General features: G+C 42.6%; 58 protein-coding genes (2 of these 58 cut by a window edge). 43 read left to right on the top strand and 15 right to left on the bottom strand.

What is annotated here, in order from left to right; genetic code table 11:
- Both VQ00_RS08535 and VQ00_RS08530 read left to right on the top strand, forming a co-directional pair.
- Positions 1 to 161, top strand: the final stretch of a protein-coding gene (locus tag VQ00_RS08535; RefSeq protein ID WP_046179729.1) for a CPBP family intramembrane glutamic endopeptidase. 448 nt of this gene lie to the left of the window's left edge; only the last 161 of its 609 coding nucleotides appear in the window; its start codon lies off the left edge, out of view; the stop codon is at positions 159 to 161.
- Positions 162 to 296: 135 nt separating this feature from the next.
- Positions 297 to 2,429 carry an ATP-dependent Clp protease ATP-binding subunit gene (locus VQ00_RS08530; protein ID WP_046179728.1) on the top strand — a complete coding sequence of 711 codons (2,133 nt, stop codon included), beginning with the start codon at positions 297 to 299 and terminating at the stop codon, positions 2,427 to 2,429.
- 38 nt (positions 2,430 to 2,467) lie between these two features.
- Here the strand turns inward: VQ00_RS08530 and VQ00_RS08525 are convergent, their stop codons facing one another.
- Positions 2,468 to 2,647, bottom strand: a complete 180-nt coding sequence (locus tag VQ00_RS08525) for a YkvS family protein (RefSeq protein ID WP_046179727.1) — start codon at positions 2,645 to 2,647, stop codon at positions 2,468 to 2,470.
- 171 nt (positions 2,648 to 2,818) lie between these two features.
- Between VQ00_RS08525 and VQ00_RS08520 the strand changes: the two genes are divergently transcribed.
- A complete protein-coding gene (locus VQ00_RS08520) occupies positions 2,819 to 3,013 on the top strand; it encodes a hypothetical protein (protein ID WP_046179726.1) in 195 nt (64 codons plus the stop codon).
- 12 nt (positions 3,014 to 3,025) lie between these two features.
- Positions 3,026 to 3,763 (top strand): SDR family oxidoreductase, encoded by a 738-nt coding sequence (locus VQ00_RS08515; protein ID WP_046179725.1) that lies wholly within the window; start codon positions 3,026 to 3,028, stop codon positions 3,761 to 3,763.
- Here the strand turns inward: VQ00_RS08515 and VQ00_RS08510 are convergent.
- Positions 3,760 to 4,137, bottom strand: a complete 378-nt coding sequence (locus VQ00_RS08510; RefSeq protein WP_046179724.1) for a PilZ domain-containing protein — start codon at positions 4,135 to 4,137, stop codon at positions 3,760 to 3,762. The two genes, VQ00_RS08515 and VQ00_RS08510, sit on opposite strands and share 4 nt — an antisense overlap.
- Positions 4,138 to 4,282: 145 nt before the next feature.
- Between VQ00_RS08510 and VQ00_RS08505 the strand changes: the two genes are divergently transcribed.
- Positions 4,283 to 4,549, top strand: coding sequence for a phosphocarrier protein HPr (locus tag VQ00_RS08505; protein ID WP_046179723.1), 267 nt, complete (start codon positions 4,283 to 4,285; stop codon positions 4,547 to 4,549).
- Positions 4,549 to 6,267, top strand: coding sequence for a phosphoenolpyruvate--protein phosphotransferase (gene ptsP / locus VQ00_RS08500; RefSeq protein ID WP_046179722.1), 1,719 nt, complete (start codon positions 4,549 to 4,551; stop codon positions 6,265 to 6,267). Before VQ00_RS08505 ends, ptsP begins: the two co-directional genes overlap by 1 nt.
- A gap of 161 nt (positions 6,268 to 6,428) precedes the next feature.
- On the opposite strand, the gene VQ00_RS08495 is transcribed toward ptsP, so the two are convergent.
- On the bottom strand, positions 6,429 to 7,580 hold the full coding sequence (locus VQ00_RS08495) for an aminotransferase A (RefSeq protein WP_046179721.1): 1,152 nt from the start codon (positions 7,578 to 7,580) through the stop codon (positions 6,429 to 6,431).
- A 142-nt stretch (positions 7,581 to 7,722) separates the two neighbouring features.
- Here VQ00_RS08495 and VQ00_RS08490 point away from each other — a divergent pair, with 142 nt between their 5' ends.
- Positions 7,723 to 8,625, top strand: coding sequence for a chemotaxis protein (locus VQ00_RS08490; protein WP_046179720.1), 903 nt, complete (start codon positions 7,723 to 7,725; stop codon positions 8,623 to 8,625).
- Between the two features lie 42 nt (positions 8,626 to 8,667).
- Here the strand turns inward: VQ00_RS08490 and VQ00_RS08485 are convergent, their stop codons facing one another.
- A complete protein-coding gene (locus VQ00_RS08485) occupies positions 8,668 to 9,150 on the bottom strand; it encodes a YkyB family protein (RefSeq protein ID WP_046179719.1) in 483 nt (160 codons plus the stop codon).
- A 110-nt stretch (positions 9,151 to 9,260) separates the two neighbouring features.
- Here VQ00_RS08485 and VQ00_RS08480 point away from each other — a divergent pair, with 110 nt between their 5' ends.
- The 19 genes from VQ00_RS08480 (at position 9,261) to VQ00_RS08390 (ending at position 29,533) form a co-directional block, all read left to right on the top strand.
- Positions 9,261 to 10,796 carry a Ppx/GppA family phosphatase gene (locus VQ00_RS08480; protein WP_046179718.1) on the top strand — a complete coding sequence of 512 codons (1,536 nt, stop codon included), beginning with the start codon at positions 9,261 to 9,263 and terminating at the stop codon, positions 10,794 to 10,796.
- Positions 10,797 to 10,810: 14 nt separating this feature from the next.
- Positions 10,811 to 12,913: an RNA degradosome polyphosphate kinase gene (locus VQ00_RS08475; protein WP_046179717.1), complete on the top strand. Its 2,103-nt coding sequence runs from the start codon at positions 10,811 to 10,813 to the stop codon at positions 12,911 to 12,913.
- A gap of 88 nt (positions 12,914 to 13,001) precedes the next feature.
- Positions 13,002 to 13,772: a 2,4-dienoyl-CoA reductase gene (gene fadH / locus VQ00_RS08470; RefSeq protein WP_172645564.1), complete on the top strand. Its 771-nt coding sequence runs from the start codon at positions 13,002 to 13,004 to the stop codon at positions 13,770 to 13,772.
- 124 nt (positions 13,773 to 13,896) lie between these two features.
- Complete coding sequence (gene treP / locus VQ00_RS08465) at positions 13,897 to 15,306, top strand: PTS system trehalose-specific EIIBC component (RefSeq protein ID WP_046179715.1); 1,410 nt, start codon at positions 13,897 to 13,899, stop codon at positions 15,304 to 15,306.
- A gap of 42 nt (positions 15,307 to 15,348) precedes the next feature.
- Positions 15,349 to 17,010 carry an alpha,alpha-phosphotrehalase gene (gene treC, locus VQ00_RS08460; RefSeq protein ID WP_046179714.1) on the top strand — a complete coding sequence of 554 codons (1,662 nt, stop codon included), beginning with the start codon at positions 15,349 to 15,351 and terminating at the stop codon, positions 17,008 to 17,010.
- 49 nt (positions 17,011 to 17,059) lie between these two features.
- On the top strand, positions 17,060 to 17,779 hold the full coding sequence (gene treR, locus VQ00_RS08455) for a trehalose operon repressor (protein WP_046179713.1): 720 nt from the start codon (positions 17,060 to 17,062) through the stop codon (positions 17,777 to 17,779).
- Between the two features lie 98 nt (positions 17,780 to 17,877).
- Positions 17,878 to 19,083: an EAL domain-containing protein gene (locus VQ00_RS08450; protein WP_046179712.1), complete on the top strand. Its 1,206-nt coding sequence runs from the start codon at positions 17,878 to 17,880 to the stop codon at positions 19,081 to 19,083.
- Positions 19,084 to 19,149: 66 nt separating this feature from the next.
- A complete protein-coding gene (locus VQ00_RS08445; RefSeq protein WP_046179711.1) occupies positions 19,150 to 19,368 on the top strand; it encodes a hypothetical protein in 219 nt (72 codons plus the stop codon).
- A 128-nt stretch (positions 19,369 to 19,496) separates the two neighbouring features.
- Positions 19,497 to 19,757, top strand: coding sequence for a YkuJ family protein (locus VQ00_RS08440; RefSeq protein WP_046179710.1), 261 nt, complete (start codon positions 19,497 to 19,499; stop codon positions 19,755 to 19,757).
- Positions 19,758 to 19,880: 123 nt separating this feature from the next.
- Complete coding sequence (gene cbpB / locus VQ00_RS08435; protein ID WP_046179709.1) at positions 19,881 to 20,321, top strand: cyclic-di-AMP-binding protein CbpB; 441 nt, start codon at positions 19,881 to 19,883, stop codon at positions 20,319 to 20,321.
- Positions 20,322 to 20,373: 52 nt separating this feature from the next.
- Positions 20,374 to 21,822 carry an MDR family MFS transporter gene (locus VQ00_RS08430; RefSeq protein WP_046179708.1) on the top strand — a complete coding sequence of 483 codons (1,449 nt, stop codon included), beginning with the start codon at positions 20,374 to 20,376 and terminating at the stop codon, positions 21,820 to 21,822.
- A gap of 4 nt (positions 21,823 to 21,826) precedes the next feature.
- Complete coding sequence (locus tag VQ00_RS08425) at positions 21,827 to 22,717, top strand: transcriptional regulator CcpC (protein ID WP_046179707.1); 891 nt, start codon at positions 21,827 to 21,829, stop codon at positions 22,715 to 22,717.
- Between the two features lie 64 nt (positions 22,718 to 22,781).
- Positions 22,782 to 23,492: a 2,3,4,5-tetrahydropyridine-2,6-dicarboxylate N-acetyltransferase gene (gene dapD, locus VQ00_RS08420; RefSeq protein ID WP_046179706.1), complete on the top strand. Its 711-nt coding sequence runs from the start codon at positions 22,782 to 22,784 to the stop codon at positions 23,490 to 23,492.
- Between the two features lie 67 nt (positions 23,493 to 23,559).
- The gene (locus tag VQ00_RS08415; RefSeq protein ID WP_046179705.1) at positions 23,560 to 24,681 is read left to right on the top strand and encodes an N-acetyldiaminopimelate deacetylase; all 1,122 of its coding nucleotides are present in this window, start codon (positions 23,560 to 23,562) and stop codon (positions 24,679 to 24,681) included.
- 234 nt (positions 24,682 to 24,915) lie between these two features.
- Positions 24,916 to 25,458, top strand: a complete 543-nt coding sequence (locus tag VQ00_RS08410) for a peroxiredoxin (protein WP_046179704.1) — start codon at positions 24,916 to 24,918, stop codon at positions 25,456 to 25,458.
- Positions 25,459 to 25,537: 79 nt separating this feature from the next.
- Positions 25,538 to 25,993, top strand: coding sequence for a TlpA family protein disulfide reductase (locus VQ00_RS08405; protein ID WP_046179703.1), 456 nt, complete (start codon positions 25,538 to 25,540; stop codon positions 25,991 to 25,993).
- 438 nt (positions 25,994 to 26,431) lie between these two features.
- Positions 26,432 to 27,766: a cytochrome ubiquinol oxidase subunit I gene (locus tag VQ00_RS08400; protein WP_046179702.1), complete on the top strand. Its 1,335-nt coding sequence runs from the start codon at positions 26,432 to 26,434 to the stop codon at positions 27,764 to 27,766.
- Positions 27,767 to 27,781: 15 nt separating this feature from the next.
- Positions 27,782 to 28,801 carry a cytochrome d ubiquinol oxidase subunit II gene (locus VQ00_RS08395; RefSeq protein WP_046179701.1) on the top strand — a complete coding sequence of 340 codons (1,020 nt, stop codon included), beginning with the start codon at positions 27,782 to 27,784 and terminating at the stop codon, positions 28,799 to 28,801.
- A gap of 72 nt (positions 28,802 to 28,873) precedes the next feature.
- Complete coding sequence (locus VQ00_RS08390; RefSeq protein WP_046179700.1) at positions 28,874 to 29,533, top strand: potassium channel family protein; 660 nt, start codon at positions 28,874 to 28,876, stop codon at positions 29,531 to 29,533.
- Between the two features lie 14 nt (positions 29,534 to 29,547).
- On the opposite strand, the gene VQ00_RS08385 is transcribed toward VQ00_RS08390, so the two are convergent.
- From VQ00_RS08385 to def, 4 genes are all read right to left on the bottom strand, one after another.
- A complete protein-coding gene (locus tag VQ00_RS08385) occupies positions 29,548 to 30,054 on the bottom strand; it encodes a C39 family peptidase (protein WP_046179699.1) in 507 nt (168 codons plus the stop codon).
- A 62-nt stretch (positions 30,055 to 30,116) separates the two neighbouring features.
- Entirely contained in the window at positions 30,117 to 31,784 is a 1,668-nt protein-coding gene (gene rnjA / locus VQ00_RS08380) for a ribonuclease J1 (protein WP_046179698.1), read from the bottom strand.
- A gap of 3 nt (positions 31,785 to 31,787) precedes the next feature.
- On the bottom strand, positions 31,788 to 31,997 hold the full coding sequence (locus VQ00_RS08375) for a DNA-dependent RNA polymerase subunit epsilon (RefSeq protein WP_046179931.1): 210 nt from the start codon (positions 31,995 to 31,997) through the stop codon (positions 31,788 to 31,790).
- A gap of 373 nt (positions 31,998 to 32,370) precedes the next feature.
- Complete coding sequence (gene def, locus VQ00_RS08370) at positions 32,371 to 32,925, bottom strand: peptide deformylase (protein WP_046179697.1); 555 nt, start codon at positions 32,923 to 32,925, stop codon at positions 32,371 to 32,373.
- 391 nt (positions 32,926 to 33,316) lie between these two features.
- Between def and pdhA the strand changes: the two genes are divergently transcribed.
- From pdhA to VQ00_RS08345, 5 genes are all read left to right on the top strand, one after another.
- Positions 33,317 to 34,426 carry a pyruvate dehydrogenase (acetyl-transferring) E1 component subunit alpha gene (gene pdhA / locus VQ00_RS08365; RefSeq protein WP_046179696.1) on the top strand — a complete coding sequence of 370 codons (1,110 nt, stop codon included), beginning with the start codon at positions 33,317 to 33,319 and terminating at the stop codon, positions 34,424 to 34,426.
- A 3-nt stretch (positions 34,427 to 34,429) separates the two neighbouring features.
- Positions 34,430 to 35,407: an alpha-ketoacid dehydrogenase subunit beta gene (locus VQ00_RS08360; RefSeq protein WP_046179695.1), complete on the top strand. Its 978-nt coding sequence runs from the start codon at positions 34,430 to 34,432 to the stop codon at positions 35,405 to 35,407.
- 69 nt (positions 35,408 to 35,476) lie between these two features.
- Entirely contained in the window at positions 35,477 to 36,847 is a 1,371-nt protein-coding gene (locus tag VQ00_RS08355) for a dihydrolipoamide acetyltransferase family protein (RefSeq protein WP_046179694.1), read from the top strand.
- 3 nt (positions 36,848 to 36,850) lie between these two features.
- Positions 36,851 to 38,260, top strand: coding sequence for a dihydrolipoyl dehydrogenase (gene lpdA / locus VQ00_RS08350; protein ID WP_046179693.1), 1,410 nt, complete (start codon positions 36,851 to 36,853; stop codon positions 38,258 to 38,260).
- 173 nt (positions 38,261 to 38,433) lie between these two features.
- Positions 38,434 to 38,550 (top strand): GapA-binding peptide SR1P, encoded by a 117-nt coding sequence (locus VQ00_RS08345; protein WP_046179692.1) that lies wholly within the window; start codon positions 38,434 to 38,436, stop codon positions 38,548 to 38,550.
- A gap of 48 nt (positions 38,551 to 38,598) precedes the next feature.
- On the opposite strand, the gene VQ00_RS08340 is transcribed toward VQ00_RS08345, so the two are convergent.
- On the bottom strand, positions 38,599 to 40,068 hold the full coding sequence (locus tag VQ00_RS08340; protein ID WP_046179930.1) for an aminotransferase class I/II-fold pyridoxal phosphate-dependent enzyme: 1,470 nt from the start codon (positions 40,066 to 40,068) through the stop codon (positions 38,599 to 38,601).
- Positions 40,069 to 40,207: 139 nt separating this feature from the next.
- On the opposite strand from VQ00_RS08340, the gene VQ00_RS08335 reads away from it, so the two are divergent.
- Positions 40,208 to 40,477 (top strand): UPF0223 family protein, encoded by a 270-nt coding sequence (locus tag VQ00_RS08335; RefSeq protein WP_046179691.1) that lies wholly within the window; start codon positions 40,208 to 40,210, stop codon positions 40,475 to 40,477.
- A gap of 37 nt (positions 40,478 to 40,514) precedes the next feature.
- Here the strand turns inward: VQ00_RS08335 and VQ00_RS08330 are convergent, their stop codons facing one another.
- Complete coding sequence (locus VQ00_RS08330; RefSeq protein WP_046179690.1) at positions 40,515 to 41,132, bottom strand: YktB family protein; 618 nt, start codon at positions 41,130 to 41,132, stop codon at positions 40,515 to 40,517.
- A 144-nt stretch (positions 41,133 to 41,276) separates the two neighbouring features.
- Between VQ00_RS08330 and VQ00_RS08325 the strand changes: the two genes are divergently transcribed.
- On the top strand, positions 41,277 to 42,080 hold the full coding sequence (locus VQ00_RS08325) for an inositol monophosphatase family protein (protein WP_046179689.1): 804 nt from the start codon (positions 41,277 to 41,279) through the stop codon (positions 42,078 to 42,080).
- A gap of 19 nt (positions 42,081 to 42,099) precedes the next feature.
- Here the strand turns inward: VQ00_RS08325 and VQ00_RS08320 are convergent, their stop codons facing one another.
- A complete protein-coding gene (locus VQ00_RS08320; RefSeq protein ID WP_046179688.1) occupies positions 42,100 to 42,285 on the bottom strand; it encodes a YlaF family protein in 186 nt (61 codons plus the stop codon).
- Positions 42,286 to 42,443: 158 nt separating this feature from the next.
- Between VQ00_RS08320 and typA the strand changes: the two genes are divergently transcribed.
- Together typA and VQ00_RS08310 are read left to right on the top strand one after the other, a co-directional pair.
- Positions 42,444 to 44,270 carry a translational GTPase TypA gene (gene typA, locus VQ00_RS08315; RefSeq protein WP_156154021.1) on the top strand — a complete coding sequence of 609 codons (1,827 nt, stop codon included), beginning with the start codon at positions 42,444 to 42,446 and terminating at the stop codon, positions 44,268 to 44,270.
- A gap of 24 nt (positions 44,271 to 44,294) precedes the next feature.
- Entirely contained in the window at positions 44,295 to 44,609 is a 315-nt protein-coding gene (locus VQ00_RS08310) for a YlaH-like family protein (RefSeq protein ID WP_046179686.1), read from the top strand.
- A gap of 14 nt (positions 44,610 to 44,623) precedes the next feature.
- On the opposite strand, the gene VQ00_RS08305 is transcribed toward VQ00_RS08310, so the two are convergent.
- Positions 44,624 to 45,049 (bottom strand): hypothetical protein, encoded by a 426-nt coding sequence (locus VQ00_RS08305; RefSeq protein ID WP_046179685.1) that lies wholly within the window; start codon positions 45,047 to 45,049, stop codon positions 44,624 to 44,626.
- Positions 45,040 to 45,240, bottom strand: coding sequence for a YlaI family protein (locus VQ00_RS08300; RefSeq protein ID WP_046179684.1), 201 nt, complete (start codon positions 45,238 to 45,240; stop codon positions 45,040 to 45,042). The genes VQ00_RS08305 and VQ00_RS08300 overlap by 10 nt, the downstream gene beginning before the upstream one ends.
- A gap of 108 nt (positions 45,241 to 45,348) precedes the next feature.
- Here VQ00_RS08300 and VQ00_RS08295 point away from each other — a divergent pair, with 108 nt between their 5' ends.
- Both VQ00_RS08295 and VQ00_RS08290 read left to right on the top strand, forming a co-directional pair.
- Complete coding sequence (locus VQ00_RS08295; protein WP_353914058.1) at positions 45,349 to 45,813, top strand: pyridoxamine 5'-phosphate oxidase family protein; 465 nt, start codon at positions 45,349 to 45,351, stop codon at positions 45,811 to 45,813.
- Positions 45,814 to 45,846: 33 nt separating this feature from the next.
- Complete coding sequence (locus VQ00_RS08290) at positions 45,847 to 46,950, top strand: cyclic di-GMP phosphodiesterase (protein ID WP_046179682.1); 1,104 nt, start codon at positions 45,847 to 45,849, stop codon at positions 46,948 to 46,950.
- 30 nt (positions 46,951 to 46,980) lie between these two features.
- Here VQ00_RS08290 and VQ00_RS08285 read toward each other — a convergent pair whose 3' ends face one another.
- Positions 46,981 to 47,481, bottom strand: coding sequence for a hypothetical protein (locus VQ00_RS08285; protein WP_046179681.1), 501 nt, complete (start codon positions 47,479 to 47,481; stop codon positions 46,981 to 46,983).
- 162 nt (positions 47,482 to 47,643) lie between these two features.
- On the opposite strand from VQ00_RS08285, the gene VQ00_RS08280 reads away from it, so the two are divergent.
- The 3 genes from VQ00_RS08280 (at position 47,644) to pyc (ending at position 52,669) form a co-directional block, all read left to right on the top strand.
- Positions 47,644 to 47,925, top strand: coding sequence for an Fpa/YlaN family protein (locus VQ00_RS08280; protein WP_046179680.1), 282 nt, complete (start codon positions 47,644 to 47,646; stop codon positions 47,923 to 47,925).
- A gap of 85 nt (positions 47,926 to 48,010) precedes the next feature.
- Complete coding sequence (locus VQ00_RS08275; protein ID WP_046179679.1) at positions 48,011 to 49,162, top strand: FtsW/RodA/SpoVE family cell cycle protein; 1,152 nt, start codon at positions 48,011 to 48,013, stop codon at positions 49,160 to 49,162.
- 69 nt (positions 49,163 to 49,231) lie between these two features.
- Positions 49,232 to 52,669 (top strand): pyruvate carboxylase, encoded by a 3,438-nt coding sequence (pyc, locus tag VQ00_RS08270; protein WP_172645557.1) that lies wholly within the window; start codon positions 49,232 to 49,234, stop codon positions 52,667 to 52,669.
- A 42-nt stretch (positions 52,670 to 52,711) separates the two neighbouring features.
- Here the strand turns inward: pyc and VQ00_RS08265 are convergent, their stop codons facing one another.
- On the bottom strand, positions 52,712 to 53,620 hold the full coding sequence (locus tag VQ00_RS08265) for a COX15/CtaA family protein (RefSeq protein WP_082091512.1): 909 nt from the start codon (positions 53,618 to 53,620) through the stop codon (positions 52,712 to 52,714).
- Positions 53,621 to 53,959: 339 nt separating this feature from the next.
- On the opposite strand from VQ00_RS08265, the gene cyoE reads away from it, so the two are divergent.
- From cyoE to ctaD, 3 genes are all read left to right on the top strand, one after another.
- Complete coding sequence (cyoE, locus tag VQ00_RS08260) at positions 53,960 to 54,847, top strand: heme o synthase (RefSeq protein ID WP_046179928.1); 888 nt, start codon at positions 53,960 to 53,962, stop codon at positions 54,845 to 54,847.
- A gap of 87 nt (positions 54,848 to 54,934) precedes the next feature.
- A complete protein-coding gene (coxB, locus tag VQ00_RS08255) occupies positions 54,935 to 56,023 on the top strand; it encodes a cytochrome c oxidase subunit II (protein WP_046179677.1) in 1,089 nt (362 codons plus the stop codon).
- A 31-nt stretch (positions 56,024 to 56,054) separates the two neighbouring features.
- Positions 56,055 to 57,671, top strand: the 5' portion of a protein-coding gene (gene ctaD / locus VQ00_RS08250; protein ID WP_046179676.1) for a cytochrome c oxidase subunit I. The gene runs 264 nt beyond the window's last position; the window shows 1,617 of its 1,881 coding nt (coding positions 1-1,617); it begins with the start codon at positions 56,055 to 56,057; its stop codon lies off the right edge, out of view.

Here is a 57,671-nt window from a genome sequence, read left to right as displayed (position 1 = left end):
CTGTTTTCGCTTATTCTGGAGAATGGATGTGGATGCTGGCAGCATTTTGTGGAGGTATCTTTTGGGGCAGCTTGTATATTTGGCGAAAAAGCATTCCACTGCTGATCATTTCCCATTTAATCTTTGATTTGCTGTTTATCGTCTTTTTTCCGTTCGGCTGAAGTGTCTTTAAAGACACTTCTTTTTTTGAGCAAAATAGTTGAAAGTCAAAAAAGGTCAAAGTATACTATAGTTATAGTCAAAGATAGTCAAAGTCAAAGTCAAAATCGAAACCAAAAATAAAGGGGATGACGTGGATGAAATGTCAAAAATGCCAGCAACATGAAGCAAGCGTGCAAATGAGTGTCCGTGTCAATGGACAGTCTGCGCAATACTATTTATGTGATGCTTGTTATCAAAAAGAAAAACAAACAATCGGGGGAATGAAGATGAATTTTCAATCATTCGGTTTTCCATTTGATGAATTTATGAAAAATGTTCAACAGCCACAGCAGCCAATGAAACAGATTGATCCACAGGCAAAAACGGGTCGCGGCGGCGAAGGAATCCTGGACAATTTCGGACGCAACGTATCGGGACTGGCTAAGGCCGGTTTAATTGACCCGGTCATTGGCCGTGATAAAGAAGTGGCGCGTATCATTGAAATTTTAAATAGACGAAACAAAAACAATCCGGTCCTAATCGGTGAACCCGGTGTCGGGAAAACAGCGATTGCAGAAGGACTTGCTTTATATATTGCGGAAGGGCGCGTACCAGCGAAATTGGCCGGCAAAGAGGTATATGTCTTAGATGTAGCATCCCTTGTTGCGGGAACAGGGGTACGTGGTCAATTCGAAGAACGAATGAAGCAAGTAATTGCAGAAGTAAAGGTGCGGAAAAATGTGCTGCTGTTTATTGATGAAATTCATCAATTGGTTGGTGCGGGGTCAGCAGAAGGATCGATGGACGCCGGCAACATTTTAAAACCAGCGCTTGCCCGTGGCGAAATGCAGCTGATCGGTGCAACAACTTTAAAAGAATATCGTCAAATTGAAAAAGATGCGGCACTCGAACGCCGTTTTCAGCCAGTGCAAGTAGCTGAGCCCAGCGTGGAAGAAACGATCCATATTTTAAAAGGCCTGCAAAAGCATTATGAAGACTTTCATCAGGTGACGTATTCAGAGGAAGCGATTCAGGCGTGCGCCTTTTTATCACACCGTTACATTCAAGACCGTTTTTTGCCGGATAAAGCGATCGATTTGCTTGATGAAGCTGGTTCAAAGTTGAATTTAACAATTGATCAAACCGATGCGGCTTCTATTCAAGAGCAGCTGTTATTGATTGCGAAACGAAAAGAAGCAGCTCTTCAAAAAGAGCAATATGAGGAAGCCGCAAAGTTTCGTGATGAAGAAGCAATGCTGGAACAAAAGCTCGAACAACGTGATCCGGAATCTGCGTTACTCGAAGTGAAAGTCGAGGATATTCAATCGTTAATCGAAAGCAAAACCGGGATTCCGGTTGGAAAACTTCAGCAGGATGAACAGCGAAAAATGAAACATATTGAAAAAAATCTTGCTGGCAAAGTAATCGGGCAGGGAGTGGCTGTTCAAAAAGTTGCAAAAGCCATCCGCCGCAGCCGGGCCGGATTAAAAGCGAAAAGCCGTCCAATCGGTTCTTTCCTTTTTGTTGGACCTACGGGTGTCGGGAAAACAGAATTGACAAAGACACTGGCGGAAGAGTTATTCGGTTCAAAAGAAGCGTTCATTCGTTTAGATATGAGTGAATTTATGGAAAAACATAGTGTGTCAAAATTAATCGGATCGCCTCCGGGCTATGTCGGATTTGAAGAAGCCGGCCAGCTGACGGAAAAAGTACGGCGCAACCCATATAGCATTATTCTGCTGGACGAAATTGAAAAAGCGCACCCGGATGTTCAGCACATGTTCCTGCAAATTATGGAAGATGGGCGCTTAACTGACAGCCAGGGCCGCACGGTAAGCTTTAAGGAGTGCGTGATCATTATGACGAGCAATGCTGGCATCGGCAAAAAGAACGTAACGGTCGGTTTCGATAAACAAGCGGAGCAGTCTGAAGTGTCTGTACTTGAATCGTTAGCGGATTTCTTTAAGCCAGAGTTTTTAAACCGGTTTGATGCAATTATTGAATTCGCATCGCTCGGTAAAGAACACTTGACGGAAATTGTAGTGTTAATGATCATGGAGTTAAATGAAATGCTTGCTGAACAAGGAATGAAAATTGAAGTGGAAAAAGCGGTCAAAGAAAAACTGGCAGAGCTTGGCTACAGCCCGCAATTCGGGGCGCGCCCGCTTCGCCGGGTTATTCAAGAACAAATAGAAGATGGAATTGCCGACTTTATTTTGGATCATCCAGAGGCAGCACATTTAAAAGCTGTACTGGAAAAAGGAGAAATTAAGATTAAAGCGTTGTAAATAAACAAAAGAGCGGATGATAGAATCCGCTCTTTTTTTCATGCATGGAGGATGATATAATTTTTATGGTTAACTACTGTTTTTTCTTCTAATTCGCGCTCATCGAAATCCTCCATAATTGTTAAATCAACAATAACGGAGTTTTCATTTACTTTTTCGACGATCCCGCGCAGACCGTCTTTAAATTCGATAATGTTGCCGACTTCTGCTTTTGTCATCTATTTCGCTCCTTTTCGACCATTGACGATACCATTTTCACTCGCTTTCTTTTATAATAAGAGCGTTAGCAAGAGGTATTAAAGTAAATTTTGCCTTATTTTTTGAAAATAGTAAAGGATTTTAAACTGCATTGTGTCAATTTTTTGACTATTTTAATAGGGGGTGATTGCTTGACTGCAGAAGAAGCTATAGAATGTATTGAAAACCTTCGCAATGGAAAAACTGCTCTCGTGCGTATTCAACAGAATGATTTTCTTCAATTTCGACAAGAGCTTATTAAACAGCCTGATTTTAAGCACTTTCGGGGGATTGCCAAGCACGGAGGCCATGCTGAATATGAATATATGAAAACACCTCGAAGCTAAAGGAGTGGGAACATGTTCAAGGACAAAACAGTCGTTGTAACGGGCGGTGCAAACGGCATCGGAAAAGCAACAGCGCACGCTTTTGCTGCAAAAGGAGCTTTTACCGTGATTGTGGATACAAAGGAAGAAGACGGCAGAGCAGCGGTTCAAGAGTGGAAGAAGTCAGGTTTTGAAGCGGCATTTTATTGTGCAGATGCAGGAAATGTGGATGAAATGGCAAGTGTTTTTGCACGCGTTGATCAAGAGCGTGAAGGCATAGATGTCCTTATTAACAACGCTGGTGTTTCTTCATTCGGCTCTATCTGGGACATAAATAAAACTGACTGGGACAAAATAATGACCGCTAACGCCGCAAGTGTCCTATTTTGTTCTCGGGAAGCAGCCAAATACATGAAAAAAGGCAGCGCCATCGTCAATATGTGCTCGACACGACAAAGTATGTCAGAATCCAATACGGAGCTGTATGCAGCGTCGAAAGGAGCCATTTATTCGTTAACGCATGCGCTTGCTGTTACACTTAGCGAGAAAGGCATACGGGTGAACAGCATTAGTCCCGGATGGATTGAGACAGGAGACTATGCCCAGCTTCGTCCAGAAGATCACGCGCAGCACCCAGCTGGACGGGTCGGCAAGCCGGAAGACGTGGCAAAAGCTTGTTTGTACCTTGCAGACCCGGAAAACACCTTTATGACTGGAGAAAACCTGGTTATTGACGGTGGTATGACACGTAAAATGATTTATTTCCCTTAACCTTTTTGTTTTTTAAGCTGCTCTTTCGTGTAAATTTTCAACGATGAAATAATCTGGTCTTTCAAAGCATCGCTTCCATCGCTTTGGATACCATATTCAAATACACTGCCGGCATTCCGTTTGCGAATGATCTGTCCGGTAAAGTGAATCAATGTGCCCGCGAGCTGAAAAGAAAAGATGAGAATAAGATCGTTTTTTAACTCAATGTCCGTCTTTGAAGCGGCTTTTATCCCATTCGGGCTAATATCAAGAATATAAGCGTCGAACGTCTGGGTTTTTTCTTTTACTCCAGCTGAATACTGGTACACCTCGCAAATGGCGGGAATGGATTCAGGGAAAACATAACGGAAAGCTTCCTGTCTTTTATAATACATGATGAAATCTCCTTGTTTTTGTCTATATTGGTCTATATTAAAAGATAAGGACAGGAAGAGCAATACGAGAAAGCTTGATCGTTGAGGGAAAATGAATTTAATGCTATTCTCTATGAATAAAACGTATGAAGGAGAGACAAAATCAATGTCGAGAAAAACTTTTACAGTAACAGCAGATACAGGAATTCATGCACGTCCTGCTACACTTCTTGTGCAAACAGCGAGCAAATATTCAAGTGATGTGAATCTTGAATTCAACGGTAAAAAAGTAAATTTGAAATCCATTATGGGTGTTATGTCACTTGGTATTGGAAAGGGTGCTGACATTGCAATTTCAGCAGAAGGCAATGACGAAACAACGGCGCTTGAAGCCCTTGAAACATTGTTGAAAAGCGAAGGTCTTGCAAACTGATGGCGGCGATATTAAAAGGAATTGGCGCATCTGACGGAATTGCCTTTGCGAAAGCATACCGCTTAATGGAACCGGATTTAACTGTCGAAAAGCGCGAGGTAACAGATGCCGCAGCTGAGGCAGACCGCTTTCGCGCAGCGCTGAAAAAATCAGAAGCAGAGCTTGAGGTCATTAAAGAAAAAGCCCGTAAAGACTTAGGTGATGACAAAGCCGCTATTTTTGAGGCGCATTTGCTCGTTTTAAACGATCCTGAATTAACAGGTCCAATTGAAGAAAAAATTAAGTCAGATTCTGTTAATGCAGAGTTTGCCCTTGAAGAAACAGCCAATATGTTTATCGGCATGTTTGAAGCGATGGACAATGAATATATGAAAGAGCGGGCAGCGGATATTAAAGACGTAACAAAGCGTGTATTGGCAGCACTTCTTGGAGTCGACCTTCCAGCACCGGCACTGATTGCCGAAGAAGTCGTAGTTGTTGCAGAAGACTTAACACCATCTATGACAGCACAATTGAACCGTGAATTCGTGAAAGGATTCACGACGGATATCGGCGGCCGGACATCTCATTCTGCTATTATGGCTCGTTCATTAGAAATTCCGGCCGTTGTGGGTACGAAAAACGCAACGTCAGATATTCAAAATGGCGATTTCATTATCATCGACGGCCTTCAAGGGGAAGTACACATTAACCCAACAGAGGAAATTGCTGCGGAGTATCAAAAACGAGCTGATGCTTTCGCGAAGCAAAAAGCGGAATGGGCAAAGCTTGTCAATGAAGAGACTGTGACAGGGGACGGCCATCACGTTGAGCTTGCAGCAAATATTGGTACACCAGCCGATCTTGAAGGCGTAAAATCCAATGGCGGTGAAGGAGTTGGCTTGTACCGTACAGAATTTTTGTACATGGGCCGCGATAATCTGCCGACAGAAGAAGAGCAGTTTGAGTCATACAAAGCGGTTTTAGAAGGAATGGAAGGGAAACCGGTTGTTGTTCGTACATTGGACATCGGCGGCGATAAAGAGCTTCCATACTTGAACTTGCCGCATGAAATGAATCCATTCCTTGGCTTCCGGGCGATCCGCCTTTGCCTTGAAGAACAGGATATTTTCCGTACACAGCTTCGCGCATTGCTTCGGGCAAGTGTACACGGCAATTTAAAAATTATGTTCCCAATGATTGCAACGATAAATGAATTCCGTCAGGCAAAAGCAGTTCTTTTAGAAGAACGTGCAAAACTTGAAGCGGAAGGCACAACAGTGGCGCAGAAAATCGAACTTGGCATCATGGTGGAAATTCCATCGACGGCTGTAATTGCGGATCTGTTTGCGAAAGAAGTGGATTTCTTCTCAATTGGAACAAACGACTTAATTCAGTATACAATGGCAGCTGACCGGATGAATGAGCGGGTATCTTATTTGTACCAGCCATACAATCCTTCTATTTTGCGCCTTGTAAAAATGGTGATTGAAGCGGCACATAAAGAAGGCAAATGGGCAGGGATGTGCGGTGAAATGGCTGGGGACGAAACAGCGATTCCACTGTTGCTCGGTTTAGGTCTTGATGAGTTCTCAATGAGCGCAACGTCAATTTTAAAAGCGCGTGCGCAGCTGAAAAACTTGTCAAAAGCCGATATGGAATCATTGGCAGCAAAAGCAGTTGAAATGTCAACAGCTGAAGAAGTTGTCGAACTTGTAAATTCCATTGAAAAAAAATAATAAAAAAGGTGTAAAAAAAGAAAAAGCGGGAATAATACTAGCGTAACCAGTTTTTTCATTCTCCATTTCTCTCACTTTTGCCCGGACGAACGCTGTCCGGGTTTTTTTTATGAAAAAATAACGGCTGTCTCCACGCTTGGGAGCAGCCGCTTTTTTTATGGTTATAAGGTCTTTAAAAATTGCTCAATGCGTGATAATCCTTCTTTAATCTCTTCAACACTGCATGCATAGGACAAGCGGAACCAGCCTTCCCCCGCTTGTGAAAACGCACTGCCCGGTACAACCGCCACTTTATATTCTTTCGCGAGCGTCAGGCAAAAGTCAAAGGAAGAACCAGAATATGCGTCTGGTACTTTCACAAAAAAGTAAAACGCGCCATCCGGCTTTACCGTTTGCAAGCCAAGGTTCTTTAATGTTTCAAATGTCACATCCCGGCGTTTTTTGTATTCATCCCTCATCGGCACCGCATCATCTATTCCATCCGTCAGCGCCGCAATCGCTGCTTTTTGCGAGATGGAGGTGGCACATGACACATTATATTGATGGACTTTGAGCATGTGCTGCGCAATCGCTTTAGGCGCAAAAAGAAGACCGATCCGCCAGCCGGTCATCGCATGGGATTTCGATAAGCCGTTTATGACAATCGTTTGCTCTTTTAAAAAGGAAGCGATTGATACGTGAGGCTGTTCATATACAATTTCACTGTAAATTTCGTCGGCTAAAATAAATAATTCCCGCCTTTTCGCAAGTGCCGCGATATCTTTTAATTCTTGTTCAGTTAAGCTGACGCCAGTTGGGTTGGATGGATATGGAAGCACAATAAGCTTCGTTTTTTCAGTGATATGCTGTTCAATGAGGCCGGCAGTCATGCGAAACTCATTTGCGGTCGTATCAACCATGACCGGCAACGCATCACATAAGTGAATAATCGGCTCATAGCCAGGATAGACAGGACCGGGCAAAATTACTTCATCGCCAGGCTCCAATATCGTTCGCAGTGCAATATCGATTGCTTCACTTGCGCCGACTGTCACAATGACTTCATGGTCAGGTTCATAAGCTGCATGATATTTTTTGTTATAAAAGTGTGCAGCTGCTTTTTTTAATTCAGGCAGTCCTGCATTTGGTGTATAAACGGTCTCATTTTGATTGATTGCTTGGATACCTGCTTTTTTTACATGTTCCGGTGTATGAAAATCCGGCTGGCCAATGGTTAAAGAAATCATATCTTTTTGCGTGCCAACCAAATTAAAAAATTTACGGATACCGGAGATTTCAATTTCTTTTACACGGGTATTTAATCGATGTTCCATTTGTAAACCACCTTTCTCTAATCTGTTGTTATTATAATGTAAATTTTTCAATTAAATATTAAATATTTATAAACTTTTCAAGCATCGACAATCTTTTTATTCATGATATAGTAAAATAAAAAAGCAAGGGGACTAATGACTTATGACAAATGATTATGGAATTTTACTTGAATCTGGAACGAATGAACTTGAAGTTGTGGAATTTGAAGTGCAAGGGAACAAATACGGCATTAATGTCATGAAAGTGAAAGAAATTATCCAGCCGATGCCGATCACGTATATCCCACACGCACATGCCCACATTGAAGGGATTATTCAGCTGCGCGGTGAAGTGCTGCCGGTCATTGATATGGCGAAAGTGCTTGGAATGCAGCCCTCTGAAAATCAATCAACGGACAAGTACATTGTGACCGAATTTAATCAGCAAAAAGTTGTTTTTCATGTACAAAATGTTACGCGCATTCACCGCATTTCTTGGAATGACATTGAAAAGCCATCTGAAATGTATCAAGGCGGCAATAATCAAATTATCGGGGTCATTAAAATTAATGGCAATATGATTTTGCTGATCGATTTTGAAAAAATTGTTGTCGATATCAATCCGCATTCAGGTATTCACATTGATCAAATAAAAGCTCTGGGCGAGCGCGAGCGTTCCGAAAAGCAGATTGTTATAGCGGAAGATTCACCGCTGCTGCGTAAGCTTCTTCACGATACACTGCATGAAGCAGGGTATGACAGGGTCGAATTTTTTGAAAATGGCCAGCTTGCTTATGACTTTTTAGAATCGACACTTGAGCAAGAAAATACATTTGAAAAAGTGCAGATTCTTGTTACTGATATCGAAATGCCGAAAATGGACGGCCATCATTTAACGAGACGGATAAAAGATCACCCAGTGCTGAAACAACTCCCAGTCATCATTTTTTCTTCTTTAATTACGGATGACCTTCGCCATAAAGGAACGGGTGTCGGTGCAGATGCGCAAGTAAGTAAGCCGGAAATTGCCCGTCTTGTCCAATATATTGATGAGCTTGCCCTATAAATAAAGAAAGGACGCTTGCTTGGCGGCTGCGTCCTTTTCTTCTTAATATGATTGACCAAGCGGCTTAAAAACAGGCTTTGTATATTTTTTTTGTCCGGGCGGCTTATGCTTTGGACGATCTTCTTTCATACCTGTATACGATTCAAGAATGCTTTTTGCTTTTAACAGCCCCATTGAACAGCGCGGATTGCGTATTTGCTCACTTAATCGGCCGAGATGGGGAAGAGAATCGAAATCTTCTTTGCATGGCGGCATGTGGAAGGTGTAGTCACCACATGAAACAAGTACATCGGACTGCTGCCGGCTGTTTTTTGGATTTCGGGAAAAGTGAAGGCCTTTTTTCTCTGCTTTGCCTTCTTTGATCATTTTTAAGAGGGCGCATTTTTTTAGCGCGTATAAATATTTTGGGTTTGTGGCCGTCTTTGCATGACGGTTAACCGTAAAGATCGCTTTGGCGAGGTTCTCGTCAGATGAAGGTTCGGTGAAGGGTTCGGATTTTTTGCTCAAGATAGTGGCTCCTTTCATCCTCATTTTCTCTCATTATATACTGTTTATGCCCCATTTGGAAGCATTCATCGTGGTTTGCATGGTATATTTAAAGGGCAAAATGAATAAAAAAGAAAGCGGGAACGACTATGAAGCAAAGCAAAACAGCCATTATCGACATCGGATCAAATACAGTCCGTCTTGTTTTATATAAAGAACAGGGGTCAGCAATAGAAGAATTTCGGAATGTGAAAGCACCACTCAGGCTGCGCCGCTTTCTAGATGCAGAAAGTGAAATGAGTGACGAAGGGGTTCAGATGCTGCTGGAAGCATTAAAAAATTTCAGAGAAGTGCTCGATTATTACGATGTAACGAAAGTTGAATGTACAGCGACTGCAGCAGTTCGGCAGGCAGCAAACAGAGATGTCATTATTGAAAAAGTGAAAAAAGAAACGGGCTTTCATATTCGTCTTTTGTCGGGAGAAGAAGAAGCGTCCTACGGATTATCGGCTGTTTTAAAAACAATGCCGGCTGATAATGGATTAACGATTGACATCGGCGGTGGCAGTACAGAAATTACGTTATTTGAAAACAGAAAATTAAAACATTCATTCAGCTTCCCGTTTGGTGTCGTTTCGCTGAAAGAACAATTTATTGCAGAAGATCGAATGAAGCCGAAAGAACAAAAGAAAATGGCTGAGTATATTCAAACTGAATTGAAAAAGTTTACCTGGCTGGAAAAAGCACCGGATGGTGTGATTGCAGCAATTGGAGGAAGCGCTCGAAACTTGGCAAACGTCCAGCAGTTAAAAGAAAACTATCCACCGCTGGGTGTTCACGGTTATGAACTGACAGTAGAGGCACTTGATCAGCTGCGCACGGAGCTCTCACCACTTTCGTATTCGGAATTCGAAAAAGTGGATGGCCTTTCCAATGAGCGAGCTGATTTAATATTACCTGCTATTGAAGTGTTTTATCAGCTGGCCATACATACAAAAGCAAAAGGGCTGCTCGTCAGCTCACGAGGACTTCGTGATGGTATTGTGCTTGAGCGAATAAAAAACGGTGCGGGGGAAACTGCCGCTGATGTGAAAAGAAATGGTATAAAGCGGCTTTTAACCGTTTATGGTCATGATACGAAACATCATTATCAAATGATGAAACTGACTGAAAAAATGCTGAGGGGCTTTGAACAAGAAGGCATCATTGAAGTGACGGATAAAGATCGCTTTATCATTGAGCAGTCGGCGGCTTTATTTTATCTTGGTGAATACATTTCTTCCAGTTCGAAAAGCCGTCATACGTTTTATTTGCTCATTAACTCATTGTTTGATGGATTTACCCATTGGGAGAAAGCATATATTTCCTTAACCGCTTCTTTCACAAACAATTCAACATTGAAACAATATTTGGAAGGATTTAATGGCTGGTTTTCAAAAGACGAAATTCAGAAAATGCGGGAATACGGTTCGCTGCTAAAACTTTGCTTTAGCTTGAACAGTTCAAAACGAAGCATTGTAAGTGACTTGAACGTGAAGCGGAAAAATGATTGTATTGTCATTACTGTTTATTGCGAAGGCAGTGAACTGGCTGAACATTATCAAAGCGATAAGCAAAAGCGCCATTTGGAAAAAGCTTTGCAAACAACAATTGAAATGGAATTTAAACGAAATGAAGTAAATTGAAACGGGGGATTCCGATGAGCGGACAGGCAACAATTGATTTGGCGAATCCGATGTATTATAACAACCGGGAATTAAGCTGGCTTAACTTTAATAAACGTGTATTGGAAGAATCATCAGATTTAAATAACCCTCTATTGGAGCGAATGAAATTTTTAGCCATTTTCAGCTCGAATCTGGATGAGTTTTTTATGGTGCGGGTAGCTGGTCTGAAAGATCAGGTGAAAGCCGGTTTTAACAAGCCTGAAAACAAAGCCGGTTTGACACCGAAGCAGCAGCTGAATCGAATTAGCATCAAAGCACATGAGTTGGTGCAAATTCAAAATCGGGTGCTGACAGAAGAAATATTGCCTTCTCTTGAAGAAGAAGGTTTTTATTTGAAAAAGCCAGCAGATTTGATGAAAGAACAGCAACAGTTCTTGCTCGATTACTTTGATAATGAAGTATTCCCAGTACTGACACCCATGGCGATTGATGCATACCGGCCATTCCCGATGCTGTTGAACAAATCGCTCAATCTGGTCGTCATGCTTGAAAATGATGAGCCGGAAGCAGAGATGGACCGCGTCGCAATCGTGCAAGTACCTGGTGTGCTGGACCGGGCCATTGAAGTTCCATCAGAAGAAGAGGGCGGTACATTTGTCCTGCTGGAAGACGTGCTGGAATATTTCATTGACCGCGTTTTCCAAGGCTATATCGTGAAAAATGTTAACACGTTCCGGATTACGCGTAATGCTGATATGGAAATTCACGAAGAAGGGGCCCGGGATTTACTGCTTGAAATTGAAAAAGAGTTAAAGAAGCGAAAGTGGGGAGCCGCCGTCCGGCTGGAGATGAAATCGCAGGACATGGATCAACATGTGCTTGATTACTTGCTGGAAGAGCTTGAAATTCACTATAAAGATGTATATGAAATCGACGGGCCGATTGATTTGACATTTTTATTTCCATTTACGAAAAAGCTAAGTATACTTCGTGAAGGGTTGACGTATGAAACGTTTATTCCACAGCTGCCAGAAGATTTATCTTCCCGGGAAGATATCTTTGAAAAAGCGTTGCAGCAGGATGTGCTTTTTTATCACCCATATGAATCCTTTGAACCGGTCGTCGATTTTATTTCACAAGCGGCAAACGATCCGATTGCGCTGGCGATTAAAATGACGCTTTACCGGGTGAGCGGCGACTCGCCTATTATTGAATCGCTTAAGCGTGCGGCTGAAAAAGGGAAGCAAGTAACCGTACTCGTAGAATTAAAAGCCCGATTTGATGAGGAAAATAATGTCCAATGGGCAAAAGAGCTGGAGAAAGCTGGCTGTCATGTTATTTATGGAATGCACAATTTAAAAACACATAGTAAAATTACGCTCGTGGTCCGAAAACAAGCAGGCAAGATCGAACGATTTGTTCATCTCGGAACAGGCAACTATAACGACGCAACAGCGAAGCTTTATACAGATCATGGACTGGTCACATCAAAAAAAGAATTTGGCGTGGATGCGACAAATTTCTTTAATTATTTGAGCGGCTACATGGATAAGCCGAAGTATAATCATCTTGTTGTGGCGCCGTTTGATATTCAAGATGCTTTCATTAAGCTGATCGACAAAGAAATAGAGATTCATAAAAAGCATGGAAGCGGCCGGATTATTGCGAAAATGAATTCTTTAACAGATAAGCGGCTTATTATGAAATTGTATGAAGCATCAAATGCTGGTGTGCAAATTGACTGCATTATCCGCGGAATTTGCTGTATGCGGCCGGGTATTCCGAACGTGAGTGAAAATATCCGAGTGACCAGCATTGTTGGCCGGTTTTTAGAGCACAGCCGAATTTATTATTTTCATCATAATGGTGAACGAAACATTTATTTATCATCGGCGGATATGATGACACGTAATATGATTAAGCGGGTCGAAATTTTGTTTCCAATTGTAGACGAATCATTAAAAGACCGTCTTGCCGATTTTCTTCAATTGCAAATGTCCGACAATGCGAAAGCGCGTTACCAAGATAACGAAGGAAATTATCATTACGTTAAACGTGGCAAAAAAGATGTGTACATTGACAGCCAGCTCGAGTCTTTACACGCAGCGTACCGTGTGCGTGAAGACGAAGAATAAAAAGAAGGCCCGTAGACGAAACTTTGCGGGTCTTCTTTTTAGTGATACAATAATGAGTGAATGATCATTCATATTACGAAGGGGATGAATATATTTGAAAGGGAAAACGGTTATCATTACAGGTGGATCAAGCGGTATGGGGAAATATATGGCTAAGCGCTTTTTCGATGAAGGAGCGAATGTCGTCATTTGCGGCCGAAATGAAGAAAAACTGGCCGGAGCAAAAAAAGAGATTGCAGGGGACAGCAGTCGTTTTTTAACGGTTGTCATGGATGTACGCAAGACTGATGAAACGGAGAAACTGGTCGAAAGAGCTGACCAGGCTTTTGGCTCTATTGACGTGCTTATTAATAATGCGGCTGGAAACTTCATTTGTCCGGCAGAAAAGCTGACGCCAAACGGATGGAATTCTGTTATCGATATTGTGTTAAACGGTACCTTTTATTGTTCTCACGCAATCGGGAATTATTGGATTCAGCGCGGAATAAAAGGCTCGATTATTAACATGGTCGCTACCTATGCGTGGAATGCAGGAGCAGGCGTTGCGCACTCGGCAGCTGCAAAAGCCGGTGTGCTTTCGTTAACCCGTACTCTTGCTGTAGAATGGGGGCATCAATATGGCATTCGTGTTAATGCCATTGCACCGGGTCCGATTGAACGGACAGGCGGTGCGGATAAACTATGGGAATCAGACGAAGCAGCAAAACGGACCATTGACAGCGTGCCGCTGCATCGACTTGGAACACCGGAGGAAATTGCTGGACTTGCCTATTACTTGTCTTCTGATGAAGCAGGTTATATAAATGGTGAATGTATCACGATGGACGGTGGCCAATGGCTCAACCGGTTCCCTTTTTAAAAAACAGCGGCTTCCGCTGTTTTTTTTTTTTTTTTGGGATCGCTTTCTTTTTTATTGACATCCTGTATATACAAGTGATAAAGTCTTGTTAAGATGTATATACAAGTTTGGGAGGGAAGTTGAAATGGGAGCGTACTCAAAGCAAGCTGGACAAATTGTAGACGCTGTCGGCGGAAAAGAAAATATTGAAGCGGCGACACACTGTGTCACGCGGCTCCGCTTTGCACTAAAAGACGAAAGCAAAGTGGATGAGTCAAAGCTGGAACAAATTGATGTCGTAAAAGGTTCTTTTTCAGCGAATGGACAGTATCAAGTTGTCATCGGACAAGGGACTGTCAACAAAGTGTATCAAGATCTTGTTGAAGAGACTGGTATTGGTGAAGCGTCAAAAGAAGATGTGAAAAAAGCATCGGAATCGAATTTAAATCCGCTGCAGCGTGCCATTAAAACATTGGCTGATATTTTTATACCCATTTTGCCAGCGATTGTAACAGCTGGTTTACTGCTCGGACTTAATAATATTTTAACGGGACAAGGGATCTTTTTCGAAGAATCTTTGATCGAAAGGTATCCACAATGGGCGGACATTGCCAGCGTTATCAACTTAATTGCAAATACAGCATTTACCTTTCTGCCTGCTTTAATCGGCTGGTCAGCTGTGAAACGGTTCGGGGGCAGTCCGCTGCTCGGGATTGTGCTTGGGCTTATTCTTGTTCACCCGGATTTATTAAACGCATGGTCATATGGTGCAGCTGAAGAAGCAGGAGAAATTCCAACCTGGAATATACTGGGTATAACGGTTGAGAAAATCGGCTATCAAGGGCAAGTACTGCCAGTATTGTTTGCCTCTTATTTATTGGCGAAAATTGAAGTCTTTTTGACGAAACGAGTTCCAGAAGGCATTCAGCTGCTGGTTGTAGCACCGGTTGCGCTTCTTGTTACTGGATTTGCCGCCTTTATTTTAATCGGTCCGGTTATGTTTGCGGTCGGAAATGTGATTACAGATGCGGTTATCTTTATTTTTGATACAGTACCGATTCTTGGCGGATTGATTTACGGCGGCTTTTACAGCTTGCTTGTTATTACAGGTATGCACCACACATTCCTGGCGGTTGATCTGCAATTAGTTGGCTCATCGCTTGGTGGTACGTTCTTATGGCCAATGCTTGCACTCTCTAACATTGCACAAGGTGCCGCTGCGTTGACAATTGGCTTTTTGGCAAAAGAAGAACGGCTGAAAGGACTTTCTTATACGTCGGCACTATCGGCATTTCTCGGAATTACTGAGCCGGCCATGTTCGGGGTCAACTTGCGCTACCGTTATGCGTTTATCGCAGCGATGATTAGTTCAGCGATCGCCGGCATGTTTATTTCGGTTAATGGTGTGCTGGCAAGTACAATTGGTGTCGGCGGCATTCCAGGTTTCCTTGTGATCAGCAATGGCATGACTGCGTTTTTAATTGGCATGGTCATCGTACTCGTCTTGCCGGTCATTTTAACTTTTACGTTTTCAAAATTTGCGAAACAAAAATAAAGGGCGGACTTTGCCCTTTTTTTCTATTAGGAGGACTTCATAATGAATGAACAATGGTGGAAAAAAAGCGTTGTCTATCAAATTTATCCGAAAAGCTTTAATGATACGACCGGAAATGGAATAGGTGATATTCAAGGGATTATCAAAAAGCTTGATTATTTACACGATCTCGGCGTAGACGTCCTATGGCTGACGCCGATTTATGAATCGCCGCAAAAAGACAACGGGTACGATATTAGTGATTATTACCGGGTGAATCCGGATTATGGCACGATGGACGACGTGGAAAAGCTGCTGGCAGAAGCGCATGACCGAAACATGAAGATTGTGATGGATCTTGTCGTTAACCATACTTCTACCGAACATGACTGGTTCAAGCAGTCAAGAAATCCGGATTCCCCTTATCGAAATTATTACATTTGGAAAGATGGAGTCAATGGGGGTCCGCCAAACAATTGGAAATCAAAATTTGGCGGGTCAGCATGGGCTTACGATGAAGAAAGCGGCCAATACTATTTGCATTTATTTGACCGCACGCAAGCAGATTTAAACTGGGAAAATGAGCAGGTCCGTCTTGATGTTTATAAGATGATGCACTTTTGGCTCCAAAAAGGAATTGATGGCTTTCGGCTCGATGTGATCAATTTAATATCCAAAAATCAGTCATTTCCAGATGATTTTGAAGGAGACGGGCGGCGTTTTTATACAGATGGCCCCCGCGTTCATGAATTTTTGCGTGAAATGAATGATGAAGTTTTTTCCCATTATGAATTGCTGACGGTTGGTGAAATGTCTTCCACTACGATCGAGCATTGCATCCGTTACTCGCATCCGGAATCAAAAGAACTGGCGATGACGTTCAACTTTCACCACTTAAAAGCCGATTACCCGGATGGCGAAAAATGGACAGCGGCTCCGTTTGATTTTTTATGGCTAAAAGACGTCATGTCCACCTGGCAGGTTGAAATGGACAAAGGAGGCGGCTGGAATGCCTTGTTTTGGTGTAACCATGACCAGCCGCGAATTGTCAGCCGATATGGAAATGATCAGGAATATCGCGTGAAATCGGCAAAAATGCTGGCGAATGTAATTCATTTGATGAAAGGAACACCGTACATTTATCAAGGGGAAGAAATCGGCATGACAAATCCTCATTTTGATCGAATTGAACAATATCGAGATGTAGAATCATTGAATATGTACAAAGAATTGCGCGAAAAAGGATTTGCTGAACAAGAAGTGATCACCATTTTAAAGCAAAAGTCGCGGGATAACAGCCGGACGCCTGTTCAATGGAATGATAAAGAAAATGCCGGATTTACAAGCGGAATACCATGGATTGAGATAGCTGAGAATTACGAAGAAATCAATGCAGAAACAGCTCAAAAGGAGCCTGAATCTCTTTTTTATCATTATCAAAAATTGATTGGACTGCGGAAAAATGAAGAACTTCTCCGTGAAGGAAGCTACCGCCAGCTGCTTGCGGATCACCCACAGTTGTTTGTTTATGTAAGGGAGCATGATGGAGAACTATGGCTTATCATCAACAATTTTTACGGACAATCTGTGTCATTTTCTGTGCCTGAAGAGGTAAAAGGAAAAAAATCAGAACTCGTTCTGTCAAATGAAGAACAAGCACCAGCGCAGCTGTCAGACTGGGTACTGACCCCTTATGAAAGTACGGTGTACCGGCTGTTTAACTAATCCTTTTTATGTTATAGTGGAAAGAATGACAGCATGCAGGTGAACAGAAATGAAAAAAAACAAATATAAGCACATTTATGAAGAACTCGCTGACAAAATGAAAAGTGGTACATTTCAGCCGGGTGAACTGATTCCATCAGAGCACGAACTTGCAGCCCGCTATGAAACATCAAGGGAAACGATTCGTAAAGCGTTGACCCTCCTTTCTCAAAATGGATACATTCAAAAGCTGCGCGGCAAAGGTTCAGTCGTCCTTGACACAAGCCGCGCGAGTTTCCCAATTTCAGGACTTGTCAGCTTTAAAGAATTGGCGGATCAAATGAATGGCGTCATCCAAACGAATGTAGCAGAATTCAGCTTGATTCGTCCCGAGCCATATTTGCAGCATCAGCTTCAATGCAGCGTAAAAGAAGAGGTATGGAAAGTCATCCGCACGCGTACATTTGACGGGGAATGTGTTATTTTGGATAAAGATTTTTTATTGAAAAAGTATATTCCAGAGTTGACAAAAGACATATGCGGACAATCAATCTATGCTTATATTGAGCAGGAGCTTGGGTTAACGATCAGTTTTGCGAAAAAAGAAATAACAGTAGAGCCATGTACGGATGAAGACGTGGTTTTCCTTGATACAAATGGTTTTTCTCACGTCGTCGTCGTTCGCAACTACGTGTATTTGGACGATGCAAGCCTTTTCCAATATACGGAATCAAGGCACCGGCCGGATAAATTCCGGTTCGTCGATTTTGCCCGTCGTCATATGAAGTAGCCCGGCGCAGTCTTGTGCCGGGTTCTTTCTAATTAACAGCATAATTGTTAAAAGTCATGTATAATAATAAACGATTTGACGGAATAGGAGGCTTATTTATGGATGCACTTGAAATTATGAGCAATCTTGATCGTGTCGTGCCGTATTACCAGCCGATTTTCAGCGCCGATGAACATAAAATTATTGGATATGAAGTGTTAGGACGTTACATAGAAAATGAAACCGCCCAAAGCCTCGGGCATTTTTTTCATGATGAAGATACACCGGATGACTACCGTCGTGAAGTGGAAGACGTTATTGTTAGAAAAGCGCTTGATGCATTTACGGAAACAGGCAGAACAGAAATGCTGTTCATAAACCGCAGGGCAGCAGGTCTTCTCGAAGATTATGGTGAATCTTTTTTGGCCATTTTAGATGAGTATGCTGAAAAAGGATTAAAGTATGGACAAATTGTTCTTGAAATATCAGAAGCTGACTATAGCAAGTCGCTTGATAATGTGCTGCGCTACTATAAAACGCTCGGCATCCGGCTTGCGGTTGATCATATCGGAGAAGTAGACGGCGATATTCGCCATTTTGCCGGGTCGTCACCAGATATTTTAAAAATAAGTTTACGCGCATTACGAAAAGACGCCAGTGACCAGTCCTACAAAAACATTGTTTATTCGCTCTCTATGTTTGCACGCAAAATTGGTGCATCTCTTCTTTTTGAAACAGTGGAAGCAGAATATCAGCTGCAGTATGCATGGAAAAATGGCGGACGTTATTATCAAGGCTTTTATTTGGCGGAGCCGTCATCGGACTTTGCGGAACCCGACGGATTGAAAGAGATGTTGCGAGAAAAGTGCAGCCGGTTTATTTCATATGAGAAAAAAGCCCTCAGCAGCGTTTATGCATTCGCTGAACAATTAGAAATTGGTCTTGGTGCAATGATCGCTAAGTCAAAATCGATGCCGAAAGAAAAGCTTCTTGAAGACATTGCACAGGAGTTTAATGAAATGTGCTTTCGGCTTTATATTTGTGATGAAAATGGATTTGAATTAACGCCGAACTATTTTAAAAAAGAAGGACAGTGGATTTTTCAACGGGAATATTTGGACAAAAACTGGAGCTGGCGTCCGTATTTTCTCGAAAATATTGTTCGGATGAATAAAAATGGCGGCGGCTTAATTTCCGACTTATACAATGACATTGAGACGGGTGAAACAATCCGGACCTTCTCTTATCCTGTCAACGAACACGAATACTTGTTTTTTGATATTCCATATGAGTATTTGTACGACCAGGATGGATTATTGTATTAACGTATGAAACATGCTGGACCTGGAAACAATGGAAGCATCCTGAGATGTAAAGGGGATGCTCTAACCATGATCTGGATCATTTTATCGGCTGCTGTTTTGATCGGCGGCGGCCTATGGACAGCGGCCATTATGAAGCGCTCGGGCGCCTTTGGACGAAAGGATACTGACAATCCAGAGGCGGTCCAGCAACATCCTTACGGGCTGAATCCGATCATTTGGCTGTATATAGCGGCATTTGTCGTTTTTTCAGGGATCATCATCGTTGTTTGGATGAAAGGACGCTGATTTAAGCGTCTTTTTTATTTTTATTGAATTGAAAAAAGAGGGTAAAAATATTGGATTAAACAAGGGATCTATGGTATATTTCTTGTGCTTACTAAATGGATAACGATTATGAAAGGGGTCGACAATATATGTCACAGTTAGTTGGAATTGTACAGCGTTTAAAATCACTGCAGGAGGGCGGCGAGCAGGGAGAAGTCCAGCAGCGCCTATTTGAATTGAACGGCAAAACACTTTGCCAAGTGAAATATTTCCCGAATAAAGATACATTTGAGCTTGAAGTATATGATAAAGATGGAAAAGGAAGCAAATATCCTTTTGACGATATTGATATGACAGCGATTGAAATCTTTGAACTTCTTCAGGAAGCTAAACAAGAAGCGCAAGGATAACAAAACGACTTGCCAGGGCCGGATCTTTTTTAAGAACGGCTCGTTTCTCTGGCGCAGACTAAGAATATTTTGCTATAATGGAAGATGAATAAAGCGCTTACAAAAAGAAGAGGGAGACTAGCAATGATTTCCTTTGAAAACAAAGATGTGCTGCAAACCAATATAATGGATTATATTATTCCGGGAGAAAAAGTCGCTTTTGTTCAGCGTGGAAACAGCTTGGAACATGCGCTGCTGGTCTTAACAAAAAGCGGCTACACGGCGATTCCAGTTCTTGACACGAAATACCGGCTTGAAGGACTGATCAGCATTCCAATGATCACTGAAGCACTTCTTGGTCTTGAACGTGTGGAATTTGAGCGGTTAGAAGAATTAACAGTGGAACAAGTCATGGCTGTTGATAAGCCGAGATTGACCATCCATGATCATTTTCGAAAAGCGCTCGGCCTGCTTATTAATCATCCTTTTTTATGCGTAACGGATGAAGAAGGCCACTTTGAGGGAATTTTAACGAGACGGGTTATTTTAAAACAGCTGAATTATTATGTCGATGGGCTAAATTAATCAAGATCTGCCACGCGGCGGGTCTTTTTTTCTTGAATTTGAGGTGGAATAATTGAAACAAAGACAGACAAAGCGGCCACTTGTGCTGGCCGCTGTTATGCTGGCAATGTTTATGGGAGCCATTGAAGCAACCATTGTCGCGACAGCAATGCCGGATATCGTAGCGGATCTTGGCGGTTTTTCGTTATACAGCTGGGTGTTCTCCGCCTACTTGTTAATGAACGCTGCTACCGTTTTGATTTATGGAAAGCTGTCTGATATTTTCGGCCGTCGTCCGGTTCTGTTTACGGGTATAATCGTTTTTTTAATCGGTTCTGTTCTGTGCGGATTGGCTGGTTCGATGGAACAAATGATTATTTTTCGTTTTATTCAAGGAATCGGTGCAGGAGCAGTTATGCCCGTTGCAACGACGATTGTAGGTGATATTTACAAGAAAGAAGAGCGTGCTAAGGTTCAAGGATATCTCGCTAGTGTATGGGGTATTTCCGCTGTGTCGGGTCCGGCGTTTGGAGGGCTGCTCGTTGAATATGTTTCTTGGCGCTGGGTGTTTTGGATCAACGTGCCGATCGGAATTATCTCGATTTTTATGCTTCTTTTCTTTTTACATGAAAAAATCGAAAAGAAAAAACCCGATATCGATTATATTGGTACATTTCTATTTTTAGCAGGTATTTCTTCGTTAATGTACCTGTTGGTTGAGCAGGTGGAGACAACGTATACAGTGCTACTTTTGATAGTCGGCGTTCTATCGGTCGTTTTTTTCACAATTCATGAACGTCGTACCCAATCTCCAATGGTACCTTTTCATTTATGGAAAGTCCGGCCGATTTTAATTGCGAATCTTGTTTCGTTAACGACTGGGATTATGTTGATCGGCATTTCAACCTTTTTGCCGACATATGTACAAGGGGTAATGGGCGAAAATGCAACAGTCGCTGGGTTTACACTGACTGCTATGTCTATTGGCTGGCCGATTGCGTCTTCATTATCAGGGCGTTTGCTCAATTCAATTGGTTACCGGACAACGACGCTGATCGGCGGCGGCGCTTTACTGGCGGGCGGTCTGATGTTTACGGTGATGAATCCGGATTTTGGTCCATGGTGGGCGGCGGCGTCTTCTTTTGTCACAGGGGTTGGCATGGGTCTTACTTCTACGGCATTTATTGTTTCGATTCAAAATTCTGTCGGCTGGCATGAACGAGGTGCTGCTACAGCTTCCAATATGTTTATGCGTAATATCGGCAATACAATTGGTGCAGCACTGTTGGGCGGTGTGTTAAACAGCAGGCTGGCTGCTTATTTGGCAGAAAGAGAAGGTGCAGAAGGGCTGACAATCAACTCTGTGAACGAATTACTTGGTGAACAAACTGATATGAGTGAATCCACGCGTCTTATATTAAGCGAGGGACTGATTTCTTCCTTGCACGCCGTTTACTTGGTTGTCTTTTTCTTTGCGGCTGTTTCATTTGCGCTGCTTTTGTTTTTGAAGAAAGGAGAATAATATTGTGTCGTTTTCGGAATTTCGTCTATTGACGGTTCTTGCGGAAGAAATGAATATGCGCAAAGCGGCCGAACGGCTTTTTGTTTCCCAGCCGGCCCTTTCTCAGCGGCTCCAAACGATTGAAAAAGAATGGGCCGTTAAAATTTTTAACCGGTCCACAAAAGGATTATCCTTAACACCATCCGGTGAACTGATCGTTGAATACGCAAAAGAAACACTTGAGAAAAAAGAACAGTTGCTAGAAGAACTTCAATCGCTTGAGCCACAAGTGCATGGAACGCTGAAAATTGCTTGTGCGACAATTGTAGGGCAAAACTGGCTGCCGAAGGTATTGAAATTGTTTGTCGAGCGATATCCACATGCGAAAATTCAGCTGATCACTGGGTGGAGCAGTGAGATCGTCAAAGCGCTTTATGAAGGAGCTGTTCATATCGGTATTATCCGAGGGACACCTGAATGGAAAGGGCGGAAAATTCATTTATTTGAAGACCCGCTTTATTTAGTGGATAAAGAAATTCAAAATATAGAAGATGTGTTGTCGACCGACAAGCCATTCATTCAATTTAAAAGTGATTCAAATTATGACCAGGAAATACAGGAGTGGTGGCATAACCGCTTTCAAATGGCGCCGAAACGTTCTATTGTTGTGGATCAAATCGAGACGTGCCGGCAAATGGCTTTTAACGGGCTTGGGTATGCGATATTGCCGGCCATTACGCTTTCTAATCAAGATCGTGACTTATTTAAAATTCCCCTTCTTGACCGTGAAGGAGAGCCGATCCGCCGTGATACGTGGCTTCTTGGCTATGATACCGCTTTTGAACTGCGGCAAGTACAGGCATTTGTTGAAACAGTTGAGCTTTTTATGACAGAGAAGAAAGAAAATCGCTTGTGAAAAGGACGGCGCTTTGATAAAGTAAGAGCAGAAAAAAGAGATTTTTCAGGAGGAATACATAATTATGAAAATGATGGACGCACATGAAATTATTGCTTTTATCGGCAACAGCACAAAATCAACACCAGTGAAAGTATATGTAAATGGAGATGTGGCTGGTATAAACTTTGGCTCTTCCGCAAAAGTATTTGGAGAAGGAAAATCAGTCGTTGTATTTGGCGAGTGGGCTGAAGTATCAGAAGCTCTTGAGCAAAATAAAGATAAAATTACGGATTATGTAGTGGAAAATGACCGCCGCAACTCAGCAATTCCACTTCTTGATTTGAAAAACATTCAAGCACGTATTGAGCCGGGTGCGGTCATTCGCGACCAGGTTGAAATCGGCGATAATGCGGTCATCATGATGGGCGCTTCGATCAATATTGGTGCTGTGATTGGCGAAGGCACAATGATTGACATGAACGCTGTTCTTGGCGGCCGTGCGACAACAGGAAAGAACTGCCATGTTGGAGCGGGTGCTGTCCTTGCAGGCGTTATCGAGCCTCCTTCAGCCTCACCGGTTATTTTGGAAGATAACGTTTTAATCGGCGCAAATGCGGTTGTATTAGAAGGCTGCCGGATCGGGGAAGGTTCTGTTGTCGCTGCCGGCGCGATTGTGACAGAAGACATCCCGCCTTACTCTGTAGCAGTTGGTGCGCCAGCACGCGTTATTAAACAAATTGATGACAAAACAAAATCAAAAACTGAAATTATGCAGGAACTCCGCAAACTGTAAAAGCGGTAAAATCAGAACGCGTGGGCAGTTGCTCACGCGTTCTTTTTCTAAAAGAGGGGGACAAAAGATGAGTCGATTTACAGCGATCCGCCGTGATTTACACCAGATTCCAGAACTGGGCTTTCAAGAGTTTAAAACGCAGGCATATTTAGTACACTATTTACAGTCGCTTCCGGCAGAACGGCTCGATATAAAAACATGGCGTACCGGGATTCTTGTCAAGATTAACGGATTAAATCCGTCTAAAACAATCGGTTGGCGCACGGACATTGATGGATTGCCGATCGTGGAAAAAACAGATCTTCCGTTTTCATCCACACATGAAGGGCGGATGCATGCATGCGGACATGATCTTCATATGAGCATTGCGTTAGGTGCTGTCACTCACTTTGCTTCGAATCCGATCGATGACGACCTCGTTTTTGTTTTTCAGCCGGCTGAAGAAGGGCCGGGCGGTGCAGCACCGATGATGGCATCGCCGGAATTCCGTGAATGGATGCCGGACGAAATTTATGCGCTTCACATTGCGCCAGAGCATCCGGCTGGGACCATTGCGACAAAGCCGGGACTTTTATTCGCGAATACGTCTGAGCTGTTTATCGATATTCGTGGCAAAGGAGGTCACGCGGCGTATCCGCATGAAACGAAAGATATGGTTGTTGCTGCTTCTTATTTTGTGACGCAGCTTCAGTCTATCGTTTCGCGAAATGTCGATCCACTTGACAGCGCTGTTGTGACTATCGGAAAGATGACAGCAGGTACAGTGCAAAATGTTATTGCAGATCACGCAAGGCTCGAAGGAACAATTCGTACGCTGTCGCCCGAAGCAATGGACAAAGCAAAAGCGCGCGTTCAGTCGCTTTTAAAAGGCATCGAAACCGCGTTTGATTGTGAAACGGAAATTGACTGTGGCAGTGGTTATTATCAAGTGTTTAACGATCCCGAAGTTACCGGCCGGTTTGTACAATTTGCTGCGCAGCAGCCGGATGTCCAGTTTGTTCAGTCGCGCGAGGCGATGACAGGGGAAGATTTCGGTTTCATGTTAAAAGAAATTCCCGGTCTTATGTTTTGGCTTGGTGTCGGATCTGAATATGGTCTTCACCATGCGAAGCTAAACCCGGATGAAGCGGCAATCGAGACAGCCATTTCGTTTATCGTTCGCTACTTTACGCACTTGGGCAGCCACTAATTTTGCTTTGCAGCACTTATCATTTTGTCATTGCAGCGAAACATGGTAAACTAAAGCAGTACTTGAATAAGTATTGATCGTTTTAAATAATAACTTCTTATTTAAAATGATTCCAATAAGAAGTTGACATGTTACTGTGAAAGAATTACAATAATCTTTGTGAAATGAAAGCTTTTGAGAATATAGACCGGCTTTCTCATTTAAGAAAACAATTAATTTGGAGGTTTTTTATTCATGGCAGAACGTATGGTAGGAAAACAAGCACCGCGCTTTGAAATGGAAGCAGTACTTGCGAATAAAGAATTCGGTAAAGTAAGTCTTGAAGAAAACATGAAAAACGACAAATGGACGGTTCTTTTCTTCTACCCAATGGACTTTACTTTCGTATGCCCGACAGAAATTACAGCTCTTTCTGACCGCTACGATGAATTCGAAGATCTTGATGCGGAAGTAATTGGTGTATCTACTGATACAATCCATACTCACCTTGCGTGGATTAAAACAGACCGTAAAGATAATGGTCTTGGTGATTTAAAATACCCGCTTGCGGCAGATACAAACCATATTGTATCACGTGACTACGGTGTTCTAATCGAAGAAGAAGGTGTTGCACTCCGCGGCTTGTTCATCATCAACCCAGAAGGAGAACTTCAATATCAGGTTGTCAACCATAACAACATTGGCCGTGATGTTGAGGAAACACTTCGTGTGCTTCAAGCTCTTCAAACAGGCGGTCTTTGCCCTGCGAACTGGAAACCAGGCCAAACAACTCTTTAATACATGATTTTTTCATCGGGGCCTAACATTGCGTTAGGTCCTGATGTGTCTATATATAGAAAAAGGAGCGAATGGATTCATGAAATTAAGAGAACAAATGCCAGAACTTAATGGTGCAACAGAATGGCTGAACGGAGAATTATCAAAAAGTGATGTAGTTGGAGAAAAACCGACATTGATTCATTTTTGGTCTGTAAGCTGCCATCTTTGCAAAGAAGCAATGCCAAGCGTAAATAAATTTCGTGACGACTACAAAGATAAGTTAAATGTCATTGCTGTGCATATGCCTCGTTCAGAAGATGATTTGAACTTAGATCAAATTAAATCGGTTGCGGCCGAGCATGAAATTACACAGCCGATTTTTGTGGACAGCGAACATAAGCTGACAGAAGCATTTGAAAATCAATACGTTCCTGCTTACTATGTATTTGATAAAGAAGGCCAGCTTCGCCATTTCCAAGCAGGCGGAAGCGGTATGAAAATGCTCGAAAAACGTGTAAATCGCGTCTTGGATGAAACAGCAAAAGCAGAATAAGAAAAGCGCAGAGCGCACGTCTTTCGGTAACAGCATAAGGTGAGCACTGATGGAAACGATTTTTGCCTCCAGATAGGCTTGTCTGGGTAAATGGAACAAAAGCTAAGAACACGGCATCTTCCCGCCGCGCTTCAAAGCTGCCACGTCCTGTGGCATTCGCCCGATCTAAGTCAATCATCTGGATCGTCGCAACAATGCCTGTGTAACTCACATACTGTGAGCCATCGAGCCGATGGCACCTAAAACTGGGCAGCTTCTAAAATGTATACTTTCTTATCTTTGTAAAGAAGAGCAGCCGGCATTTGCCGGTTTTTCTTTATACAAGTTTGTGAAAATAGTCACAAAATCGTCATACACCTTATATGGAATTGTTTTTATATAAGGTTTACAATACGGGTAACATATAAATAGTCAGAAGAAAAAAGGGAGGTCAACTTAATGGAACTTGATGGTGTCATGCTCAGCAGAATGCTGATGACAATGACGTTAATGTTTCATATTATTTTCGCCACAATCGGTGTTGGTATACCGGTAATGATTGCAATTGCAGAATTTATAGGCATCAAACGAAATGATCCTTACTATTCGCTTATGGCCAGACGATGGGCACGCGGATATACCATCACAGTAGCGGTGGGGGTCGTAACCGGGACGATAATTGGGCTTCAACTTTCTTTGCTATGGCCAAGCTTTATGGAAGTAGCCGGTCAAGTTATTGCACTGCCCCTTTTTATGGAGACATTCGCTTTTTTCTTCGAAGCCATTTTCCTCGGTATTTATTTGTATACGTGGGATCGCTTTAAAGGCAAATGGACACACTGGCTGCTGACGATTCCGGTTATGATCGGTTCATCCGCGTCAGCTTTGTTTATTACAACGGTCAATGCGTTTATGAACACGCCGCAAGGATTTGATTTAAAAGACGGTGAAATGATTAACATTGATCCAATCGCCGCCATGCTAAACCCGGCAATGCCTTCTAAAGTTCTTCATGTAGTAGCGACATCGTACGTAACAGCAGCAGCAATATTAGCAGCGATCGCCGCTTTTGCTATTCTCAAGGGGCGCCGTGGGCAATATGAACAAAAAGCGCTGCGCTTGACAGTTGCTTGTACATTTGTTTTCTCACTGTTAATATCAATTACCGGTGATATATCCGCAAAGTTTTTAGCGGATGTGCAGCCTGAAAAACTGGCTGCTGCAGAATGGCATTTTGAAACAGAAAAAGGCGCGGATTTAATTTTCTTCGGTACATTAAATGAAAACGGCGAAATAGAAAACGAAATCCGTGTTCCGAAGGTGCTCAGCTTTCTAGCGGGAAATTCTTTTGAGACAGAAGTCATTGGTCTTAATGAAACACCGGAAGATGAACGACCGCCGCTTTGGATTCACTATATGTTCGACACAATGGTCAGCATCGGCATGTTTCTCATGGCAACGACTGCGATCTTCGTCTTGATGGACCGGGTAAAAAAGTGGAATGCATTGAATAAACCGCTTCTTTTAGCGATTTTGGCAGCGGGGCCACTATCGATGGTGGCCATTGAAGCCGGGTGGATATTAGCTGAAGTCGGGCGTCAGCCGTGGATTATGCGTGGTTATATGAAGGTGGCGGAAGCAGCGACAACAAGCAACAGTGTGGGCCTGACTTTTGTGCTGTTTGCATTGCTTTACCTTGTGCTGGGTATAATGGCGATTGTTGTGTTAATTAAAATGTTTAAAAATTTACCAGCAGAAGCGGAACTTGAAAAACGGTTTCCGAACCGGAAATAGGGAGGGGGATGAATCATGAACTATGAACTGATTGGCATTACAGTTCTTTGGACATTTTTGTACGGCTACTTAATTGTCGCATCCATCGATTTCGGCGCTGGATTCTTTGCGTATTATGCAAGAATGAAGAAAAAAGACCATATTATCAATGATCTCATTTCTCGATACTTATCACCGGTATGGGAAGTAACAAATGTGTTTTTCGTATTTTTCTTCGTCGGAATCGTTGGTTTTTTTCCAGCAACGGCTTATTACTATGGGACGGCGCTCCTCATTCCGGGCAGTGTCGCTCTCATTTTAATTGCGATTCGCGGATCTTTTTATGCATTTAATAATTACGGATCACGTGACAGCACCTTTTACTTGTTTTTGTATGGTGCAACCGGTTTGTTAATTCCCGCTTCTTTGTCCACGGCATTAACGATTTCGGAAGGCGGATTTTTAGATGAAGTGGACGGGAATGTCGAATTTCTTGCGAAAGAATTGTTTACGAGTCCCTTTTCCTGGAGCGTCGTCTTTTTATCAATTGTCTCTGTTTTATTTATAAGTGCCACGTTTTTAACGTATTATGCGGACCGTGCGGATGATCAGCAGGCGCGAAAGACGCTTCGCCAGTTTGCGCTTTTTTGGAGCATGCCAACAATTGTGGCCAGCTTGCTCGTTTTTATGTCGTTGCAAATGCACAATTCAGAGCATTACGATAAAGCGGTCACCGAATACTGGTGGATGTTTGGGTTGTCTCTTCTTTGTTTCAGTATCGCCTCATGGTTTATTTACAGTCAAAAGCGATACGGCACTGCGTTTATTATGGTGATGCTGCAATTTTTCTTCGCGTTTTTTGGGTATGGTGCATCACATTTACCATACATTTTGTACCCGTACATTACACTTCACGAAAACGCGACGAATGAAGCGATGGCCACCGCGCTCATCATTGTGTTTATACTTGGTCTGCTGCTGCTCATTCCATCGTTATTCTTATTAATGCGCCTATTCTTGTTTGATGCAGATTACGTGAAGGGGGAAAAGAAATAAAGGCAATTGTGGCATGTTCATGGTAAACTGTCAGAGCGGAACCATTTTAGCGTTGACAGCGGGGGAATGAACATGAAAAAAGAATTTGTCGTCATCGGGCTCGGGCGCTTCGGCAGCAGCATTTGCCGAGAGCTGAGTGAACAAGGAATGGAAGTAATGGCCATTGACAAGGATGAAGACCGAGTCAATGAGTTTGCCTCGATCGCCTCACATGCCGTAGTTGCGGATACAACAGATGAATCTGTATTAAAAAGCTTGGGCATCCGAAACTTTGACCATGTCATTGTTGCTATTGGGGATGATATTCAATCCAGCATTTTAACTACACTTATGCTGAAAGAAGTCGGTGTGAAAAAAGTAACGGCAAAAGCACAAAACGATTACCATGAAAAAGTGCTGCTGAAAATTGGGGCAGATCAGGTTGTTCATCCGGAGCGCGACATGGGCCGCCGGATTGCCAATAACATCGTGTCGAATAACGTATTAGATTATCTGGAGCTTTCTGATGAACATTCTATCATGGAAATCATCGCAAATGAAACACTTGCGGAGAATACATTAATCGATCTTGATATTCGTGCGCGTTATGGCATTAATATTGTCGCGATTAAACGGGGCAAAGAAATTATCGTGTCGCCGCAAGCAGACGAAGCGATTCATCTGAATGATATTTTAATCATTATTGGTGCGGATAATGACATTGACCGTTTTGAGAAAAAAATGAATGACTGATTAAATCCCCCGTGTTATAGCGGGGGATTTTTTGGAGACAAAAGAACGAAGCGAAGTACGCTTGACTGATCTTCAAATGATATACGGCGGATTTTGCTTTTTCGCCCCGGTGCACCATTGTCATGAAAATATAAAAAAATCTTCCTGTCCTTGATTTCATATCCCGTTAGTACGACCCAATGATACGCATACATCGGCTTTGAAAAAAAACGGAGAGTACAATATTTATCAAACTTTGCCGCAACAGGATGACCGAGGTCAAGCTCATTGATCACCTCATCAATTCGATTTGACGGTTTAACCATCCAGTTGCTGCCCAGCAGTTTTTTTAACTTACGGACCATGATAAAACGGAACAATCCGATCCTCGTTGCGCCCAGCTGTTTATACAGCTGATTTACTGAGTAAGACACATTCCAATACTGTAAAATAACTGAAACCGTAACGGGTCCGCAAGCAGAAGGGCGGTAGTGCTTTTTGATCTTTTCTTCATATTGCGACTGGCCTTTTACTATGGTCATGAATAGACGCCTCCATGAAAAGAAGAGCGCTCCTTATCAGTAAGGAACGCTCTTTTATTTTGTTACACTTCCATAATAATCGGTAAAATCATCGGGCGGCGTTTTGTCCGCTCATAAAGAAATGGAGAAAGTGTATCAGTAATTTCATTTTTAATGTCAGACCATTGAGTTGAGTTGTTGTTTAAAAGCTGCTTTACATGTCGGTTCAGCATGGATTGCGCTTCGTAAATTAAATCGCCGGACTCGCGCATATAAACAAATCCACGTGAAATAATGTCAGGACCGGCCTCGATTTTATTTTTTTCTTTATTAATGCTGACGACCACAATCACAAGGCCTTCTTCTGATAAAATGCGGCGGTCGCGAAGAACAATGTTGCCAATATCGCCAATACCGCTTCCGTCAATATAAACAGATCCTGATTGAATACGTCCAGCTACATAAGCTTCATCTTTCGACAAGGCTAGTACATCGCCATTGTCCATAATAAAGCAGTTTTCCGCTGGAACGCCGCAGTCAATGGCATGCTGGCAATGTGTTTTCTGCATCCGGTACTCACCGTGAATTGGCATGAAAAATTTAGGCTTAATAAGACGCAGCATCAATTTTTGTTCTTCCTGGCTGCCGTGTCCGGATGTGTGAATATCATTTAATGGACCATGAATAACATCCGCTCCGGCACGGGACAACGAATCAATAATACGATTCACGCTTACAGTGTTGCCTGGAATCGGCGATGATGAAAAGACAACTGTGTCGTGCGGCTGAATTTGAATTTGCCGGTGAGATCCATTAGCGATACGTGAAAGTGCGGCCATCGGTTCACCTTGGCTGCCGGTACATAAAATCGTGACTTTATTGGCAGGAAGCTTGTTTAATTGATGAGTATCAACAAACGTGTCTTTCGGGCAGTGAATGTAGCCGAGCTGCTGCCCGATATTAATTGCATTTTCCATGCTTCGGCCAAAAACACCAACTTTGCGGCCATCCTCTACTGCTGCTTCGACAACTTGTTGAAGGCGGTGAATGTTTGACGCGAATGTTGCGAAAATGATCCGGCCTTTTACTTTACGAAATACATTATGAATACTTTCGCCGACTTTGCGTTCAGACATCGTAAAGTTTGGTACTTCACTGTTTGTACTGTCTGATAATAAGCAAAGAACACCTTCTTTGCCGATCTCAGCCATTTTCGTTAAATTAGCCGGCTCACCCACGGGTGTGAAGTCAAATTTAAAGTCACCTGTATGAACGATACTGCCTTGAGGTGTTTTGACAACAACTCCATAAGAATCAGGAATACTGTGTGTCGTCCGGAAAAAAGATACAGATGTTTTCCGGAATTTAATCACATCATCTTCGCCGATTTCGTGAAGGCGTGTGCGGCGAAGCAATCCATGCTCATCTAATTTATTGCGCAAGAGGCCCAGGGCGAGCTTTCCGCCATATACAGGTACATTCACAACCCGCAATAAATAAGGGATGCCGCCAATATGGTCTTCATGACCATGTGTAACAAACAGTCCTTTAATTTTATCGGCATTTTTTTGGAGATAAGAATAATCTGGAATCACATAGTCGATTCCAAGCAGCTCATCTTCCGGAAATTTAATTCCTGCATCAATCAAAATAATTTCGTCCTGAAATTGGACGGCATACGTGTTTTTGCCGATTTCACCCAAACCGCCGAGGGCAAAAACTGCTGTTTGATCATTTTTTACAAATTTCATGTGTTACAGCTGCTCCACTTTAAAGTCAGGTGACTTTTTCTCGTATTCAAGGTGACTGTCATTTACCTTTTGGACAAACTCAATGTTGTATGGGCGGCTTTTTAATGCGTGGCGAACTTCCCGTTCTGTTTGCGCTTCAGCATATAATGATTTTGTTTTTTCACGAACAGGCACTTCAGAACGATTTTCTTGGTAGTACACTTTGTAAATCATAACTTTCTCTCCTTTTTCTCGTTTAATATATACAAACCGCATAAAAGCGGTTCTTCTCAGTTTTTATCACAAAGGCTTGTTGAACACAGCCTGTGGTCTTGATTTTTATTATATAGAAAGAAAGATGTTTTGACACGAAAGAACATCTTTTGTCTCTTGCATAAAGACAGCCCTTCATAATAGAAGGGCTTAACCATTCGAAATTATGCGATTGATTTTCTTCTGAGCAGATCTTTCCACTGTTTAACGAGCTTTTTTTTCAGCTTCTTCAACATTGTGGATCACTCCTTATTGCCATTTTATCATATGGTTGCTTGAATGAAAAGGAAATGGGCAATTCTATTGTGCAGTGGCTGGGGACTGACCATATGGCTTATCGTTCAATTGCCTGCGCATTTTCTTCCACATGAAATGGATCTTTTTCGTTAATATAGTCATAAAACAGGATGCCGTTTAAATGGTCAATTTCATGCTGAATACAAATAGCAGGGAGTCCTTTTAAGCGGAATTTAACTTCTTCTTCCTCCAATGTTATTGCCTTGATTGTGACTCTTGCATAACGATGGACGTAACCAGGAACATTACGGTCAACAGACAAGCATCCTTCGCCACTTGTTAAAAATGCTTTTTCAACAGAATGACTGACAATTTTTGGGTTGAAAAGTGCATAGCTCAATTGATTGCCTTTTTCATCTTTTACATGGACTGCAATCATTCGTTTGGAAATGCCGATTTGAGGAGCGGCAAGACCGATGCCAGGACGCAGGCCATATTTTTCCGATAGCTCCGGATCTTGGCTGTGTTGAACGTATTCCATTAAGGAAGCAAGCGTTTCTTTGTCTTCAATTGATGCCGGCAGGGTCACGTCACTCGCTTTTTTACGAAGAACCGGGTCCCCTTCCCGAACGATATCATTCATCTTAATCATATAGTTCCCTTCCTTTTTTCGCGTTTAGTGTATTTATCTTATCAAAAAGTGAGCAAAATGTTAACGGAGCGAGCCTTTTGTTTTACTCCGCATGAAAAGGGAATAGGAAGATGGAGAAAATTATGTAATGTATAACAGAGTAAAAAGCGCTTTCTTTTTATAGTACAGAGCAACTCATTTCATTGGTACAGTATTGGTTTTTAAAATTAAAAAGAGTGATTTTTATAAAAAACCTTTTTAAATTGACGGATTAACACGGTTATTATACACTATTAACCGTAGCTTTATCTTGTATTAGTGATTTCTTGAAAATTACTGGTACAGTCATTTATAAATGGAAAAACAGCCGCATGGCGAGGCATAACCAATACAGAAAGGAAAGGTGACAACAATGAGTGCAAAGAAAACTCAGTTCGATCCGCAAAAAACGCTTGAATCGATTGAAACGCAATTTGAAATGGTTCAAGTTTTAAATGAAGAAGGAAAAATTGTAAACGAAAGTGCAGCACCAAAGCTTTCAGATGAAGAGCTTCAAGAATTAATGACACGCATGGTCTATACACGTGTACTTGACCAGCGCTCGATTTCATTAAACCGTCAAGGACGCCTTGGCTTTTATGCGCCAACCGCTGGACAGGAAGCATCGCAAATCGCTTCTCACTATGCCCTTGAAAAAGCAGACTGGATTTTGCCAGGCTACCGCGATGTTCCGCAAATCGTGTGGCATGGTCTTCCATTATGGCAGGCATTCTTATTCTCACGCGGCCATTATGTAGGCAACCAGGCACCTGAAGGAGTCAATGTGTTGTCGCCACAAATCATTATTGGTGCACAATATGTGCAAAATGCCGGCGTTGCATTAGGCCTTAAAAAACGCGGCAAAAAAGCGGTAGCTGTTACATATACAGGTGACGGCGGTTCATCACAAGGGGATTTCTACGAAGGAATCAACTTTGCAGGTGCATTTAATGCGCCGGCGATCTTCATTGTTCAAAATAATCAGTTCGCCATCTCAACACCGCGTGAAAAGCAAACGGCGGCAAAAACAATTGCTCAAAAAGGAATTGCAGCCGGAATCCCATCTGTTCTTGTAGACGGCATGGATCCACTTGCTGTTTACGCCGTGGTGAAGGAAGCGCGTGAACGTGCAATCAATGGCGGAGGTCCAACATTAATCGAAACAATGTGCTACCGTTACGGTCCTCATACAATGGCAGGGGATGACCCGACACGCTACCGTACATCTGATCTTGATACAGAGTGGGAGAAAAAAGATCCACTCGTTCGTTTCCGTAAGTACCTTGAAAACAAAGGGCTTTGGAGCGAAGAAAAAGAAACAGAAGTAATTGAACGCGCAAAAGAAGAAATTAAAGACGCGATCAAAAAAGCCGATGACACACCAAAACAAAAAGTAACAGATCTGATGGCAAATATGTACGACGAAATGCCAGCAAACTTAAAAGAACAATATGAAATTTACACTGCAAAGGAGTCGAAGTAAGCCATGGCACAAATGACAATGATTCAAGCGATTACGGATGCCTTGCGCGTGGAGCTTAAAAACGACGAAAACGTCCTCGTCTTCGGTGAAGATGTCGGCGCTAACGGCGGAGTGTTCCGTGCAACAGAAGGTCTTCAAAAAGAATTTGGAGAAGAGCGCGTATTTGATACGCCGCTTGCGGAATCTGGAATCGGCGGTCTTGCTGTCGGTCTTGCACTTGAAGGATTCCGTCCAGTACCGGAAATTCAATTCTTTGGTTTTGTTTTCGAAGTCATGGACTCTGTCAGCGGGCAGCTTGCGCGTATGCGTTACCGTTCAGGCGGCGTTTACTCAGCTCCTGTAACAATCCGTTCGCCATTTGGCGGCGGCGTTCACACACCTGAGCTTCATGCGGACAGCTTGGAAGGCTTGATGGCGCAGCAGCCTGGCTTGAAAGTAGTTATTCCTTCCACTCCTTACGAGGCAAAAGGACTATTGATTTCTGCCATTCGCGATAATGATCCGGTAATTTTCCTTGAGCACATGAAATTATATCGTTCATTCCGTGAAGAAGTGCCGGAAGAAGAATACACAATTCCGCTTGGCAAAGCAGCAGTGAAGCGTGAAGGTACTAACCTTTCTATCATCACGTATGGTGCAATGGTTCATGAATCATTAAAAGCAGCAGAAGCACTTGAAAAAGAAGGATATTCTGTTGAAGTGATTGACCTTCGCACTATTCAGCCGCTTGATATTGAAACAATCATGACTTCTGTTGAAAAAACAGGACGCGCAATCGTCGTTCAGGAAGCACAAAAGCAGGCGGGTATCGCTGCGAACGTTGTGGCTGAAATTAACGACCGCGCCATCTTGAGCCTTGAAGCACCCGTACTGCGTGTTGCAGCTCCGGATACTGTTTTCCCATTCTCCCAAGCTGAAGGTGTATGGCTTCCAAATCATAAAGATATTGTGGAAACTGCGAAAAAAGTTCTTGAATTTTAATAATAAATGACAGTCGAAAAGGAAGTGTAACTTCCTTTTCGAAATTCACATTACAGGAGGATGAATACATTGGCATTTGAATTTAAATTACCGGATATCGGTGAAGGTATTCATGAAGGTGAAATCGTCAAGTGGTTCGTTAAACCAGGCGATAAGATAGCAGAAGATGACGTGCTTTGTGAAGTGCAAAATGACAAAGCAGTCGTTGAAATTCCATCACCAGTTGCGGGTACAGTAGAAGAAATTCTTGTTGACGAAGGTGCAACAGCAATTGTAGGGGACACACTCATCAAATTTGATGCACCCGGCTATGAAGATTTGAAATTCAAAGGCGATCACGGTGACGAAGAAGGCGAAGCGAAAACAGAAGAGCAAGTTCAAGCAACAGCTGAAGCAGGCCAAGAAGTCGACAAAGCACCTGCAGAAGCACCGAAAGAAGACGCTCCTGCAGCTTCGACTGGTGCAGGCAGCCAGCCTCAGGCAGATGTAGATCCGAACCGTCGTATTATTGCAATGCCATCTGTACGCAAATATGCTCGTGAAAAAGACGTGAATATTGCTCTTGTTGCCGGCAGTGGCAAAAATGGCCGTATTGTAAAAGACGACATTGATTCATTCTTAAGCGGCGGTACGCAATCTGAAACTCCTGGACAAGATGCGAAACCGGCACAACAAGAAGCGCCGGCAGCGCAAGCAGAATCAAAACCAGCTGCAGCGGCGGCAATTCCAGAAGGTGAATTCCCGGAAACACGCGAAAAAATGAGCGGTATTCGTAAAGCAATTGCGAAAGCAATGGTGAATTCTAAACATACTGCACCACACGTTACGTTAATGGATGAAGTCGAAGTAACAAAGCTTTGGGCACATCGCAAAAAGTTCAAAGACATTGCAGCGGAAAAAGGTGTTAAGCTGACATTCCTTCCTTACGTCGTAAAAGCTCTTACAAGTGCGCTTAAAGAATACCCAGCATTCAACACATCGATTGATGATTCAACGAATGAAATTGTTCACAAACATTACTACAACATCGGAATTGCTGCTGATACAGAAAAAGGCTTGATGGTTCCGGTTGTGAAAAATGCTGATCGCAAATCGATGTTCACGATTTCAAATGAAATTAATGAGCTTGCTGTAAAAGCGCGTGACGGTAAACTGGCTCCGGCTGAAATGAAAGGTGCATCTTGCACAATTACAAATATCGGTTCTGCTGGCGGCCAGTGGTTTACTCCAGTTATTAACCATCCTGAAGTAGCCATTTTAGGGATTGGGCGTATTTCTGAGAAAGCGATTGTAAAAAATGGTGAAATTGTAGCCGCACCTGTGTTAGCATTATCATTGAGCTTCGATCATCGTATGATTGATGGAGCGACAGCACAAAATGCATTGAATCACATTAAGCGGTTGTTAAACGACCCAGAACTTTTACTAATGGAGGCGTAAGAAATGGTAGTAGGAGATTTCCCGATTGAAACAGACACTATAGTGATTGGTTCAGGCCCTGGGGGTTACGTCGCTGCGATCCGTGCAGCACAGCTTGGACAAAAAGTGACCATCGTTGAAAAAGAAAATATTGGAGGCGTCTGCTTAAATGTAGGCTGTATCCCTTCGAAAGCACTTTTAACAGCAGGCCACCGTTACGAGCAAGCGAAGCATTCTGATGATATCGGCATTATCGCTGAAAACGTCTCAGTAAACTTCGAAAAGGTGCAAGAATGGAAAGGCAGCGTCGTGAAAAAATTAACGGGCGGCGTTGAAGGACTGCTTAAAGGAAACAAAGTCGAAATCGTTCGTGGGGAAGCATATTTCAACGATGCAAACACATTGCGTGTAATGGGTGAAGATTCTGCTCAAACATATACATTTAAAAACGCAATTATTGCAACAGGCTCACGCCCAATTGAAATTCCAAACTTCAAATTTTCAACTCGCGTTATTGATTCAACAGGTGCATTAGCTCTAAAAGAAATTCCGAAAAAATTAGTTGTAGTAGGCGGCGGTTATATCGGGTCAGAACTATCTACAGCCTTTGCAAACTTTGGAACAGAAGTAACTATCCTTGAAGGTGCTCCTGAAATTCTTGGCGGTTTTGAAAAGCAGATGTCTGCACTTGTAAAACGCGGCATGAAGAAAAAAGGCGTTACAATTGTGACGAAAGCAATGGCTAAATCAGCCCAAGAAACAGAAAACGGTGTGAAAGTAACATACGAAGCAGCTGGAAAAGAAGCAACAGTTGAAGCAGATTACGTACTGGTTACAGTAGGCCGTCGTCCAAACACCGACGAAATGGGTCTTGAAGGTGCTGGCGTAAAAATGTCAGATCGTGGCGTTATCGAAATCGATAAACAATGCCGTACAAACGTGGAAAACATTTATGCGATTGGTGATATCGTTTCGGGACCACCATTAGCCCACAAAGCCTCTTATGAAGGTAAAATTGCGGCTGAAGCGATTAGCGGCGAAAAGTCTGAAGTCGATTACCTTGCGATTCCAGCAGTTTGCTTTACAGAGCCTGAGCTGGCAACTGTTGGCTACACAGAGTCGCAGGCAAAAGAAGAAAAAATCGAAGTCGTATCGGCAAAATTCCCATTTGCCGCAAATGGACGCGCCCTTGCGCTTAATAGTACAGACGGCTTTGTGAAAATTGTATCTCGTAAAGAAGACGGCCTGATCATCGGCGCGCAAATCGCTGGTTCAGGTGCTTCGGATATGATAGCAGAATTGGGTCTTGCGATTGAAGCAGGCATGACGCTTGAAGATATTGCTATGACCATTCATGCGCATCCAACGCTTGCTGAAATGACAATGGAAGCAGCGGAAGTAGCACTTGGTACACCGATTCACATTATGAAATAAAAGAACTAATTAAACAGAACCCCCGATTTCCTTATTATAGGAAATCGGGGGTTTTTTGTCCCGTTTTTAAATGTGTTATACAATTAAGGCTTGCAATTACTAATATGTTATATTATTATGAATTTACAGAACATAAATCGCTTTCAAAAAAACAAAACAGGAGGTTATGAAACATGGGAACAATCGTCTGCAAATCTTGCGAATCCACAATCGAGCACTTTGAAGAAGAAAAGGTGACAGTTTTATACTCTCACTGCGGCTGCGATCACGATACAGAAATTGATGACTAATCTTTATACATAAAGGGCTGCTCCGAAAATGGGAGCAGCCCTTTTTTTTTAATAAATTGGCTTGCGCTCTTTAATGACACGCAATGTTTTTAATTCTTCATCTTCCGGTCCTTGAACAGGCAGACCGGCTGCTACATTTTCTTTGACATAACGCAAATTTTCTTCTGTAATAATTTCCCCGGGGATAAAAATAGGGATCCCTGGCGGATACACCATCATAAACTCCGCCATAATTCTGCCTGCGGATTCACCGATTGAAACTGTTTCTGTCTCGGCATAAAATGCCTCACGCGGTGACAAAGCAAGCAGCGGAATATCCGGCAGCATAACATGGGCATATTTGGATTGGACAGTGCCGTTAAAAGCAGCCGCCATTTCAGTTAACGCCTTCACGAGCAAATCACAATTTTCTTTAGAATCTCCGGGTGTAATGATACAAAGAATGTTGTATAAATCGCTAAGTTCAACTTCAATATTGTACTGGTCACGCAGCCATTTTTCTGCATCATGTCCTGTCATGCCAAGGTTTTTAACAGAAATAATCAATTTAGTCGGGTCGTAATCATACGTAGCTTTTGAGCCGAGAATTTCTGAGCCTGCACAATACAGGTGATTGATTTTATTGATTTTGCTACGGGTTTCTTGCGCAAGCTCAATCGCTTCCCCAATAATTTGAGGGCCATTAATCGCAAGGTGCCTGCGGGCTGTATCAAGTGAAGCAAGCAGTATATAAGACGTAGATGTCGTCGTCAGCATACTTAAAATCGATTGTACCCGGTTAACCGATACAAGACCGTTGCGAACATTTAAAATGGAACTCTGGGTCATAGAACCACCCAATTTATGCACGCTTGTTGCTGCCATGTCTGCACCAGCCTGCATGGCGGATACCGGCAGGCCATCATGAAAATGAATATGCACACCATGTGCTTCATCAACAAGCACTGGAACGTTAAAAGAGTGGGCTGTAGCGACAATCTGTTTCAGATCGCCAGCAATGCCGAAATACGTCGGGTTAATAACAAGTACACCTTTTGCGTCCGGATGCTCTGTAAGCGCCCGTTTTACAGATTCTGTCGTCATTCCGTGCGAGATGCCGAGGTCTTTATCGATTTCAGGGTGAATAAAGATCGGAACGGCTCCTGAAAAGACAATCGCTGTCATAATAGATTTATGAACATTTCTCGGTACAATAATTTTTTCGCCGGGACCACATACAGCCATAATCATCGTCATGATCGCGCCGCTTGTTCCTTGAACAGAAAAAAATGTATGATCAGCGCCAAATGCTTCGGCAGCCAGCTGCTGGGCTTCTTTTATAATGCCGTGCGGCTGATGCAAATCATCGAGCGGCTCAATGTTAATTAAATCGATTGAGAGTGCATTTTCTCCAATGAATTCTCTGAATACCGGATCCATTCCCTTTCCTTTTTTATGGCCGGGAATGTGAAACTGGACTGGGTTCTGTTTGGCGTGGCGAAGAAGCCCGTCAAATAATGGAGTTTCATGTTGTAACAACGCCATTTCCACCTCTTTTCTAATCATTCGCTAAAACAAAAGAATTATAGCATTTTGCCCTAACATTGCATAGAAATTTTTCTTATTTAACAAGGAGTTGAACAGGAGAGAATAGAATAGGTAAAGTGAGGTGAAGATAATGGAATATTCGTATCCGTTTTCAATGGACTGGTCAACGGAAGAAGTAATAGATGTTGTCGCTTTTTTTGAAGCAATTGAACAGGCGCATGAAAAAGGAATTGGAAAAGAAGTATTAATGGAACGCTATAAGCGCTTTAAAGAAATTGTCCCGGGAAAAGCGGATGAAAAGCGCATTTGCGGCGAATTTGAAGAAGTAAGCGGCTATTCGTCTTACCGAGCTGTCCAAAAAATGAAACAGGCACCTGCACAGACGGAAATCCGTATGTGAAAACAGTCCGTTCCGAAAAAATGGAACGGACTGTTTATTATTGATAAGCAAGCTTATAGAGCGGAAGAAGTGTTTCGAATGTTTCTTTAGCAACCGCATAAAAAGCGTCGCCGTCCTTTAAAATTGGATCGTCAGACGGAATATGGCGTCCGATTAGGAATTCGGCTTTTTTCACATCGTGGAACCGTTGAAGAGACTGTTTAAGATCTGCTTCTTCCCAAGGTTCTGCATCTTTTTTCAAATGGTCAAGTGATAAAACATAATCAGAAGGAACAGTTTCTTTGAGCAACTTCTGATTTTCTAAAAATGTTTTAGCAATCGCTTGTTTTCGGGGAAGTTCATAAATAAAGGCCAGCCAAATAAAAACGTGATCATCAAATAAGCCAACTTGAAAGTGCGGGTGCTGTTTATAACCGCGTTTATTATTTGCGATCGCGAGCCACGTATCATTTGGCGGGTTCACTTTGCGGCGTGCATGGCGTGCAATATGCAAAAACATCTCCTGGCCAAGCAGCACTGATAAATCATCCGTCAGTTCGTCACCCAGTTGCTTAAATTTAGGCTGGATTCGCTCTTGAATCGCAGTCATCCGCTCATCCAGTTCATTTAATTGAAATGTGCTAAAATCTTGTTTCGTAAATCCGGTAAACATCATTATTTATTATTCCTTTCCCACAAACCATCTCTTCTTTATAATCATTATTATAACATAAAGCAAGGCGTTGGAAAAACTTGATAACCTTTTTCGATTCGTGTAATGTGAAAGAAAATGGTCTTTAAGCGGGACGGGGGCTGCATAATGGCGAATTGGACGAAAATAGATGAAACAGTGAAGAAGTGGATTCAGGAGGCTGGAGCGAACATACGGGCATCTTTTACGCATTCGATCAGTATTCAAGCAAAGTCAAATGCGAATGATTTAGTCACAAACGTTGATGAGGAAACAGAACGCTTTTTTATTGAGCAAATCCGAACTGCATTTCCTGATCATCGTATTTTAGGGGAAGAAGGACAAGGGGACGATGTGCAGTCGCTTGATGGGGTCATCTGGATAATTGATCCGATTGACGGTACGATGAATTTTGTCCATCAACAGCGCAATTTTGCGATTTCTATCGGTATTTATGAAGACGGCGTTGGCCAGCTTGGCTACATATATGATATTGTTCATGACGAACTTTATCATGCAAAAAAAGGACAGGGTGCTTGGATGAACGACGTGCTTCTTGAGAAGCTGGAAAAAGTCCCTGTCGAAACGGCTATTATTGGAATCAGTGCCACTTGGCTTGTGAATAACCGCCATTTTGATCAAAACAGGCTCATTGGGCTGGCGAAAGATGTACGGGGAACTAGATCGTACGGTTCGGCGGCGCTTGAACTCGCGTATGTTGCGTCAGGACGGCTGAGTGCCTATATTACGATGCGGAATGCGCCTTGGGATTTTGCAGGAGGGAAAATAATTGTCGAAGAAGCGGGGGGGATCGTCAGCACAATTGGTGGGGAAGACCTTAATATGCTTTCAGTCAATCCGGTTTTTGCCGCTGCGCCAGGTCTTCATGAAGACATCTTAAAAAAATATTTAAATAAAAAAGGGGACGGCTGAAAAAAGCCATTCCCTTTTTTTATAATTTACCTGCGCGGCGCATTTTCGCTTTATACGAAAAACCGAATCCCATGACGGCAAGCAGCAGGACGATTGATAAAATAGCACCCAAAATACTTTGTTCGCCGATGGCAATGCCGATACCAATCATGCATACGGCGGCTAAAACAGCAAATCCTAAAAACGGCCATTGAATAGCAGGCAATGTACAGTCCCCCCTTTTTTTCTATTGTAGTACAATGTCGGGTTTTCTGGCAATGTCCGCTTTTTTCAAATAGGCATCGTGCAAAGTGTGTGATATAATAGTTCAGTTAATGGAAACCGAACCAGATGGAGTTCCAAGAAAAGGCAGGAGGAAATAGTTTGAAAACAAGAAACGATTTACGTAACATCGCGATTATCGCCCACGTTGACCATGGGAAAACGACGCTCGTCGATCAGCTATTAAAACAATCAGGTATTTTTCGTTCAAATGAGCATGTAGAAGAGCGCGCGATGGATTCGAATGATCTAGAACGTGAGCGTGGTATTACCATCCTTGCTAAAAATACTGCGATTCAATATAAAGACAAAAAAATCAACATTCTGGATACACCTGGACATGCCGATTTCGGTGGTGAAGTAGAACGGATCATGAAAATGGTTGATGGTGTTCTTCTTGTTGTTGATGCATACGAAGGCTGTATGCCTCAGACACGTTTTGTATTGAAAAAAGCACTTGAGCAAAATTTGCGCCCAATTGTTGTAGTAAACAAAATTGACCGTGATTTTGCGCGCCCAACTGAAGTAGTGGATGAAGTACTTGAGTTGTTTATTGAGCTTGATGCTAATGATGAACAGCTTGAGTTCCCGGTTATTTACGCTTCAGGTATGAATGGAACAGCCAGCACGGATATAGAAAAACAAGACGAAACCATGGAAGCCCTTTATGAAGCAATTATCGAGCACATTCCAGCTCCGGTAGATAACAGCGATGAACCGCTTCAATTCCAGGTCGCACTTTTAGACTACAACGATTATTTAGGACGGATCGGGATTGGCCGTATTTTCCGTGGGGAAATGTCGGTTGGCCAATCAGTCGCGCTTATGAAACTTGACGGCAAAGTAAAGCAGTTCCGTGTAACGAAAATGTTCGGTTTCCTCGGTTTAAAACGAGTTGAAATTGAAACAGCAAAAGCTGGCGATCTTGTAGCCGTTTCTGGAATGGAAGACATTAACGTGGGGGAAACGGTCACGCCGATGGAGCATCAGGAAGCACTTCCTGTTCTTCGTATTGATGAACCGACTCTTCAAATGAACTTCTTAGTGAACAACAGCCCGTTTGCAGGACGCGAGGGGAAATTTGTTACGTCAAGAAAAATTGAAGAACGTCTTCACGCGCAATTGGAAACAGACGTTAGTCTTCGCGTTGAAAATACAGCATCTCCGGATGAATGGATTGTATCAGGACGCGGTGAGCTTCATTTGTCTATCTTGATTGAAAACCTTCGCCGCGAAGGCTTCGAATTGCAAGTATCAAAGCCGCAAGTTATCGTTCGTGAAATTGACGGTGTAAAATGTGAGCCGGTTGAACGTGTTCAAATTGATGTGCCGGAAGAATATACAGGATCAATTATTGAATCGATGGGCGAGCGTAAAGGCGAAATGCTTGATATGGTCAACAATGGAAACGGACAAGTTCGATTAATTTTCATGGTGCCGGCACGCGGATTAATCGGTTATACAACAGAATTTTTAACAATGACGCGCGGGTATGGAATCATTAACCATACATTTGACAGCTACCAGCCTATGCAAAAAGGACGCATCGGCGGCCGCCGCCAAGGTGTTCTCGTTTCTCAGGAAACAGGAAAAGCATCCACATACGGCATTATGGGTGTAGAAGACCGTGGGATTATTTTTGTTGAAGCAGGAACAGAAATTTATGCTGGTATGATTGTCGGCGAACATACACGTGATAACGACTTGACAGTTAATATTGCGAAAACAAAGCAGGCGACAAATGTTCGTTCTGCGAATAAAGATCAAACAGCAACAATGAAAAAACCACGTATTATGTCGCTTGAAGAAGCGCTTGAGTACTTGAATGACGATGAGTATTGCGAATTAACGCCGGAATCAATCCGTCTTCGTAAAAAAATTCTCGATAAAAATGAGCGCGAACGCTCAGCGAAAAAGAAACAAGTATAAGTATAGAAAACTGGAGGGATGGATGTGGAAGGACTGGAGCACGTCAGTCCGCTTCTCGGTGCCATCATCGAAGCGTTCGGCGTTAAGGCAGCTGTCTACATTTATTGGGCAATTTTAATTGCCCTTTCCATTCTCGTTTACAATCTCGGGTTTGCGAAAAAGTTGAAAATGTGGCAGAATGTCATCATTTATTTTTCACTTGCGATCGGATCACTGCTTCTTTTAATTTTGTCGTACCAGCTGCCGGTTGTCGAAAGCTTGCTTGTAGCGGCATTAGTGCTCGGCACATATAAATTCAGGCTGAAAAAGCATCAAAAAGAAGAAAATATATCTTCATAATTTAAGCGGGAGGCCTAGGCCTCCCGCTTAAATTTTTGTCCATATAAACCGAGTATAAGTGCATATAAAATATGCCCTGCTGTCCACCAGAAAAACGCCCGCATGTCGTCCATTTCCGGGACGGACTTACAGGCAAGTGCGGATAAGGGGAAATAAAGAAAGATGGCCGGAAGCGTCAATAAAAAAGCTGTCGAATATGGGCGCTTTGTTTTCGGGAGCAATAAGAAAAACCCAGCAGCAATCAATAAGGAAACGAGTAAATGAAAAAAGAATTCGATCCATTCGGGCCATAACACCTGATTAATGATCGGAATAAAGTCAACATTCAGCAGAAGTGTATAAACACCTTTACCAGTAAATAGCTCGATCCCTTTCAGAAAAAAGCCGAGGAACAGGCCGGTGACAGCACCGGTCTGCAAAACAGGCTTTATTAAAGCCATTCTTTTTGTTTTCCGGATCTATAAACGAAAAATTGTCCTGTATTGACCCGTTTTTCCGTTTTTTCTGTTATGCGGGTCCGGCATTTGTCACACATATATGTATGGATGGGCCGATTCCGCAATTTTTTTGCAGAAGGCAAATGATCATCGATTGATTCAATTTTGTCACAGATTACGCATTTTACTCTCATGGTGGCACCTCCGTTTATATAATTAGTATAACACGGCAGAGGGGGTGCATATAGAAATGCAAACAGATTATCGGTATAATGAGGTAAAAAATAAAGGGAGCGGTAATGTTGGCAAATCGAAATGAATCGTATTTAATACCAGACTTGTTTGAAGCGCTTCAAACAGAGCGCCTATCTTTTTTTTCAACAGTGGATGCAGAAACAGGAGCTCCTTTTATGAATGCAGTATCCTGGGTGTACGCCTCGAATGATCAAACTTTGCGGATTGCGGTGGACAGCCGTTCAAAAATCATTGATAATATTCATAGAAACGCTCTTGTTTCCTTGGCTGTTTTTGCCTCGGAATCAACGTATACGATTAGCGGCAATGCAAAAGTTGTATCAAATCGTTTAGAAGATGTGCCATTAAAAGCATCTGTTATAGAAGTTGCGATAAATGAAGTCCGGGATGTTATGTTTTACGGATCGAAAATAGTGGTGGAGCCGGCTTACGAGAAAACATACGATTTGCAGGCAGCAGAGAAACTAGACCGGCAAATTATGAACGCCCTCAAGCAGAAAAGAATTCAATGATGTCATTTTTACTATATAAGGAGTTCGAAAATATTGAGATTAGTCGCTGTGTCATCCATTCAAGAAAATGTCTTTCTTGCTGAAAATGTGTTAAACAGCAAGGGGCAAGTGTTATTGAAGTCCGGAGCCAAACTTACATCGCCCATTTTGCAGCGTCTGCAATCGCTCGGTATTACATATGTATACATTGAGGATGGGCGTACGGATGACATTTACATTCGTCCTGTCTTAGCAGAAGGAACACGAAGAGAGGCGATTTCTGTCATGTCTGAAGCTTTTAACCAAGTGAAAAAGGATCTGTCAGCGGGGTCAACGAAATTAAATTTACATAAAATGGAAAAGAAGTTTGCGGCGGTCGTCCGGGATATCATTAGCCAAATTAAAGAACGGAAAGAAGCAATCGATCTATTGACTCATCTGTATGCACATGATGATTATATTTTCACACACTCGTTAAACGTGACAATCTACACGCTGGCACTTAGTATGAGACTGAAAAATTTAACTGCGAAACAAACAGAAGAAATCGGCCTCGGTGCCATGTTGCATGATATCGGTAAAATGATGATACCCGCGTCTATCTTGAAAAAGCCATCTAGACTTACAAATGATGAGTTCGATCTTATAAAAAAACATACAGAATTAGGCTTTGAATTACTTCGCAAAGAACACGGTCTTCCATTAACAACAGCGCATTGCGCACTTCAGCATCATGAACGATTAAATGGTTCGGGTTATCCGCGCGGCCTTAAAGGAAATGAAATTCATGTTTTCGGAAAAATACTTGGCATTGCAGATGTATACGATGCTGTCACGTCTAACCGAGTTTATCGCAAAGCTATGCTGCCACATGAAGGGATGGAAATTTTATACGCAGGGTCAGGAACTGAATTCGAAACTGCTTATATTGAAATGTTTAGAAAAGCCATCGTCATGTATCCAACCGGTTTAACTGTATGGCTGAATGATGGGCGAAAAGGGATTGTGTCTGGACAGAATGAGTATGTGAGCGATCGTCCCATTCTTCTCATTTTAGAGGAGGAAGGGTCCAATTTAGATGTACCTTATAAAGTGAATATGGCAGTCGAAACTACACTCTTTATTACAGAAACAGACACGACATTATCTGCTATATAAAAACCCCTCCCACCGCAGTGGAAGGGTTTTTTATTGAATATGAATGGCCGTTACATGGGTAACAGGGTTTTGGCGGTTAGATCCGTTTTTAAATAAAATGTGAACGGGGCCATCATCGCGTAACGGTTTTCCTTTTAGCGAAAATTGCATAATCAACGAATCAGCTTTTGTTAGTGGAAATGAAAAAGTTCCATTTTTCGTTTGGAACGAAATCTCAGAAGCGTCGTCCAGCGGCTCGGCATTTTTCAAAAACGGTGATAATGGGATGCCGAATGTACTTGTAAGCACTTTCTCTTTTTCGTATTTTTTTTCTGATTTGATCGTTGGAGGAAAGACAGCACCTTCCCGAATTTCTTTTTCCCAGAACTTAGATGTGCTCTTTATGTATTCTTCTTCCTCGTCACGTTCTGGTTGATCAGGTGAGGAAAAAAAATCATCTAGATCTATACGGCGGTCATCAAAAATCCAAACGCCTGGATCAAGTGTGACAGGAAATGATACTTTCCCTTTGATTGGAATGATTTGTTCCATGAGGCAAAATCTCCTTTGTGTAGGTGGCTATGTATAAAATAAGTATACCTTGAAAAATTCACCTTGTCAGTGCACGTGTTAAAATTCCTTGCAAATTCCTTGTATTAACGATAAAATCTTTTAGTATACAGTGATTCCATTCTTGGAACAGGGGGAGAAACAATGGCATCTGAAATGAAAATAGACCATCGGGAAAAAGCCTACTCTCTGTTGCAGGCGGATGCGGAAAAAATTTTGCGTCTCATCAAAGTTCAAATGGACAACTTAACGATGCCGCAATGTCCTTTATACGAGGAAGTGCTTGACACTCAAATGTTCGGCTTATCCCGTGAAATAGATTTCGCCATACGTCTCGGGCTGGTGGATGAAGCGGACGGCAAAAAGCTGGTTGATTCGCTGGAACAGGAATTATCGGCTTTGCATGAAGCGTCCTTCGACCGGTAAACAGACAGAAAACTCAAACAGCTGTTTGAGTTTTTTTAACTTAAAGAGTATCGCTTATCGGTAAGCGCATGAATGGAAGGTATTTATGTGGAAAAGAAAGTTAAAATCATATGATTATCCGCTGGCAGCCGCTTTTCTTATTTTATGCTTTTTTGGACTAATGATGATTTTTAGTGCGAGCTCAGTAATGGCAGTGCAGCGCTGGGGACTTGAAAGCGAATTTTTTTATGATAAGCAAAAGCTCCATATGATCGTGGCTTTTATCGCTTTTGGAATCATGTCCATATTTCCTTATCGGCGCTTAAGAGCAAATCGGTTTTTAGTTATCATTACATCTGGCATGTTTTTTACGCTGTTTTTGCTGTTTTTATTCGGCAGCGTTTCTAATAATGCGCAAAGCTGGTTTCAGATCGGCGCACGTTCGATTCAGCCTTCCGAATTTTCAAAGCTGGTTATTATTATTTATATGGCAGCTGTTTTCTCTAAAAAACAAAAGAATATTAATTCGTTAAATAACAGTATTGCGCCGCCGGTCATTGTTTTATTTGCGGTTTGTTTTCTAGTCGCGCTCGAACCGGATTTTGGAACAGCAGCAATCATTTTTGCAATCGGGTTGACAATTGTCTTGTCATCCGGTATAAAAATGAAAAAGCTTGCAAAGTTTGCCCTTCTCATTGGTATTTTCGCTCTTTTCTTATCGCCGCTTTTAATATGGCAGAAGGATAATATTTTGTCTGAAGAACGAATGAGCCGGTTGACGAGTTATATGGATCCGTTTAAGTATGAGGAAGATGCGGGTTATCATCTGGTAAATTCCTACCTTGCGATCGGATCCGGCGGACTGACGGGTCGGGGGCTTGGGCAAAGTGTTCAAAAGCTTGGTTATTTGCCGGAGCCGCACACTGATTTTATTATGTCCATTATCGCCGAAGAACTTGGCGTTTTTGGTATAATCATTGTCATTGGGGGAATTTCGTTTATTGTTTTGCATGGTCTCCGTATTGCAATTAGAAGTACTGATTCATTTGGTTCTATGCTTGCAGTCGGGATTTCCTCCATGATTGGCATTCAGGCATTTATAAACCTTGGCGGTGTGTCAGGCATTATTCCGATTACAGGTGTCCCGCTTCCATTTATCAGCTACGGGGGCTCATCCTTATTGCTGCTTTCTATTTCAATGGGCATTTTGGCTAATGTTTCCATGCAGTCGAAATATGAAAAAAACTATAAATCTTAAAAATAAAAAGGTTCAATCATTTGAGCCTTTTTATATATATTTTATCAACAGATCAGGGGAGAGATGAAGATGAAAAAAATCAGCAAAGTGCTGGTGGCGAATAGGGGAGAGATTGCCATCCGCGTGTTCCGTGCCTGCACAGAACTACATATCCGGACAGTAGCTGTCTACTCGAAGGAAGATTCAGGCTCTTATCATCGTTATAAAGCCGATGAAGCATATCTTGTCGGTGAAGGCAAAAAACCAATCGATGCCTACTTGGACATTGAGGGCATTATTGAAATTGCCAAACAAGCGGATGTTGACGCAATTCACCCTGGCTATGGTTTTTTATCTGAAAACATTGAATTCGCGAAACGTTGTGAAGAAGAAGGTATTATTTTTATTGGGCCTAAATCTGCCCATCTTGATATGTTCGGCGATAAAGTAAAAGCACGTACACAAGCAATTAACGCAGGTATTCCCGTGATTCCAGGAACAGACGGTCCGGTTAGCAGCTTGGATGAAGTCATTGATTTCGGGAAGAAGAATGGGTTTCCAATCATTATTAAAGCTTCTCTTGGCGGCGGCGGACGCGGCATGCGAATCGTCCAAAATTTAGGTGAAGTGCGTGAGTCATATGATCGTGCTAAGTCCGAAGCAAAAGCCGCTTTTGGAAACGACGAGGTGTATGTTGAAAAGTTCGTTCAAAATCCGAAGCACATTGAAGTGCAGATTATCGGTGATCATGAAGGAAATATTGTTCATTTGTATGAGCGTGACTGTTCTGTTCAGCGTCGCCATCAAAAAGTAGTGGAAGTTGCCCCGGCTGTTTCGATTTCGGAAGACTTGCGCGACCGTATTTGTGAGGCGGCAGTCAAAATAATGAAGAATGTGGATTACTTAAATGCGGGTACCGTTGAATTTCTCACAGCCGGCGATGAATTTTACTTTATCGAGGTAAATCCGCGCGTTCAGGTTGAGCACACGATTACTGAAATCATTACAGGCATCGATATCGTGCAGACACAAATTTTAGTAGCGGAAGGCCATGGCTTGCACAGTGATAAAGTAGCCATTCCGCAGCAAAAAGATATTCGTACGATGGGCTATGCCATTCAATCGCGTGTGACTACAGAAGATCCTGAAAATGGATTTATGCCGGATACAGGGCGGATCATGGCTTATCGTTCAGGCGGCGGTTATGGCGTTCGTTTAGATGCTGGGAACAGTTTCCAGGGTGCTGTTATTACACCATATTATGATTCACTGCTCGTAAAAGTGTCTACGTTTGCGATGACATTTGAGCAGGCGGCATCAAAAATGGTGCGAAACTTACAGGAATTCCGGATTCGCGGGATTAAAACGAATATTCCATTCCTGGAGAACGTGATGCGTCATGAAGACTTTATCGCTGGGAATTACAATACTTCATTTATCGATACGACGCCGGAATTATTTATTTTTCCGAAAAAGAAAGACCGCGGCACAAAAATGCTTAATTATATCGGAACCGTGACAGTAAACGGATTTCCAGGTGTCGAACAAAAGAAAAAACCGGTATTTGATACACCGCGCATTCCAAAAGTAAAACTTTCTGAAAAACCGGCACGTGGCACGAAACAGATTCTTGATGAGCAGGGCGCAGATGGCCTCGTCAGCTGGGTGAAAGACCAAAAAGAAGTGCTCTTAACCGATACGACGATGCGTGATGCGCACCAGTCGCTCCTGGCAACGCGTATTCGGACAACAGACTTGACACATATTGCACCGGCAACAGCACGCCTTCTTCCTGACTTGTTCTCGATGGAAATGTGGGGAGGCGCGACGTTTGACGTAGCATACCGCTTCTTAAAAGAAGATCCGTGGAACCGGCTTGAGACGCTCCGCAAGCAAGTACCAAACGTCTTGTTCCAAATGCTGCTTCGGGCGTCAAACGCAGTCGGCTACAAAAACTACCCTGATAATGTAATCAAAGAATTTGTTCAGCAGTCGGCCCAATCGGGTGTTGACGTTTTCCGTATTTTTGACAGCTTGAACTGGGTGAAAGGCATGGAAGTGGCGATTGATGAAGTACGCCAGTCAGGCAAAGTTGCGGAAGCGGCGATTTGCTATACAGGGGATATTGATGATCCATCTCGTGCTAAATACAGCGTAGAGTATTATAAGCAGATGGCCAAAGAATTAGAAGCTCAAGGTGCTCATATTCTTGCCATTAAAGATATGGCTGGACTTCTGAAGCCTCAGGCAGCATACCGTCTTATTTCTGAATTAAAAGAAGCGATCGAGATTCCTGTGCATTTGCACACGCATGATACGAGCGGCAATGGTATCTTCATGTACACGAAAGCAATCGAAGCAGGTGTAGATATCGTGGATACGGCACTTAGCACAATGGCGGGTCTTACGTCGCAGCCAAGTGCGAACACGCTTCGTTATGCATTGGAAGGCACAGATCGTGCGCCATCGGTCAGCATTGATGCGCTTGAAAAAGTATCATACTACTGGGAAGATGTCCGCAAATTCTATGCGCCGTTTGAAAGCGGGATGCTTGCGCCTCATACGGAAATCTATGAGCATGAAATGCCGGGTGGACAATATTCAAACCTTCAGCAGCAGGCAAAAGGCGTCGGCCTTGGCGATCGCTGGGATGAAGTAAAAGACATGTACCGCCGTGTGAATTTAATGTTTGGTGATATTGTCAAAGTAACACCATCTTCAAAAGTAGTCGGCGACATGGCACTGTTTATGGTGCAAAATGATTTAACAGAAGAAGAAGTACTGCTTCGCGGCAATAACATTGACTTCCCAGATTCTGTTATTGAATTGTTCGAAGGGTATTTGGGCCAGCCGGTCGGCGGATTCCCAGAAGAATTGCAAAAGGTTATTTTAAAAGGAAAATCACCTATTACAGTTCGTCCGGGTGAGCTGCTCGAAGACGTTGATTTTGATGCGCTTCGCAAAGAACTCGAGCAGGAGATTGGTGAAGAACCGACCGAGCAGGATGTAATTGCATATGCCCTTTATCCGAAAGTGTTTGCTGACTATGCAAAAGTAAAAGCACAGTTCGGAGACATTTCTGTTCTTGACACACCAACATTCCTATATGGCATGCGTCTTGGTGAAGAAAAAGAAATTGAAATTGAAACAGGTAAAACACTTATCGTGAAACTGATCTCGATTGGCCATCCACAGGCGGACGGTACACGCATTTTAAGCTTTGAGCTAAATGGCCAGCCGCGTGATGTTGTGATTAAGGATGAAAGTGTTAAATCTGCGGTAAATGCAAAAGTGAAAGCCGATCCGAAAAACGAAGGCCACATTGCAGCAACAATGCCGGGAACAGTTATTAAAGTAATTCTTGAAAAAGGTGACAAAGTAAAACGCGGTGATCATTTAATGATTACAGAAGCAATGAAGATGGAAACGACCGTCCAAGCGCCGTTTGATGGTACTGTAAAAGCAGTTCACGTTCAAAATGGTGAAGCAATTGCAACAGGCGATTTGCTTGTAGAACTTGAAAAATAAACAAAATAAAAGCACTGCCTCTTAACTGAGGCAGTGCTTTTATCATTTCAGCGTATTTATTTTGCTGCGAGAGATCAGTAAGATAAAATAACATAACAGGCCAAATAAGCAGGAAATAAAAAGAGCGTGGGCTAGTGCAACATATAAATTTAAATTAGTCCAAATAATGAAGGCACCAGCAATGACCTGTAATAGAACAAGTGTAAATGCAATAATCCATCCGTAATATAAAACGCGTTGATGCTTATAATACTTTATGGTAATATATGTAATATAAGCGATCCAAATGAAAATAAGACCGGCAGCTGCACGATGGCTCATTTGAATCCATTGATACAAATTTGACGGCAAAAATTCATTATTGCCGCACATCGGCCATGAATTACATACCATGCTTGATTTTGTATGGCGCACAAGTGCACCAGTATAGACGACGATGTAACTGTATAGCGTAACCCCGATCGTATGCCATTTCATCCGGCTGTCAATCACAATGGCAGATGCATCGAAGCGCTGATCCACTTCGAAAATAAGCAGTGTCAGTAATAATACCGCTGCAAAAGAAATAAGAGAGATACCGAAGTGAAGAGCTAAGACAAAGTCATTTTGTCCCCAAAGAACAGCCGCCGCACCAATTAATGCCTGAGCAAGCAAAAAGAAGAATGCCAGAATCGCCAGAAATTTTGTTTCACGCTTGTGGCCGATAAAACGCCAGGAGGCAATGGAAAGCGCAAGAACGAGAAATCCAGCTACACCTGAAACAGCTCGATGGGAGAGTTCAATAATGGTTTCTATTTTAATATCTTCCGGAATGATTTGCCCGTGGCAAAGCGGCCATTCATTTCCACAGCCAAGACCGGAATCTGTTTTTGTAACGAGCGCGCCGCCGATTAAGACGACAAGCATTACAAGTGTTGTTACAACACCAAGCCATTTAAGCCAACCATGCAAAATGTTCACCTTCTTTCTTTCTATCTATATACGCATCATTCGTACATGATCATACAGTCGTCGTATTGATTTCGCAACACCCCATTGTATACCTTTTATATTATCTTATAAAAAAGAACGTCTGGAAACAGAACGCTTTCACGAGTCACAAATTTGACAAAAATAGTTCATCATCCGTTCACATAAAAAAGAATGGATATGATTTAATATGGAAGAGAGCGCCCATTGTTTTGAAATGTTTTCAAATAGTGTAGAAAAGCGCGGCTGTATCCTTTATAGTAAGAAAAGAAAGTGTGTTTAAAGAAAGGGGGGAAAAAGGTGTCGCGTGCTGCAACAACAATGGATAAAACAAACGTGCCGGAAACAACAGCGATGAAAGATTTTATGGCGCTGATTAAGATCGGCATCGTTAATTCCAATTTAATAACGGTATTTACAGGTATGTGGCTGGCCTTTATTTTGAATGATATTCGCTTTTTGGCCAACCTTGATACGATCGCTTTGACACTGATTGGTTCCGCACTTATTATTGCGGGTTCTGCAAGTTTAAATAATTACATAGACCGGGACATTGACCCATTAATGGAGCGGACGAAAACAAGGCCGACTGTTACGGGGAAAATCAGCTATTCAAAAGTATTAGTAATAGGACTTGCGCTCGTCATTGCCGGCTCAGCGCTTTTATTTATGACAACGTTCACAGCAGGCGTGATCGGCGTAATTGGTATTATCAGCTACGTCGTCATTTATACGATGTGGTCAAAGCGGCGTCATGTAAGCAATACAATTGTCGGCAGTATTTCCGGCGCCGTTCCGCCTCTTATTGGCTGGGCTGCGGTCGACCCGACGCTTGATGTATTAGCCTGGATGTTATTTTTAATCATGTTTATTTGGCAGCCGCCGCATTTTTACGCGCTGGCAATGAAGCGGGCAGATGAATACGGGAGAGCGGGCATTCCGATGCTGCCGACCGTGAAAGGGTTTGCTGTCACAAAACGACATATGTTTGTTTGGACACTTTTTCTTTTGCCATTGCCTTTTTTCATGACTGAACTGGGTACGGCGTTTATCATTTTAGCTACATTGCTAAATGCAGGCTGGGTAGCACTTGCTGCAGCAGGCTTTAAAGCAAAAGACGATTTGAAATGGGCTAAATATATGTTTATCTATTCATTGCAGTATTTAACCATTATTTTCGTTGCGATGGTCATCGTGACCGTTATTTAAACAAAGGGAATTCTTTCTTTTGAGGAAATCCATATATATGCACTGTTTTAGTAGACATTTTATACGAAAGAGGGGTAGTAATACGCTATGAAACAGAAGCTAACAAAATGGCGTCTTTTTACGGTTTTTGGTCTGATGGCGCTTGTTCTGTCTGGCTGTGGCGAACCATTTCTTTCAACGTTGATTCCTGCCGGTGAAGCAGGTCAGACTGCGTATGATCTCATGATGCTGAGCACATGGATCATGGTCGGTGTAGTCATCGTTGTATCGATTTTGTTTGCTGTTGCTGTCATTAAGTTCCGCCGTAAAAAGGGCGATACAACCATTCCGAAACAGGTCGAAGGAAGTCACATTTTGGAGATCGTTTGGACCGTTATTCCGATTCTTTTACTTATCATCCTTACGATTCCAACAGTTATTGCCACATTCGACTTGGCTGATACAAAGGCCATGGATAAGAAAAACGAAGACGGAACAACAGACGTGATGGTTGTAAACGTACGTGCTAACCTTTACTGGTGGGAATTTGAGTATCCAAACCAAAAGATTATCACAAGTCAGGATCTCGTCGTTCCGACCGGTCAAAAAGTGTATTTTAATGTAAAAGCAACTGACGTTAAACACTCATTCTGGATTCCGGCTGCCGGAGGAAAGATTGATACAAACGTAGAAAATGTCAACCAAATCTGGCTTGAGTTTGACAATGAAAAAGCGGCAGAGGCTGATAATTTATTTTACGGAAAATGTGCAGAGCTTTGCGGTCCTTCTCACGCATTAATGGATTTTAAAGTGCGGGCTCTTCCACAAGGTGAATTTGATCAATGGGTAACAGCTATGCAGGCAGTGGACGCAGAGGCAGCTGAAGCAGCACCAACTAATCCTACTGCAGCAGCAGGACAGGAAGTATTTAACCAAAAATGCTTGAGCTGTCATGCGGTTACAACAGCTGATGCGCGTCCAGAAGCAGCACGTACAGCACCCAACCTTGCGAACTTTGGGGATCGAGAGATGGTTGCTGGTATTTTAGAACATGACGAAGAAGAGTTGAAAAAATGGATTGCAAATCCAGAGCAGTACAAACCAGGTAATAAAATGACTGGTACATACGGTGAACTGTCTGATCAAGAATTGGATCAGCTCGCTGCTTACTTAATGAGTCTTAAAGTAGAACAATAATTACAGAAACATAGTAAAGGAGGTAAAACCGTTGAGTAGCATTGCACACACGCAGAAACGGGGATTTGCCGGTACAGTTTGGGATTACTTAACAACAGTTGACCATAAAAAAATCGCAATCCTTTATTTACTCGCTGGCGGCTTTTTCTTTATTGTCGGCGGTATTGAAGCAATGATGATTCGGATTCAGCTGGCTGTGCCGAACAATGACTTTGTCAGTGCCGGTTTATTTAATGAGATTATTACAATGCACGGTACAACAATGATTTTCCTGGCAGCAATGCCATTATTATTCGCATTTATGAACGCAGTCATGCCGCTTCAAATTGGCGCGCGTGACGTTGCATTCCCATTCATTAATGCACTTGGATTTTGGTTGTTCTTTTTCGGTGGGCTGTTCTTAAACCTTTCATGGTTTTTAGGCGGTGCTCCAGATGCAGGCTGGACATCGTACGCGTCATTGTCACTCGCATCCGAGGGACACGGAATTGATTTTTACGCATTAGGGCTTCAGATATCCGGTTTTGGTACACTGATGGGGGGAATTAACTTTCTCGTTACCATTATCAATATGCGTGCACCGGGTATGACTTACATGAGAATGCCGCTTTTTACATGGACAACTTTTGTTGCGTCAGCACTTATCTTGTTCGCATTTCCTCCACTTACGGTCGGTTTATTCATGCTTATTTTTGACCGTATGTTTGGCTCAGGTTTCTTCGATGTAGCTATGGGCGGAAATACGATCATCTGGGAGCACTTCTTCTGGATCTTCGGTCACCCGGAAGTGTATATTCTTGTGTTGCCGGCGTTCGGTATTTTCTCAGAGATTTTCCCGACGTTTGCAAGAAAGCGTTTATTTGGATATTCGTCCATGGTATTCGCAACCGTTTTAATTGGATTCCTTGGTTTCATGGTATGGGCTCACCACATGTTTACAACAGGTCTTGGCCCAATTGCGAATGCTATTTTCGCTGTTGCGACTATGGCCATTGCGGTTCCAACAGGGATTAAAATCTTTAACTGGATTATGACCATTTGGGGCGGAAGTATTCAGTTCACTGTTCCGATGCTGTATGCTGTTGCCTTCATCCCATCATTCGTTATGGGTGGTGTAACGGGGGTTATGCAGGCTGCTGCGCCGGCTGATTATCAGTTCCATGACACATACTTTATCGTTGCTCACTTCCATTACGTTATTGTTGGTGGGATTGTGCTCGGACTTCTCGGCGGTGCTCACTTTTACTGGCCGCTTATGTTTGGAACAATGCTCAGTGAAAAACTGGGTAAAATTACCTTTGTCTTGTTCTTGACTGGTTTCCATTTAACATTCTTTATTCAGCATTTCCTTGGTTTAATGGGGATGCCACGCCGTGTATGGACATTCTTGCCTGGACAAGGGCTTGAAGCCGGTAACCTGATTAGTTCAATAGGAGCCGCCTTCATGGCTGTAGGTATCATTATCATGCTTGTGAACGTTGTGATTACACAGAAAAAGAATATTCAAGTAGGAAGAGATCCTTGGAAAGATGGTCGTACACTTGAGTGGTCACTTCCATCTCCAACACCTTTCTATAACTTTAAGCAGCTTCCACTCGTTCGCGGACTTGATCCGTTCTGGATTGAAAAAATGGAAGGCAAAACAGAA

The organism is Domibacillus tundrae (assembly GCF_000970675.1).
Classification (GTDB): Bacteria; Bacillota; Bacilli; order Bacillales; family Domibacillaceae; genus Domibacillus; species Domibacillus tundrae.
The sequence above is the reverse complement of the archived record's forward strand: the minus strand, read 5'-3'. Positions and strand labels throughout refer to the sequence as shown.

Excerpts from the sequence above, each read along its gene's own strand:
- VQ00_RS08400 (WP_046179702.1), top strand. The coding sequence starts at position 26,432 with ATGGAACTTGATGGTGTCATGCTCAGCAGAATGCTGATGACAATGACG.
- pdhA (WP_046179696.1), top strand. The coding sequence starts at position 33,317 with ATGAGTGCAAAGAAAACTCAGTTCGATCCGCAAAAAACGCTTGAATCG.
- VQ00_RS08515 (WP_046179725.1), top strand. The coding sequence starts at position 3,026 with ATGTTCAAGGACAAAACAGTCGTTGTAACGGGCGGTGCAAACGGCATC.
- VQ00_RS08395 (WP_046179701.1), top strand. The coding sequence starts at position 27,782 with ATGAACTATGAACTGATTGGCATTACAGTTCTTTGGACATTTTTGTAC.
- VQ00_RS08505 (WP_046179723.1), top strand. The coding sequence starts at position 4,283 with ATGTCGAGAAAAACTTTTACAGTAACAGCAGATACAGGAATTCATGCA.
- VQ00_RS08335 (WP_046179691.1), top strand. The coding sequence starts at position 40,208 with ATGGAATATTCGTATCCGTTTTCAATGGACTGGTCAACGGAAGAAGTA.
- VQ00_RS08525 (WP_046179727.1), bottom strand. The coding sequence starts at position 2,647 with ATGACAAAAGCAGAAGTCGGCAACATTATCGAATTTAAAGACGGTCTG.
- VQ00_RS08495 (WP_046179721.1), bottom strand. The coding sequence starts at position 7,580 with ATGGAACATCGATTAAATACCCGTGTAAAAGAAATTGAAATCTCCGGT.
- VQ00_RS08450 (WP_046179712.1), top strand. The coding sequence starts at position 17,878 with ATGGATGCACTTGAAATTATGAGCAATCTTGATCGTGTCGTGCCGTAT.
- cbpB (WP_046179709.1), top strand. The coding sequence starts at position 19,881 with ATGATTTCCTTTGAAAACAAAGATGTGCTGCAAACCAATATAATGGAT.
- VQ00_RS08330 (WP_046179690.1), bottom strand. The coding sequence starts at position 41,132 with ATGATGTTTACCGGATTTACGAAACAAGATTTTAGCACATTTCAATTA.
- treC (WP_046179714.1), top strand. The coding sequence starts at position 15,349 with ATGAATGAACAATGGTGGAAAAAAAGCGTTGTCTATCAAATTTATCCG.
- VQ00_RS08490 (WP_046179720.1), top strand. The coding sequence starts at position 7,723 with ATGACAAATGATTATGGAATTTTACTTGAATCTGGAACGAATGAACTT.
- VQ00_RS08475 (WP_046179717.1), top strand. The coding sequence starts at position 10,811 with ATGAGCGGACAGGCAACAATTGATTTGGCGAATCCGATGTATTATAAC.
- pyc (WP_172645557.1), top strand. The coding sequence starts at position 49,232 with ATGAAAAAAATCAGCAAAGTGCTGGTGGCGAATAGGGGAGAGATTGCC.
- VQ00_RS08405 (WP_046179703.1), top strand. The coding sequence starts at position 25,538 with ATGAAATTAAGAGAACAAATGCCAGAACTTAATGGTGCAACAGAATGG.
- VQ00_RS08300 (WP_046179684.1), bottom strand. The coding sequence starts at position 45,240 with ATGAGAGTAAAATGCGTAATCTGTGACAAAATTGAATCAATCGATGAT.
- def (WP_046179697.1), bottom strand. The coding sequence starts at position 32,925 with ATGATTAAGATGAATGATATCGTTCGGGAAGGGGACCCGGTTCTTCGT.
- cyoE (WP_046179928.1), top strand. The coding sequence starts at position 53,960 with ATGGATAAAACAAACGTGCCGGAAACAACAGCGATGAAAGATTTTATG.
- dapD (WP_046179706.1), top strand. The coding sequence starts at position 22,782 with ATGAAAATGATGGACGCACATGAAATTATTGCTTTTATCGGCAACAGC.
- VQ00_RS08480 (WP_046179718.1), top strand. The coding sequence starts at position 9,261 with ATGAAGCAAAGCAAAACAGCCATTATCGACATCGGATCAAATACAGTC.
- VQ00_RS08510 (WP_046179724.1), bottom strand. The coding sequence starts at position 4,137 with ATGTATTATAAAAGACAGGAAGCTTTCCGTTATGTTTTCCCTGAATCC.
- VQ00_RS08305 (WP_046179685.1), bottom strand. The coding sequence starts at position 45,049 with ATGGCTTTAATAAAGCCTGTTTTGCAGACCGGTGCTGTCACCGGCCTG.
- VQ00_RS08285 (WP_046179681.1), bottom strand. The coding sequence starts at position 47,481 with ATGGAACAAATCATTCCAATCAAAGGGAAAGTATCATTTCCTGTCACA.
- VQ00_RS08275 (WP_046179679.1), top strand. The coding sequence starts at position 48,011 with ATGTGGAAAAGAAAGTTAAAATCATATGATTATCCGCTGGCAGCCGCT.
- treP (WP_046179715.1), top strand. The coding sequence starts at position 13,897 with ATGGGAGCGTACTCAAAGCAAGCTGGACAAATTGTAGACGCTGTCGGC.
- VQ00_RS08445 (WP_046179711.1), top strand. The coding sequence starts at position 19,150 with ATGATCTGGATCATTTTATCGGCTGCTGTTTTGATCGGCGGCGGCCTA.
- lpdA (WP_046179693.1), top strand. The coding sequence starts at position 36,851 with ATGGTAGTAGGAGATTTCCCGATTGAAACAGACACTATAGTGATTGGT.
- VQ00_RS08360 (WP_046179695.1), top strand. The coding sequence starts at position 34,430 with ATGGCACAAATGACAATGATTCAAGCGATTACGGATGCCTTGCGCGTG.
- coxB (WP_046179677.1), top strand. The coding sequence starts at position 54,935 with ATGAAACAGAAGCTAACAAAATGGCGTCTTTTTACGGTTTTTGGTCTG.
- VQ00_RS08385 (WP_046179699.1), bottom strand. The coding sequence starts at position 30,054 with ATGACCATAGTAAAAGGCCAGTCGCAATATGAAGAAAAGATCAAAAAG.
- VQ00_RS08390 (WP_046179700.1), top strand. The coding sequence starts at position 28,874 with ATGAAAAAAGAATTTGTCGTCATCGGGCTCGGGCGCTTCGGCAGCAGC.
- VQ00_RS08325 (WP_046179689.1), top strand. The coding sequence starts at position 41,277 with ATGGCGAATTGGACGAAAATAGATGAAACAGTGAAGAAGTGGATTCAG.
- VQ00_RS08415 (WP_046179705.1), top strand. The coding sequence starts at position 23,560 with ATGAGTCGATTTACAGCGATCCGCCGTGATTTACACCAGATTCCAGAA.
- VQ00_RS08485 (WP_046179719.1), bottom strand. The coding sequence starts at position 9,150 with ATGAAAGGAGCCACTATCTTGAGCAAAAAATCCGAACCCTTCACCGAA.
- VQ00_RS08280 (WP_046179680.1), top strand. The coding sequence starts at position 47,644 with ATGGCATCTGAAATGAAAATAGACCATCGGGAAAAAGCCTACTCTCTG.
- VQ00_RS08440 (WP_046179710.1), top strand. The coding sequence starts at position 19,497 with ATGTCACAGTTAGTTGGAATTGTACAGCGTTTAAAATCACTGCAGGAG.
- VQ00_RS08530 (WP_046179728.1), top strand. The coding sequence starts at position 297 with ATGAAATGTCAAAAATGCCAGCAACATGAAGCAAGCGTGCAAATGAGT.
- ptsP (WP_046179722.1), top strand. The coding sequence starts at position 4,549 with ATGGCGGCGATATTAAAAGGAATTGGCGCATCTGACGGAATTGCCTTT.
- rnjA (WP_046179698.1), bottom strand. The coding sequence starts at position 31,784 with ATGAAATTTGTAAAAAATGATCAAACAGCAGTTTTTGCCCTCGGCGGT.
- VQ00_RS08375 (WP_046179931.1), bottom strand. The coding sequence starts at position 31,997 with ATGATTTACAAAGTGTACTACCAAGAAAATCGTTCTGAAGTGCCTGTT.
- treR (WP_046179713.1), top strand. The coding sequence starts at position 17,060 with ATGAAAAAAAACAAATATAAGCACATTTATGAAGAACTCGCTGACAAA.
- VQ00_RS08410 (WP_046179704.1), top strand. The coding sequence starts at position 24,916 with ATGGCAGAACGTATGGTAGGAAAACAAGCACCGCGCTTTGAAATGGAA.
- VQ00_RS08345 (WP_046179692.1), top strand. The coding sequence starts at position 38,434 with ATGGGAACAATCGTCTGCAAATCTTGCGAATCCACAATCGAGCACTTT.